Genomic DNA, 56,442 nt, shown 5'->3' with positions numbered 1-56,442 from the left:
GCGAGAACGCGGTCGTCGCCGGGTCGCGGAGATCCTCGACGGCAAGGAGTGGACCGGCCTGGTCCCGTTCCGGATACCGGGGCAGGTTCCCGGTCAGCACCGGCGCGACGGAATCGCCGAGATGTACGTCATGCCGAGCCAGACCGAGAGCGGGGAACGGGCCGCGCTCTGCATCGTCGTGGACGTCCGGGCCCTTCGGCACATAGAGACCGACCTCGCCGCTTCGCAGGCGATTTTCGGCCAATCCCCCTTCGGGTTTCTCCTCTTCGGCACCGACCTCACGGTGAAACGGGCCAACCAGCGCTTCGCCGCGGTCTTCGGCGGCTCGGCCGACGACCACCGGGGCCGTACCGTCCACGACTACCTCTCGCGGACCGAGGCCGACCGGATGACCGCCGCGCTCCAGCGGGTCCTTGAGACCGGCGAGGCCGTCACCGAGCTGCAGATCGTCGGCGCCCCGCCCGGCTCCACCGACCGGCGCCACTGGTCGATCAACCTCTACCGCGTGCACAGCGGCACCGGCCGGCCCGTCGGCGTCGCCGGCCTGGGCATCGACGTGACCCGCCGCCACAGCGCGGCCCGCGAGGCGGCCAGTGCCCGCCGTAACCTCGCCCTCCTCAACGAGGCGGGCGCCCGGATCGGCAACTCCCTCGATCTGGAGGCCACCGCGCGCGAGCTGCTCGACGTGGCCGTCCCCGGGTTCTGCGACCTCGCCTCCGTCGACCTCTACCAGGGCCTGCTGACCGGGGACGAGGCCCCGCCCGGACGGTGGGGGAGCTCCCACGACGTCGGCTACGGGGCGGGCAGCGCCGAACTCCGCCGGGTCGCCTTCGCCAGCGCCGTCTCCGACACCCCGCTCCTCGGCCCGGAAGGCGCCGCAGGCGCCGCCGGCGCCGACACGAGCGGCGACTGTTGCGGCACCGGCCCCGTCGAGGTCGGCGCCGTCCACCGCTACCCCTTCAACTCGCCCTGCGCCGGAGCGCTCCGCACCGGCCGCGTACGGACGGTGCCCGGCCCCGACGGCGGTCTCGTGCACTCCACGCTCGTCGTGCCGATGGTCGCCCACGACACCGTCGTCGGCCTCGTCCAGTTCTCCCGTACCAAAGGCAGCGAGACCTTCGGGGAGCGGGACCGGGCCCTCGCCGTCGAGCTGGCCGCCCGGGCGGCGGTCTGCATCGACAACGCCCGGCTCTACCGCCGCGAACACGAGCGGGCGCTGATCCTGCAGCGCAGCCTGCTCCCGCCCGGTGACCCGGAGGCCGCCGGCCTGGACATCGCCTGCCGCTACCTCCCCGGCACCACGGCCACCGAGGTCGGCGGCGACTGGTTCGACGTCATCGAACTCCCCGGCCACCGCACCGCCCTGGTGATCGGCGACGTCATGGGCCGCGGTCTGCGCGCCGCCGTCGCCATGGGCGAGCTGCGCACCGCTGTCCGTACCCTGGCCCAGCTCGACCTCGAACCCGCCGAGGTCCTCTCCCACCTGGACGAGATCGCCCGCGGCCTCGGCTCCCCTGCGGGGGCCCAGCAGAGCGCCCGTGCGCACAAGGCCCGCGGACCGGAACTCTCCGAGGTCTACCTCGCCACCTGCGTCTACGCCGTCTACGACCCGGTCACCCGGCGCTGCACCTTCGCCAACGCCGGCCACCTTCCGCCGGTCATGGTCGAACCGGGCGAGAAGGCGCTGCTGCTCGACGTGCCCCCGGGGATGCCGCTCGGCGTGGGCGGCGAGCCGTTCGAGGAGGTGGAGGTCGAGCTGCCCGAGGGCTCCCTGCTGGCCCTCTACACCGACGGCCTCGTCGAGTCCCGCGACCATCCCCTCGACGAGGGGCTGACCGCCTTCCGCGGCGCGCTCACCGACACGGTCCTGCCCCTCGAAGACGTCTGCGACCGCGTGCTGACCACCCTCCACACCGGGCACGGCGAGGACGACATCGCCCTCCTGATGGCCCGTATCCAGGGACTGCCGTCCGAGGCGGTGGGGGACTGGCGGCTGCCGAGAGAACCCCGGTCGGTCGGCAAGGCCCGTGAACTGGCCCGCGCCCAGCTCACCGCCTGGGACCTCGACGCGCTCGTGGACACCGTCGAACTGCTCGTCAGCGAACTTGTCACCAACGCCCTGCGCTACGGCGAGGGCGAGATCAGACTCCGTATGCTGCGCGACCGCACCCTGGTGTGCGAGGTCTGGGACGCGGGGCTGGTCCAGCCGAGACGCCGCCGCGCCCGGGACACCGACGAGGGCGGGCGCGGACTGCAGCTGGTCGGACTCCTCAGCGCGGCCTGGGGCTCGCGGCGCACGCCCCGGGGCAAGACCGTCTGGTTCGAACTGCCCCTGCCGGACGGCGACGGAGCCGCGGAGCCGACGGTGGAGCAGCTGCTGAGCATGTTCTGACGCGCTACACGGGTAGACGGTGCCTCTGGGAGAAGGGCTGCCCGGGTGGAGGGGCTACACCGGTAGAGGGGCTGCCCGGGTAGACGGGCTACACCGGTAGAGGGGCTGCCCGGCTACCCCTTGAGCGCGGCGAGCCGGGCCTCGATCTCCGCGCTGTCGCCGAGCGCGTCCAGCTGCTCGAACTGGGCGTCCAGCGAGGAGGCGGCCAACTCCTGCTTGCCCATCGCCTTCGCCTCCTCGCGCCGGACCTTGTCCTCGAAGCGGCTCAGCTCGCTCGTCGGGTCCAGTACGTCGATGTTCTTCACGGCGTCCATCATCGTGTTCTGCGCCTGCGCCGACTTGGCCCGGGCCACCAGCTCGTCGCGCTTCGCCTGGAGCTCGCCCAGCTTGCCCTTCATCTGGTCCAGGCCCGTCTTGAGCTTCTCCACCACCTCGGTCTGCGCCGCGATCGTCGGCTCCGCCGTCGTGGCCTCCTTCTCCGACTGGAGCTGACGCCCCAGGGCGACCTTCGCGAGGTTGTCGAACCGGTCGGCCTCCGCCGTCTGCCCGGCGGCCCGTAGCGTGTCGCCCTTTTTGCTCGCGGCCAGCGCCTTCTCGCCCCACTCCTTGGCCGCCGCCACGTCCTCCTGGTGGTCCTGCTCCATCAGCCGCAGATTGCCGATCGTCGTGGCCACGGCCTGCTCGGCCTCCGAGATGTTGTTGCTGTAGTCGCGGATCAGCTGGTCCAGCATCTTCTGCGGATCCTCGGCCTGGTCGAGGAGGGCGTTGATGTTGGCCTTCGCCAGCTGGGTGACACGGCCCAGGATGGTCTGCTTGCTCATGGTCCTTCTCCTTAGTTCGAGGGGACTGAAAGGTCAGAAACGGCCGCCGCCGCCCAGCCGGCCGCGGGTTCCCCCACCACCGAACCTGCCGGGTCCCCCACCGAACCCGCCCCCACCGAGACCCCCGCCGAAGCCCCCGCCTCCCCTTCCTCCGCCGAACAGTCCGCCGAGGATGATGCCGCCGAGCACCGCGCCGCCGAGCCCGCCGCTGCCCCCTCCGGCCCCGCCCGCCCCTGGCGCACCGCCCAGGCCGTTCGGGTTTCCGTACGTGCGGACGTCCTGTTCGGCGAGGTCCTGCGCGCGCCGGGCCAGTGCGTCCGCCTGCTGGGCCTCGGCGAGCCCGGCCTGCGGGTCGTCGGCGGCCGCGAGGGCCTTGGCCTTCTCCAGCCGCCGCTGCGCCTCGGCCAGCCGGGTACGGGCCTCGCTGCCCACGGCGCCGCGATGGGTCGTGATGTAGTCGGCGGCCGCCCCGATCGCGGAACCGGCCGTCAGCATCGACTGCTCCAGGAGCCCGCGGGCGCGCCGCGTCCCCGACTCGCGCTCCCGTGCGCCCGCCAGCGCCTCGTCGAGCGCCGCGTCGGCCTCCTCGATCCGGCGCAGCGCGTCGAGCGGGTCGTAGCGGCCCGTGTCGACCGTCCGCCGTACGTCGGCGACGACCGACTCCGCGCGGGCGATACGGCCCTGGAGGTCGGCGGTGGAGCCGCCCTCGGTGGTGCCCTGGAGCCCTTGGAGCAGGCCGTGGGCGTCGGCGAGGTCGGCCTCGGTCTCGGAGAGCGCGGTGGGGAGCTTGCCGACGGCCGTGGCCAGTTCCTGCGCCCGCCGGTCCACGGCCTCGCTCAGCCGGGTGGCCTGGTCGACGGCGCCTTCGGCGGCCCGGATGTGGACCGCGGCGGCGCCGTTGTCGCCGCCGTCGACGGCCTGCCGCGCCTGGTCCAGGTGGGTGGTGGCGAACACCAGCCGGTCCTTGGCCTGTTCGACGTCACCGGCGACGGGAGAGGCGGCCGACTCGGCGTACCGTTCCCGCATCGCGGTCAGCGTCGCCTCCGCCGTACCGACCCGTCCGGTCTGTTCGTGGCACGCGGCCTCGGCGCGGGCGAGCGCCTCGGGGGCGTTGCGCTCCAGGGCCCGCAGCCGGTCGAAGTCCTCGGACTCGGCGTCGAGCCTGGCACCGGCGTCGGCGCAGCGCCGGAGGATCTCGTCGAGCATCGAGCGGCGGGTCGCGTCGTCCTCGGGGAAGGCGTCGTCGAGCTTCTGCCGCAGCCGGAACGCGGCCGTCAGTTCCTCCTTCGCGAACGCCACGGCGGCGGTGAACGGCCGGACCGCCTCATCGCCGAACTGGGCCGTCGCGAAGCCGAGTTCCTCCTGGCTCGTGCGGACGGCGTCGTCGGTGGCTACCAGCTCCTGCCGGGCCTGCGCGTCCAGCTCGGTCAGCGAGGGCTGCGCGGGTTCCTTCGGGGCGCCCCAGCCCTGCCCGGCCTGCGGTTTCGTGGCACGGCCCGCGCCGGTCCCGCGCTTGCGTCTGGTGAAGGCGTACGCGGCGACGACGCCCGCCCCGCCGACGAGGACGACCGGGAGGATCAGGTCGCTCCCCGAAGTGCCCTCGTCCGCCGTGCCGCCGGGATCGGCGGGGCCCGGGGTGATCGCGGGCGTGGGCACGGGCTGTCCGGCGAGCACGGCGCCGTAGCCGTCGGCCGCGCCGATCGCGGCGCCCGCCCAGTCGTTCTGCCGCAGCGCGGGCTCGATCGCGGTCCGCGCGACGTCGTCGAGCTGCGCGGAGGTGAACCGGGAGTCGGGGTCGGCCGAGTAGCCGTACTGCCGGTCGTGCGTGGCCACCGCGAGCAGCACGTCGTCGACGCCGAGCCCGTTGCGGTCGGCCGTGGCGTCGGCCCAGCTCTGGGCCGCGCGACCGGAGAAGTCCCGTACGTAGACGACGAAGAGCTGCACCCGCCGGTCGTCGTAGAGCCGGTCGAGGGCCTGGACGACCGCGCCGCGGCGGTCGGCGAGCGCGTCCACCTTGTCGGTGATCTGGCCGTCGCGGGAGAGCACGACGGGGTCGTCGGCCCGGGCGCCGTGAACGGCCGGGACGACCAGCCACCACGCCGCCACCAACATCGCGAGAAGGGCTCGGGTGGCTGTTCGCGTCACAAGGGGGAGGTTATGTGCCCATCTGTCCGCTCGCGACCGGGCGGTAGTCCGGGCGGAAGCCCAGGCGGCTGTCCGGAAGGAAGTCGGGCGGAAGTCGGGCGAAAGTCCCCGCGGAAACCATTCTCCACAGGCTCGCGTCACTGTCGGTAGCCGCCGCTACGGTGGTGATCACATCGGTACGGATCTGGGGGGTTCGGATGAACGGGCGCATGCGTCTCTGGTGGCGGCGGGGCCGGTGGGTCGCGCTCGTGCTCGCCCTGCTGCTGATCGTGCCCCCGGCCGGCGCCGCGCTGGCGCTCCGGCTGAACTACACGGGTGACCTGCGGGACGGCACGCTCAGCAGGGGCAAGGACGCCGTCTGGCTCGGGCACGCCTGGGTGGACGGCCGGAAGAAGGACGCGGATCTCGCCGCCTTCGCCGAGCGGATCAAGGGGACGGGGATACGGGACCTGTACGTGCACGCGGGCCCGCTGGAGCACGACGGCACCCTGCCCGCCGCCCGTTACCCCCGCGCGAAGTGGCTGATCGACGGCGTGCACCGGACCATGCCCGGGATACGGGTGCAGGCGTGGCTCGGGGACGTCCTGGCCACCGAGGGGCCCGACGGGCTGCGCCTGGACAAGGCGGAGTCCCGCGCGGCGGTCGTCGCCTCGGCCCGGCAGATCCTGGACGCCGGGTTCGACGGGGTCCACTTCGACCTGGAGCCCCTGCTCTCCGACGACCGGAACTATCTGTCCCTCCTCGACGAGCTGCGGAAGCTGACCCGGTCGCGGGGCGCCCAGCTCTCCGTGGCCGCCCACCAGATCGACCCGCTGCCCGCCCTGCACTCGGCGAACGGCGCGATCAGCGGCAGCGAGAAGTGGTGGTCGCAGGAGTTCTTCGGACAGGTCGCCCGCCGCGTCGACCAGATAGCCGTCATGTCGTACGACACCTGGATGCCGCTGGAGGGGATGTACGGCGGGTACGTCGCCCAGCAGACCAGCCTCGCCCTGGAGGTCACGCCCGAGGACACCGACCTGCTGATGGGGCTGCCGTTCTTCCACGAGGACGACTGGGGTCATCACGAGTCGGCCGAGACCGTGGCGGCCGCGGTCCGTGGCACCCGGCTGGGGCTCGGGCGCACGGACCGCGACCGGAAGCGGTTCGGGGTGGCGCTGTACGTCGACTTCGCGGCGGAGGAGGGGGACTGGGACGCGTACCGCGAAGGCTGGCACTGAGCCGGCCCGCCGCGCGGAGCGGTGGCGCCCCTCACGTACCGGGCCCGCCTACTCCCCGCGGCGCCGGATCTTGTTGCCCAGCCAGACCAGCGGGTCGTACGAGCGGTCCACGACGCGCTCCTTCAGCGGGATCAGCGCGTTGTCCGTGATCTTGATGTCCTCCGGGCAGACCTCCGTGCAGCACTTCGTGATGTTGCAGTAGCCGAGCCCGTGGTCCTCCTGCGCGGTCCGCTTCCGGTCGAGGCCGGTCTCGGATGCCGCGTCCAGGGGGTGCATGTCCAGCTCGGCGACGCGCATCAGGAAGCGCGGTCCGGCGAACGCCGGCTTGTTCTCCTCGTGGTCGCGGACCACATGGCAGGTGTCCTGGCAGAGGAAGCACTCGATGCACTTGCGGAACTCCTGCGAGCGCTCGACGTCCAGCTGCGCCATCCGGTACTCGCCCGGAGCGAGCCCCTCCGGTGGCACGAAGGCCGGGATCTCCCGCGCCTTCGCGTAGTTGAAGGACACGTCCGTCACCAGGTCGCGCACCACGGGGAAGGCACGCAGCGGGGTGATCGTGATCGTCTCCGCACGGTCGAAGGTCGACATCCGGGTCATGCACAGCAGCCGCGGCCGCCCGTTGATCTCGGCGGAGCAGGAACCGCACTTGCCGGCCTTGCAGTTCCAGCGCACCGCGAGATCCGGCGCCTGGGTGGCCTGCAGCCGGTGGACGATGTCGAGGACGACCTCGCCGTCGTGCACCTCGACCGTGAAGTCCGTAAGGTCCCCGCCGTCGGTGTCGCCCCGCCACACCCTGAAGTGCGCGTCATAGGTACTCACTCGTACAGCTCCTCCTCGGCGAGGTACTTGGCCAGTTCCTCCTTCTCGAACAGCGCGAGCAGGTCCGTACGGATGGGTTCGGTACGGGTCCGTTCGAGGGTGATGCCGTCGTCCGCCGGGTGGCACAGCAGGTTCACCGGCCGCCACTCCCGCTCCATCGACGGGTAGTCCTCCCGGGTGTGCCCGCCCCGGCTCTCGGTCCGCTCCAGCGCCGCGCGGGCCACGCACTCGCTCACGAGCAGCATGTTCCGCAGGTCGAGCGCCAGGTGCCAGCCCGGGTTGAACTGCCGGTGGCCCTCCACCCGGGCCCGCCGCGCCCGGACCCGCAGCTCGGCGATCCGCTCCAGCGCCTCGGCCATCTCGCCCTCCCGCCGGATGATCCCGACGAGGTCGTTCATCGTCTGCTGGAGCTCCTGGTGGAGGGTGTACGGGTTCTCCGCCGACGACTCCTCCGCCGCGCCGAACGGAGCCAGCGCCTCGGCCGCAGCCGCCTCCACGCCCGCCTCCGAGACACCCCCGACCGAGGCGGCTGCCGCGTACTCCGCCGCGTGCCACCCGGCCCGCCGCCCGAAGACCAGCAGGTCGGAGAGCGAGTTGCCGCCGAGCCGGTTCGAGCCGTGCATCCCGCCCGCGACCTCGCCCGCGGCGAAGAGCCCCGGCACCCCGACCGTCGCCGCCGTGTCCGAGTCGACCGCGACGCCGCCCATCACGTAGTGACAGGTCGGCCCGACCTCCATCGCCTCGGCGGTGATGTCGACGTCCGCCAGCTCCTTGAACTGGTGGTACATCGACGGAAGCCGCCGCTTGATCACCTCGGCCGGCATCCGGGTCGACACGTCCAGGAACACCCCGCCGTGCGGCGAGCCGCGCCCCGCCTTCACCTCGGAGTTGATGGCCCGCGCCACCTCGTCGCGCGGAAGCAGTTCGGGCGGGCGCCGGTTGTTGTCCGGGTCCTCGTACCAGCGGTCGCCCTCGTCCTCCGTCTGCGCGTACTTCTCCTTGAAGACGTCGGGCACGTAGTCGAACATGAACCGCTTGCCCTCGGAGTTGCGCAGCACCCCGCCGTCCCCGCGCACCGACTCGGTGACCAGGATCCCCTTCACCGACGGCGGCCAGACCATCCCGGTCGGATGGAACTGCACGAACTCCATGTTCACCAGCGGCGCGCCCGCGAGCAGCGCGAGCGCGTGCCCGTCGCCCGTGTACTCCCAGGAGTTGGACGTCACCTTGAAGGACTTGCCGATCCCGCCGGTCGCCAGGACCACGGCCGGCGCCTCCAGGACGAAGAAGCGGCCGGTCTCCCGCTCGTAGCAGAACACCCCCGCGACCCGCCCCGCGTCGTCCCGCAGGACCTGGGTGACCGTGCACTCCTGGAAGACCTTCAGCCGGGACTCGTAGTCGCCGCTCTCCCGGAAATCCTCCTGCTGGAGGGCGACCGTCTTCTGCTGGAGCGTACGGATCAGCTCCAGGCCGGTCCGGTCGCCGACGTGCGCGAGGCGCGGGTACTCGTGGCCGCCGAAGTTGCGCTGGGAGATCCGGCCGTCCGGCGTACGGTCGAAGAGGGCGCCCCAGGTCTCCAGCTCCCAGACCCGCTCGGGCGCCTCGCGCGCGTGCAGCTCGGCCATCCGCCACTGGTTGAGGAACTTCCCGCCGCGCATGGTGTCGCGGAAGTGGACCTGCCAGTTGTCGTGCGGGTTTGCGTTGGCCATGGAGGCGGCGATTCCGCCCTCGGCCATCACCGTGTGAGCCTTGCCGAACAGGGACTTGCAGATCACCGCCGTCCGCGCGCCCCGCTCGCGCGCCTCGATCGCGGCCCGCAGCCCGGCGCCACCCGCGCCGACCACGACCACGTCCCACTGCTGCCGCTCGACTCGCGTCATGTCAGAAGATCCTCGGGTCGTCGAAGGTGCCGGTGGCGAGCAGGTACACGTACAGGTCGCAGACCGCGACGGAGATCAACGACGCCCAGGCGAGCAGCATGTGACGGGTGTTCAGCCGTCCGACCAGGCTCCACATGCGGTAGCGCACCGGGTGCCGGGAGAAGTGCTTGAGCCGGCCGCCGACGATGTGCCGGCAGGAGTGGCAGGACAGGGTGTACGCCCAGATCAGCACGATGTTGATCAGGAAGATCACGGTCCCAAGCCCCGCGTGGCCCCATTCGTAGGACGAGTCCCGGAAGGCCAGCACGGTGTCGTACGTGAGGATCGCGGCGACCGGCACCGCGGCGTAGAAGAAGTACCGGTGGATGTTCTGCAGGATCAGCGGGAAGCGGGTCTCGCCGGTGTACGCCGTATGCGGCTCGGCGACCGCGCAGGCCGGCGGCGAGGCCCAGAAGCCCCGGTAGTACGCCTTCCGGTAGTAGTAACAGGTCAGCCGGAAGCCGAGCGGGAAGATCAGGATCAGCAGGGCGGGGGAGAGGCCCCACCAGCTGCCGAAGATCTCCCAGTTGGGGCCGCCCTTCATCGGGACGCAGTTCTCGGCCAGACAGGGCGAGTAGAACGGCGAGACGTAGGGGGCCGCGTAGTAGTCGCTGTTGGCGAAGGCACGCCAGGTGGAGTACGCGACGAACGCGAGCAGCCCGGCGGCGGTGACGGCGGGCGCCAGCCACCAGCGGTCGGTCCGCAGGTGGCGTGGCGCGATGGCCGCACGGGAAGGGGAGTGCACGCCGGTGGCGGGCACCCCCCTTCCGGTGGACGGCGGTTCGGTTCCTGTGGCCAAGATCGGTCTCCTGGGTCCGGGATCTCCTAAGGCGCGTGCCGGTCGCGTGCTCCCAGGCCCTCGTCGTCCGCGTCCGTCCACAGCCCGCTGTCGTAGGGGGTGTCGGGGATCGTCACGAGGTTCTCCGGGCGGCTGGGGGGTGGCGCCGCCGAGGGGCCGCCCCGCTCCGCTTCGATGCTGCGTTCCAGCTGTCCGACCGTGCGGACCAGGTCTTCGAGGCAGCGCTTGACGGCCGCCAAATCGTCCTGAACGGACATGGATTGCCCTCACTTCCGCGAGTGCGGGTGGCGAACACGCGATGAGGGGAGAGTGTCGCGCGTCACATCCCGCTTGTGAAGCCATGTGTACGGGATTCCACTCGTCCGGAGAGCCGCGCCGCCCGGCGGTTGGGCCGCACGGGTGGGTTTGTCCCGTCCTGCCGCCGTGTCGCCGTGGCCGGATCCGATCCGTGCTTTTCAGTGTATGAGCAATAGGTGTGATCATCGCCAAATGCCATAAAACTGGACGAAGGGGTACAAGTCATGTCCCAGGTCGGCGCCCCTCGCGGGAGGACATGCTCCAGGAGCCCCCGCTCCCGCACGCTCCGCTCCGTCGCCACGCTCACCAGCGCCGTGCTGGCCGTCTCCGTCCTCGCCGGATGCAGCTCCGCGGACCCGGCCGACGAGGCCCAGGCCGCCGCCCCCGACCACGCGCCCGCCGCGCGCGACCGGGTGAAGGACGGCGGATCGCTGAACTGGGCCGTGGACGCGATGCCCACCACGCTCAACGCCTTCCAGGCCGACGCCGACGCCACCACCTCCCGCATCGCCGGTGCCGTCCTCCCCGCGCTCTACACCCTCGACGAGCGCGGCCGGCCCCAGCGCAACGCGGACTATCTGGAGTCCGCCCAGGTGGTCGAGACGGAGCCGAAGCAGGTCGTCCTCTACAAGCTCAACCAGCAGGCGGTCTGGAGCGACGGCCGGGAGATCGGCGCCCCCGACTTCGTCGCCCAGTGGCGGGCCCTGAGCGGCCGGGACACCGCGTACTGGACCGCCCGCAACTCCGGCTACGAGCGGATCGAGAAGATCGAGCGCGGCAAGAACGACCTGGAGGTGCGGGTCACCTTCGGCAAGCCGTACGCCGACTGGCAGTCGCTCTTCACCCCCCTCTACCCGAAGGAGGTGATGGGCTCCCCGGCCTCCTTCAACGACGGCGCGCGCACCGCGCTGAAGTCGACCGCAGGACCGTTCCTGCTCAAGGCCTCCGACGCCAAGGCCGGCACCGTCACCCTCGCCCGGAACCCCCGCTGGTGGGGCCAGCCGGCCAAGCTCGACCAGCTCGTCCTGAAGGCGGTGGAGCGCGACGACCGCGTCGCCGCGCTCGCCGACGGCAACCTCGACCTCGCCGAGATCGACGGGCCGGCCGCCGACCGCATCGCCCTGGCGGTACGGGACGCCCGGTCCGGCCAGGGCGGCGCACAGGCCCTCTCCCACGGCCCCGGCGCCGCGATCAACCCCTCCGCGGCCCTGAAGTCCTGGGCGCTGGCGAACGGCTCCGACGAGGAGAAGGCGGAGATCGTCCAGGCCGCCCGCGAGAAGAACCAGCAGGCCATCGAGCGGTACGCGGACGAGCAGCGGGCGCTCGGGAAGTTCGTGGTCCGCAAGTCGCTGGAGCCCGCCTACACCCAGCTCTCCCTGAACGGCGAGTCCGGTCCGCTCTCCGACGAGCGGGTACGCCGCGCGGTGGCCCGGGCGCTCGACCGCCAGGAACTCGCCGAATCGGTACTCAAGCCGCTCGGGCTGCCCGCCAGGCCGCCGGGCAGCCACCTGGCCCTCGCGGGGCAGGCGGCGTACGCGGACAGCAGTGACGCGCTCGGCGCCCAGGACACCAAGGAGGCGCGGGCGCTGCTCGCGGACGCCGGGTGGGTGCCGGGGGGCGCGGCGAAGAAGCCGGCCGGGACGAAGGCGGGCAGCGAGGCGGACCCGAAGAAGGCGGACGCGGAGAAGAAGGCGGACGCCGAGAAGAAGACCGAGAAGACTGAGAAGACCGAGAAGACCGAGAAGACGTCCGACAAGGCCAAGAAGCCCGACGCCGACGTCGCCTCCGACGAGGGCCTCTACATCGTCGGCGACGACAAGCCCGGCGGTACGGCCCCCCGCGGTGACGGCAAGGCCGGCGAGCCCGCCGGCAAGGCCGGCGAGCCCGTGATCGGCGCCGGCGGCCCCGAGAACGGCACCAACGTCCTCGCCCCGGCCCCGGGCGCGGCCCTGCGGCCGGCCCGCCCCGACGCCGGCGTCGCCGGGGCCTATGCCCCGCGCGGCACCGCCGCCCCCGCCGTGCCGGCGGCCGCCACCCAGGCCCTCGGCAAGGACGGCAAGCCGCTCAGCCTGCGCTTCGTCCTGCCTTCGGGCCCCGGCTCGGAGTCGCTCCGCGCGGTCGGCGACAAGATCGTCCGGATGCTCGACGAGGTCGGCATCCGCACCGAGATCACCAAGGTCGCCGACGAGAGCTTCTTCAAGGACCACATCGCCTCCGGCGACTACGACCTGGCCCTCTACTCCTGGCCGGCGACCGCCTTCCCCGCGACCGACGCCCGGCCGATCTTCGCCAAGCCCCAGCCGGCCTCGGACGGCTCCCTCCTGGTCGAGCAGAACTACGCCCGCGTCGGCACCGACCGTATCGATCAACTGTTCGACCAGGCGGTGGCCACCCTCAACGAGGAGGAGGCCCGTGACCTGGTCCGCCAGGCCGACGCCCGGATCTGGGCCGCCGCAGGATCGATTCCCCTCTATCAGCGCCCCCAGCTGGTGGCGGCCAAGGCCGAGATCGTGAACGCGGGAGCCTGGGGCTTCGCGGCCCCGCGCTATCAGGACATCGGCTTCAAGAAGCCGGAAACGGTGAAGGGCGCGGAGCGCAACACCAACAATTAGCGAAACGCAGGACGAACAGACCGGTGCACCCCCAGGAACAGAGCGGGAGTACACCGGCGAGAATCAGCCAGAACCGCAGGTCGCAACCTCAGAAGCCGCTCAATTTCCTTGCCCGCCGGTGCCCCCGGCGGGCAGGATCACGTCCGGCCCCTTGACCCGGCCTGTTCCGCACGCTCAGTGCCCCCACTCCCCCCCCACCACCGAGGCCCCCCACGCCTCCCCCCACACCCTCTCGAATCCGGGCGGGGAAGCCCCTTGCGCGGCAGCCCCGTACCATAGGACATAGCCGTGGCGCGTCCGCCCGGCGGGCGTAAGAGGAACTGACGCCGCATCCCACGATCCGAGAGAAGCGCAAGCACCCATGCCCACGCGCCACGACATCCGTAACGTCGCCATCGTCGCCCACGTCGACCATGGCAAGACGACCATCGTCGACGCCATGCTCAAGCAGGCCGGTGCCTTCGCCGCCCACCAGCACCTCGACGACCGCATGATGGACTCGAACGACCTGGAGCGTGAGAAGGGCATCACGATCCTCGCCAAGAACACGGCGGTGAAGTATCACCCCAAGGACGGCGGGGCCCCGATCACGATCAACATCATCGACACCCCGGGCCACGCCGACTTCGGTGGCGAGGTCGAGCGCGGTCTGTCGATGGTGGACGCGGTCGTCCTCCTCGTGGACGCCTCCGAGGGTCCGCTCCCGCAGACCCGCTTCGTGCTGCGCAAGGCCCTCCAGCAGCGCCTGCCCGTCATCCTCTGCATCAACAAGACGGACCGCCCGGACTCCCGGATCGACGAGGTCGTCAACGAGACCTACGACCTCTTCCTCGACCTGGACGCGGACGAGGACCAGATCGAGTTCCCGATCGTCTACGCCTGTGGCCGTGACGGCGTCGCCTCGCTGACCAAGCCCGCCGACGGCACCGTCCCGGCGGACAGCGAGAACCTGGAGCCGTTCTTCTCCACGATCCTGGAGCACGTCCCGGCCCCGTCGTACGACGAGACGGCGCCCCTCCAGGCCCACGTCACCAACCTCGACGCCGACAACTTCCTCGGCCGTATCGCGCTGCTCCGTGTCGAGCAGGGCGAGCTGCGCAAGGGCCAGACGGTCGCGTGGATCAAGCGGGACGGCACGATCTCCAACGTCCGCATCACCGAGCTGATGATGACCGAGGCGCTCACCCGTAAGCCCGCCGAGGTCGCGGGCCCCGGTGACATCTGCGCCGTCGCCGGTATCCCCGACATCATGATCGGCGAGACCCTGGCCGACCCGGAGAACCCGATCGCGCTGCCGCTGATCACGGTCGACCAGCCGGCCATCTCCATGACCATCGGTACGAACACCTCGCCGCTCGTCGGCCGCGGTGGCACCGGCAAGGGCGCGGACGCGAAGTCCGCGGTCAAGCAGCGCAAGGTCACCGCCCGCCAGGTCAAGGACCGGCTGGACCGCGAGCTCATCGGTAACGTCTCGCTGCGCGTCCTCGACACCGAGCGCCCGGACGCCTGGGAGGTCCAGGGCCGTGGTGAGCTCGCGCTCGCCATCCTGGTCGAGCAGATGCGCCGCGAGGGCTTCGAGCTCACCATCGGCAAGCCGCAGGTCGTCACCAAGCAGGTCGACGGCAAGACCCACGAGCCCGTCGAGCGCCTCACGGTCGACGTGCCCGAGGAGCACATGGGCGCCGTCACGCAGCTCATGGGTATCCGCAAGGGCCGCATGGACAACATGTCGAACCACGGCTCCGGCTGGGTCCGCATGGAGTTCGTCGTTCCGTCCCGTGGCCTCATCGGCTTCCGTACGGAGTTCCTGACCAACACCCGCGGTACGGGCATCGCCCACTCGATCCACGAGGGCCACGAGCCGTGGTTCGGCACGCTGACGACCCGTAACAACGGTTCGCTGGTCGCCGACCGCGCCGGCGCCGTCACCGCCTTCGCGATGACGAACCTCCAGGAGCGCGGCGTCCTGTTCACCGACCCCGGCACCGAGGTGTACGAGGGCATGATCGTCGGCGAGAACTCCCGCGCCGACGACATGGACGTGAACATCACGAAGGAGAAGAAGCTCACCAACATGCGCTCCGCCTCCGCCGACTCCTTCGAGGCGATCGTCCCGCCGCGGAAGCTCTCCCTGGAGCAGTCCCTGGAGTTCTGCCGCGACGACGAGTGCGTCGAGGTCACCCCGGAGGCCGTGCGCATCCGCAAGGTCGTCCTGGACCAGAACCAGCGCGGCCGCACCGCGTCGCGCGCCAAGAACGCCTGAAGCCGGAACGCCTGACACCGGAACACCTGACCTGTGACCTGCGCCGCGTCTCGCTGACGTAGGCCGGCCACAGCGAACTACCACGAGGCCCGGACCGCCACAGTCACTGTGGCGGTCCGGGCCTTTCGTCAAATCCATTTCATGGACAGGGTGTCCGGATATCGGCCGTCGCTCTCCGGAACGTGTGTTAACGGTCCGTTTCGCGGGTGTCTGTCTGTGATCGCTTTGTCCGGATTTCCGTCTCCTGGCCCCAGGTGATGTTGTCAAAACGAGACCACTTAAGTGTGGTTTACAGCCCTGGCGTACTTAATAGTTGGCTGCATTGAGCTCGGGTCAATGGGTCACACACTGTGGGGAGTGTCGACTCACGAGCACACTCGGGGCACATGGGTTCAACGCCGTCAGGGGTGTCGGCGTACTCGGAAGTGCCCTTCTTGTAGTGACAAGTGGACTCATGAGGAGGAACCCATGCGCGGTGCCAAGAGCGCCAAGTGGGTAGTGGGCGCGACCATCGTGGCCCTGGCAGCGACCGCCTGTGGCGGCGGCAGTGGCAAGGACGACAGCGCCTCGAAGGAGAAGGGCAAGCCCGAGGGCTATGTCTCGATCGACGTCGGTGAGCCCCAGAAGCCGCTGATCCCGGGCGACACCAATGAGTCGCTCGGTAGCTACGTCATCCAGTCGGTCTTCACGCAGCTGCTGGACTTCGACGCCCAGGGCAAGATCGTCTACACGAACGCCGAGTCGATCAAGACGACCGACTCGAAGACCTGGACGGTCAAGCTCAAGCCCGGCTGGAAGTTCCACGACGGCACCCCGGTCACGTCGGCGTCCTACGTCAAGGCGTGGAACTGGTACGCCAACATCGAGAACAAGCAGCAGAACGCCTTCTGGTTCGAGGACATCGCCGGCTACGCCGATGTCCACCCGGACAAGGGCGCCCCGGCGAAGAAGGAGATGTCGGGCCTGAAGGTCGTCGACGACACGACCTTCACCATCGAGCTCGCGAAGCCGGTCCCGTACTTCGAGTACAAGCTCGGCTACACCACCTGGGCTCCGCTGCCCGAGGTCTTCTACAAGGACACCAAGGCGTTCGGCCAGAAGCCGGTCGGCAACGGCCCCTACGTCTTCGAGAAGTGGGACCGCAAGAAGCTCATCCAGGTCAAGGCCAACCCTGACTACCTGGGCCCGAACAAGGCCAAGAACAAGGGTGTCCTCTTCAAGAACTACGCGACCGTCGAGGCCGCGTACCAGGACCTCCTCTCCGGCAACCTGGACATGATCCGCCAGGTCGGCCCGAAGGACCTGCCGAAGTACAAGCAGGACCTCGGCGACCGCGCGATCGAGCAGCCGTACGCGGCCATCCAGAGCCTCGTCCCGACCTTCTACTCGAAGACCTTCAAGGGCATCAACCCGAAGGTCCTCCAGGGTCTGTCGATGGCGATCGACCGGGAGACGATCACCAAGACCGTCCTCAACGGCACCCGCAAGCCGGCCACGAGCTTCATCCCCGAGGGTGTCGCCGGTAAGCAGGACCTGGGCAGCGACGTCTTCAAGTTCGACCCGGCGAAGGCCAAGGCGCTCGTCACCGAGGGCGGCGGCGTTCCGGACAACAAGATCTGGATCCAGTACAACGCCGACGGTGGCCACAAGGAGTGGGTGACCGCGGTCTGCGAGTCGATCCGCAACTCCACCGGTGTCGACTGCGTCCCGGACGCGAAGCCGGACTTCCAGACCGACCTGGAAGCGCGCGACAACGACAAGGTCAAGTCGATGTACCGCGGTGGCTGGGTCGCCGACTACCCGGTGAACGCCAACTTCATGCGTGAGCTCTACGGCTCGACGGCCGAGGCGAACAACGGTCGCTTCTCGGACCCCGCGGTCGACGCGGCGTTCAAGAAGGGCGACAACGCGAAGTCCCTGGAAGAGTCGATCAAGGCTTACCAGGAGGCCGAGAAGCTGGTTCTCACCAAGATGCCGGCCATCCCGCTGTGGGAGTACAAGATCAACGGTGGTCACTCCAAGGCTGTCGACAACGTGAATGTCAACTTCCGCGGTGACTTCGAACTCACCGAAGTGACCGCCAAGTAACCATCCCACGGTCCCACCCCCACTCAGCCGTCACCCGCCACCGCAACTGGCGGTAGGCCCCGGGGCCGCTTCCCGCATCCAGGAATCGGCCCCGGGGCTGTAGGTATTCATATCGGAGGCAAACATGGGGCGTTATGTCGCGCGGCGACTGCTCCAGATGATCCCGGTCTTCCTCGGGTCAACCTTGCTGGTCTTCCTCATGATGTACGCGCTGCCCGGCGATCCCGTGCGCGCGCTCGCCGGAGAGCAGACCGTCGACCCGGCGCAGATCGCCGCGATGAAGAAGGACCTCGGGCTTGACCGGCCGTTCCTGGTGCAGTACGGGAACTACCTCGTCAACCTGTTCCAGGGCGACTTCGGTACGCAGATCGCCAGCGGGCGACCCGTCGCGGACATCATCGCGAGCGCGTTCCCGATCACGATCAGACTGACCCTGTTCGCCTTCACCTTCACCGCGCTCGTCGGCATCTCCCTCGGTGTCTTCGCCGGACTGAAGGCCGACACGCTCCGGGACCGCGGTCTGCTGGTCCTGACGCTGCTCCTGATCTCCGTCCCCTCGTTCGTCCTCGCTTTTCTCGCGCAGTTCTTCTTCGCCCACCAACTCGGCTGGGTCGACCCCAACGTGAGCGCACTGGCCGAATGGGGCGAGCTCGTGTTGCCGGCCGTCGTGCTCGGCTCACTGTCATTGGCGTACGTCGCCCGGCTCACCCGCACCTCGATCGCGGAGAACCTGCGCTCGGACTACATGCGCACCGCAGTGGCCAAGGGGCTGCCGCGCCGCCGCATCGTCGGTGTCCACCTGATGCGCAACTCCATGATCCCCGTCGTCACCTTCCTCGGCACCGACCTCGGTTCCCTGATGGGCGGCGCGGTCGTCACCGAGGGCATCTTCAACGTGCAGGGCGTCGGCTACAACGTCTTCTCCGCGCTGAAGAACCGTGAGGGCGCCACCGTCGTGGGCATCGTGACCCTGATCGTGGTCGTCTATCTCGTCGCCAGCCTGCTCGTCGACCTGCTCTACGCGGTCCTGGACCCGAGGATCCGTTATGCCTGAGGCACTCAAGGAAGCTGTCAGCGAACAGACTTCGGCGGACGCGTCCGCCACAACGCCGGTCGAGAAGCGGCAGAAGCCGCGCAGCCTCTGGTCGGACGCCTGGCACGACCTGCGCCGCAACCCGATCTTCCTGGTCTCCGCCGTCCTGATCGCCGTCCTGCTGACCATGGCCGTCTTCCCCGGCCTGTTCACCAGCGCCGACCCGCGCCAGGCGGACCTCGCCAAGCACTACCTCCAGAAGCCGAACTGGGGCAGCTTCTTCAACGTGGACTGGTTCGGTTACGACATCCAGGGCCGGTCGATCTACGCGCGTGTCATCTACGGCGCCCGCGCCTCGATCGCCGTCGCCGTCGTCGTCACGTTGCTCGTCACCATCCTCGGCACGGTCGTCGGCATGCTCGCCGGCTACTTCGGCGGCTGGATGGACGCGATCCTGTCCCGGGTCACGGACATCTTCTTCGCCGTCCCCTTCATGCTCGGCGCGATGGTCGTCCTGACCGCGTTCGAGGAGCGTCAGCTCTGGGTCGTCATCCTGGCCCTGGCCTTCCTGGGCTGGACCCAGATCGCCCGTGTCGCCCGCGGCTCGGTGATCACCATCAAGCATGCGGACTACGTGATGGCGGCCAAGGCGCTCGGCGCCTCCACCTCGCGGATCCTGCTCCGGCACATCCTGCCGAACGCGATCGCCCCGGTGATCGTCGTCGCCACCATCGCGCTCGGCGGCTACATCTCCGCGGAGGCCACGCTCTCCTTCCTGGGCATCGGCCTCGCCGAGCCGACCGTCTCGTGGGGTGTCGACATCTCCTCGGGCCAGGAGCAGCTGCGTAACGCCGCGTTCGTCCTCATCATCCCGTCGGTCATGGTGTCGATCACCGTTCTGGCGTTCATCATGCTCGGCGATGCGGTTCGCAGCGCCCTCGACCCCAAGCTGCGCTGAGGAGGGCGTACAACGTGAGCATCATCGACAAGACCGCGAGCGTCCCCGCCCCCCGTGGCGGCGACGAGCACACCGGGCCCCTGCTCGAAGTCCGTGACCTGCACGTGGAGTTCCACACCCGCGACGGTGTGGCCAAGGCGGTCAACGGAGTCAACTACAGCGTGAACGCGGGCGAGACGCTCGCCGTGCTCGGCGAGTCCGGGTCCGGCAAGTCCGTCACCGCGCAGGCCGTCATGGGCATCCTCGACATGCCGCCGGGCAAGATCCCCAAGGGTGAGATCTTCTTCCGCGGTGAGGACATGCTCAAGATGTCCGGCGAGGAGCGGCGGAAGATCCGCGGCCGGAAGATCGCGATGATCTTCCAGGACGCGCTGTCCTCCCTCAACCCGGTCCTCTCCGTCGGCTACCAGCTCGGCGAGATGTTCCGGGTGCACCACGGCCTCTCCAAGAAGGAGGCCAAGGCCAAGGCCATCGAGCTGATGGACAAGGTCAAGATCCCGGCCGCCGCGGCCCGGGTGAACGACTACCCCCACCAGTTCTCCGGCGGTATGCGCCAGCGCATCATGATCGCGATGGCGCTCGCCCTGGAGCCCGACCTGATCATCGCGGACGAGCCCACCACGGCGCTCGACGTGACCGTCCAGGCCCAGGTCATGGATCTCCTCGCGGAGCTCCAGCGCGAGTACAACATGGGTCTGATCCTGATCACCCACGACCTCGGCGTCGTCGCCGACGTCGCGGACAAGATCGCGGTCATGTACGCGGGCCGGATCGTCGAGACCGCGCCGGTCCACGAGCTGTACAAGCGCCCGGCCCACCCGTACACCCGGGGTCTGCTCGACTCGATCCCGCGCCTGGACCAGAAGGGCCAGGAGCTGTACGCGATCAAGGGTCTGCCGCCCAACCTGCTCCGGGTGCCCACCGGCTGCGCCTTCAACCCGCGCTGCCCCAAGGCCGACGACATCTGCCGTACGGAGATCCCGGCGCTCGCGCCGGTCTCCGAGCAGGACGGCACGGAGCTGCCCGGCCGCGGCAGCGCCTGCCACTTCTGGAAGGAGACGATCCATGGCTGAGCTCAGCAAGAACGATGAGGCCGCGGACGCGACTCCGAACGTCACCGAGGTGCACGAGGTCGACGCCGCCGGCGAGGCGGAGGCCGTAGCCGCCATCGAGGCGCCCGTCGAGCGCGGTGAGCCGATCCTGCAGGTGCGCAACCTGGTCAAGCACTTCCCGCTGACCCAGGGCATCCTGTTCAAGAAGCAGGTCGGAGCGGTCAAGGCCGTGGACGGGATCTCCTTCGATCTCTACCAGGGCGAGACCCTCGGCATCGTGGGCGAGTCCGGTTGTGGCAAGTCCACGGTCGCCAAGCTCCTGATGACCCTGGAGCGGGCCACCGCGGGCGAGGTCTTCTACAAGGGCCAGGACATCACCAGGCTGTCCGGCCGCGCCCTGAAGGCCGTCCGCCGGAACATCCAGATGGTGTTCCAGGACCCGTACACCTCGCTGAACCCGCGCATGACGGTCGGCGACATCATCGGCGAGCCCTTCGACATCCACCCCGAGGTGGCCCCCAAGGGTGACCGCCGTCGCCGGGTGCAGGAGCTGCTCGATGTGGTCGGTCTGAACCCCGAGTACATCAACCGCTACCCGCACCAGTTCTCCGGCGGTCAGCGCCAGCGCATCGGCATCGCCCGAGGCCTCGCGCTCAACCCCGAGATCATCGTCTGCGACGAGCCGGTCTCGGCCCTGGACGTCTCCGTCCAGGCGCAGGTCATCAACCTGATGGAGAAGCTCCAGGACGAGTTCAACCTGTCCTACCTCTTCATCGCGCACGACCTGTCGATCGTCCGGCACATCTCCGACCGGGTCGGCGTCATGTACCTCGGCAAGATGGCCGAGATCGGTACGGACACGCAGATCTACGACCACCCGACGCACCCCTACACCCAGGCGCTGCTGTCGGCGGTCCCGGTGCCGGACCCGGACGCCCGTGAGGGCCGCGAGCGGATCATCCTCACCGGTGACGTCCCCTCGCCGGCCAACCCGCCGTCGGGCTGCCGCTTCCGCACCCGGTGCTGGAAGGCCGAGGAGAAGTGCTCGCAGGAGGAGCCGCTCCTCGCGATCCCGGAGCGCTTCCAGGGGCAGGACACCCCGGCCGCGCACGAGTCGGCCTGCCACTTCGCCGAGGAGAAGGACATCGTCCACGCGGCGTAGCTCCGTCAGCTGTCCACGAGGGCGCCCCGGCCATCCCGGCCGGGGCGCCCTCGCGCGTTTCCCGTACGGGTGTCGTCGACCGGGTGTCGTTCGTGCGCGTGCCGTCGTCCGGGTGTCGTTAAGGTGCATACCGTACTAAGGCGGGTGATATTGGGGCTCTCAAGTAGAGACCCAGGATCCTCGGGAGGCACCTCATGCGCGGAGCCACGCACGCCAGGTGGGCCGCACTGGCCGCCGCCGTCGCACTCATGGCTACGGCCTGCGGCGGCGGAGACGACGGCGGAGGCGGTGGTGGCGCGGACGGCATCGTCAGTTCCTCCTGGGGCGACCCGCAGAACCCGCTGGAGCCGGCGAACACCAACGAGGTCCAGGGCGGCAAGGTCCTCTCGATGATCTTCCGCGGTCTCAAGCAGTACGACCCGAAGACCGGCGAGGCCCAGAACATGCTCGCCGAGAACATCGAGACCACGGACTCCACGAACTTCACCGTCACCCTCAAGGACGGCTGGACCTTCTCCAACGGCGAGCAGGTCACCGCGCAGTCCTTCGTGGACGCCTGGAACTACGGCGCCCATCTGAAGAACAACCAGAAGAACGCCTCCTTCTTCGGCCAGATCGAGGGCTACGACCAGGTCCACCCCGAGAGCGGCGAGCCCACCGCGGAGACCATGTCCGGCCTCAAGGTCGTCGACCCCAAGACCTTCACGGTCAAGCTCACCCAGAAGTTCTCCACCTGGCCCGACACCCTCGGCTACGCCGCCTTCTCCCCGCTCCCCAAGTCCTTCTTCGACGATCACGCCGCCTGGCTGGACAAGCCCGTCGGCAACGGCCCGTACACGGTCGACTCGTACGCCAAGGGCTCCCAGATGGAGCTGAAGCGCTGGGCCGGCTACCCCGGCGCCGACAAGGCGAAGAACGGCGGCGTCACCCTCCGGGTCTACACCGACAACAACACCGCCTACACCGACCTGACGGCCGGCAACCTCGACCTCGTCGACGACGTGCCCGCCTCCCAGCTGAAGAACGTCGAGGCCGACCTCGGCGACCGGTACATCAACGTCCCGGCCGGCATCATCCAGACCCTCGGCTTCCCGTTCTACGACGCGGCGTGGAACAAGCCGGGGCAGGAGAAGCTCCGCCAGGGCATCTCCCGGGCGATCAACCGGGAGCAGATCACCGACACCATCTTCCAGAAGACCCGCACCCCCGCCGTCGACTGGACCTCCCCGGTCCTCGGCGCGGAGGGTGGCTTCAAGGACATCTGCGGCGACTTCTGCAAGTACGACGCCGTAGAGGCGAAGAAGCTGGTCACCGAGGGCGGCGGCATCCCCGGCGGCACGATGAAGATCTCGTACAACGCCGACACCGGCTCCCACAAGGAGTGGGTGGACGCCGTGTGCAACTCCATCAACAACGCCCTCGGCGACAACCGGGCCTGCGTCGGCAACCCGATCGGCACCTTCGCCGACTTCCGCAGCCAGGTCTCCACGCAGAAGATGCCGGGCCCCTTCCGGGCCGGCTGGCAGATGGACTACCCGCTCATCCAGAACTTCCTGCAGCCGCTGTACTACACCAACGCCTCGTCCAACGACGGCAAGTACACCGACCCCGAGTTCGACAAGCTCGTCGACCAGGCCAACGCCGAGTCCGACATCGCCAAGGCCGTCGAGACCTTCCAGCAGGCCGAGGAGATCCTCCGCGACGACATGGGCGCGGTCCCGCTCTGGTACCAGAACGGCAGCGCCGGCTACTCCGAGCGCGTCTCCGGCGTGATGCTCAACCCGTTCAGCGTCCCGGTCTACGACCAGATCACGGTCAACTGACGCAGCGCGTCGGCGTACGGTCCGGCCCGGCGTTCCCCCACGCGCCGGGCCGTACGCCTACCCCACACCCCCGGAGCCCCCCATGGGTCGTTATGTGATCCGGCGTCTGCTGCAGATGATCCCGGTCTTCATCGGCGCCACCCTGCTGATCTTCCTGATGGTGAACGTGATGGGCGACCCCATCGCCGGCCTCTGCGGCGACCGTGCCTGCGATCCGGCGACCGCCGCCCAGCTGGAGAAGGAGTTCGGCCTCGACAAGCCCGTCTGGCAGCAATACCTGATCTACATGGGCAACCTCTTCACCGGCGACTTCGGTACGGCCTTCAACGGCCAGCCGGTCACCGAGCTGATGGCCAGCGCCTTCCCCGTCACCATCCGGCTCACCATCGTGGCGATCCTCTTCGAGATCGTCATCGGCATCAGCCTCGGCGTCCTGACCGGCCTGAAGCGCGGCCGCCCCGTCGACACCACCGTGCTGCTGCTCACGCTGGTCGTCATCTCGGTCCCGACCTTCGTCACCGGCCTGCTGCTCCAGCTGCTGCTCGGCGTGAAGTGGGGCTGGATCAAGCCCGCGGTCTCCTCCGAGGCCACCTTCGACGAACTGATCGTCCCCGGCCTGGTCCTCGCCTCGGTCTCCCTCGCGTACGTCACCCGGCTCACCCGGACCTCGATCGCGGAGAACAAGCGCGCCGACTACGTCCGTACCGCCATCGCCAAGGGCCTGCCGCGCCGCCGGGTCATCACCCGCCACCTGCTGCGCAACAGCCTCATCCCCGTGGTCACGTTCATCGGCGCCGACATCGGGGCGCTGATGGGCGGCGCGATCGTCACGGAGCGGATCTTCAACATCCACGGCGTCGGCTACCAGCTCTACCAGGGCATCGTCCGGCAGAACACCCAGACCGTCGTGGGCTTCGTGACCATCCTCGTCATCGTCTTCCTGCTGGCCAACCTCCTCGTCGACCTCCTGTACGCCGTCCTTGACCCGAGGATCCGCTATGCCTGAGCCGCTTGAGCCGTTCGACGACGGGCGCGCCATCGACCACACGGGGTCGGGTGGCGGCACGGACCTCGCCATGGAGGAGGGCGCGTCCCTGGAGAAGACCCCGGGCGGCCCGCTGGGCACCGGCACGGCCGGCAAGCCCCGCTCTCTCTGGTCCGACGCCTGGCACGACCTGCGCCGCAACCCGGTCTTCATCATCTCCGGGCTGATCATCCTCTTCCTCGTGATCATCTCCATCTGGCCGTCCCTGATCGCCAGCGGCGACCCCCTCCAGTGCGACCTGTCCAAGGCCCAGGAGGGCTCCCAGCCCGGCCACCCCTTCGGCTTCAACGGCCAGGGCTGCGACGTCTACACCCGTACGGTCTACGGCGCCCGGACCTCCGTCACCGTCGGCCTCCTCGCCACCCTCGGCGTCGCGATCCTCGGCTCCCTGCTCGGCGGCCTGGCGGGCTTCTTCGGCGGCGGCTGGGACGCGGTCCTCTCCCGGTTCACCGACGTCTTCTTCGCCATCCCGGTCGTCCTCGGCGGACTCGTCCTGCTGTCCGTCGTCACCAGCAGCACGATCTGGCCCGTCATCGGCTTCATGGTGCTGCTCGGCTGGCCGCAGATTTCCCGGATCGCCCGCGGCTCGGTCATCACGGCCAAGCAGAACGACTACGTGCAGGCGGCCCGGGCGCTCGGCGCCTCCAACTCCCGCTTGCTGCTCCGCCACATCGCGCCCAACGCCATCGCCCCGGTCATCGTCGTCGCGACCATCGCCCTCGGTACGTACATCTCGCTCGAAGCGACCCTGTCGTACCTCGGCGTCGGGCTGAAGCCCCCCACCGTCTCCTGGGGCATCGACATCTCCTCGGCGTCGCAGTACATCCGCAACGCCCCGCACATGCTGCTCTGGCCGGCCGGCGCGCTCGCCATCACCGTGCTCGCGTTCATCATGCTCGGCGACGCGGTGCGCGACGCCCTCGACCCGAAGCTGAGGTAGCCGCCCATGCTGCTCGAAGTGCGCGATCTGCACGTGGAGTTCCACACCCGGGACGGGGTGGCGAAGGCCGTCAACGGGGTCAGCTACGCGGTCGACGCGGGCGAGACGCTGGCCGTGCTCGGCGAGTCGGGATCCGGCAAGTCCGTCACCGCCCAGGCCGTCATGGGCATCCTCGACATCCCGCCCGGGAAGATCACCGGCGGCGAGATCCGCTTCCAGGGCCAGGACCTGCTGAAGCTCAAGGAGGACGAGCGGCGCAAGGTCCGCGGCGCGAAGATGGCGATGATCTTCCAGGACGCGCTGTCCTCGCTCAACCCCGTGATCAGCGTCGGGGACCAGCTCGGCGAGATGTTCCAGGTCCACCAGGGGATGTCCCGTAAGGAGTCCCGGGCCAAGGCGGTCGAGCTGATGGACCGGGTCCGGATCCCGGCCGCCAAGGAACGGGTCGGGCAGTACCCGCACCAGTTCTCCGGAGGCATGCGCCAGCGCATCATGATCGCGATGGCGCTCTCCCTCGAACCCGACCTGATCATCGCCGACGAGCCGACGACCGCCCTCGACGTCACCGTCCAGGCCCAGGTGATGGACCTCCTCGCCGAGCTCCAGCGCGAGCTCAACATGGGCCTCATCCTCATCACCCACGACCTCGGCGTCGTCGCCGACGTCGCCGACAAGATCGCCGTGATGTACGCGGGCCGGATCGTCGAGACCGCCCCCGTCCACGAGATCTACAAGGCGCCCGCCCACCCGTACACCCGCGGTCTGCTCGACTCGATCCCGCGCCTGGACCAGAAGGGCCAGGAGCTGTACGCGATCAAGGGCCTGCCCCCGAACCTGCTGGCCATCCCGCCCGGCTGCGCCTTCAACCCGCGCTGCCCGCTGGCCCGGGACGTCTGCCGCACCGACGAGCCGCCGCTGTACGAAGTGTCGGAGGAACGCCGCAGCGCGTGCCACTTCTGGCAGGAGGCCCTCCGTGGCTGAGCCGATTCTCCAGGTCCGCGACCTGTACAAGCACTACCCGCTGACCCAGGGCATCCTCTTCAAGAAGCAGGTCGGCGCGGTCAAGGCCGTCGACGGCGTCGACTTCGACCTGGCGGCGGGGGAGACCCTCGGCATCGTCGGCGAGTCCGGCTGCGGCAAGTCGACCGTGGCGAAGATGCTGGTCAACCTGGAGCGCCCGACCTCCGGCGCGATCCGCTACAAGGGCGACGACATCACCACGCTGTCGCCGAAGGCCCTGCGCGCGGTCCGCCGCAACATCCAGATGGTCTTCCAGGACCCGTACACCTCGCTCAACCCGCGCATGACGGTCGGCGACATCATCGGCGAGCCGTACGAGATCCACCCCGAGGTCGCCCCGAAGGGCGACCGGCGGCGCAAGGTCCAGGACCTGCTGGACGTCGTCGGCCTCAACCCGGAGTACATCAACCGCTATCCGCACCAGTTCAGCGGCGGCCAGCGGCAGCGCATCGGCATCGCCCGCGGCCTCGCCCTGCAGCCCGAGATCATCGTGGCGGACGAGCCGGTCTCGGCCCTCGACGTCTCCGTCCAGGCCCAGGTCATCAACCTCCTGGCGAAGCTCCAGGACGAGTTCTCGCTCAGTTACGTCTTCATCGCCCACGACCTGTCGATCGTCCGGCACATCTCCGACCGGGTCGGCGTCATGTACCTCGGCCGGATCGTCGAGATCGGCACCGACACCCAGATCTACGACCACCCCACGCACCCGTACACCCAGGCCCTGCTGTCGGCGGTCCCGGTGCCGGACCCGGACGCGCGCGAGCACCGCGAACGCGTCATCCTCAGCGGTGACGTGCCCTCGCCGGCCAACATCCCCTCGGGCTGCCGCTTCCGCACCCGCTGCTGGAAGGCGCAGGAGCGCTGCGCGCTGGAGGTTCCGCTGCTGGCGGTCCCGGCGGAGTTCCGGCTCTCGGACACCCCGGCGAAGCACGACTCGGCGTGCCACTTCGCGGAGGAGAAGCAGGTGGTGCCGACGGAGGAGGAGCCGGGGGAGCCGGAGGAGCCGGAGTAGTGGATCCGATATCCGATACTCCATATCCAATGTCCAATATCCAATATCCGACATCCGGGTGAATCGGCGTCACATCCTTAACAGCCAGGCAACTCGGCCGACCCGGATCCGATATACGAACGCGCCAAGCTCGACAGCGTACGGCCGTGCGGGTGCCGTAGGCCGGTCGGGGCGCGCCATGTCGCCCCGACCGGCCGCACCCCTCCTCCGCCTTGCCGGTCGAATATGCGGAACCGCTTGTTTCGGCGCGTGGTAGCGGTGAGTATCGGCTTCGTGACAGTGACACGACCGGCACGTCTCACCGGCGCCGCGCTGTGCGGCGCGCTCGCGCTCGTCATCGTCGGCTGGCTCCTGAAGGACCTCGCGGCCTTCGGCTCACCCGCCGAACTCGCCTGGTACTGGGCCGGGGACCACGTCTTCCTGCTGCGCCGCCGGTCCGCCACCTCGCTGCTCGACCCGCTCCTGCTCGTCGTCTACGCGGCCACCGCGGTCGCCGCGCTCCGCTCCTCCCTCGCCGCGCCCGCGCTCGCCGCCGCCGGGGCCGTCACGCTCGCGCTGCGGTTGCCCGGGCTGTGGGCCACCGGTGTCGACGCGCTCGTCACGACGCTCCTCACGCTCGCCCTCGCCGCCGGACTCGTCGTCACCGCCGCCGTGGGCCGCCACGCGGTGGCCGACTCCCCTCCGGCCCGCCCCCGTAGGGGCCCGGCCGTCGCGGCCGGGGTCCTGTGCGCCGTGGCCGGACTCGCCTGGGCCGCCTGGGAGGTGCACTGGGCGCGGGCGCTCCCGGTCGAGGCGACCGTCGACCGGTTCACCGGCGGCCGCGCGCTCCTCCTGCCCGTGCTCGCGGCCCCTCCGGCCTGGCTCAACGTGATGCTCGCCGCCCTCTTCCTGGCCGCCGCCGGCACCGCCTTCGCCCGTGCTCCGTACGCCCGGCCGCTGGGCCTGCTCGCCGGGCTGTTCCTGACCGGCTGGGGGCTCGCCGCACTCGCGACCGCGTTACGGCTGGGGTGGGCCGAGCACCTCGCGGCGCTGGACGACGACGGCCGGCTCGCCCTCGCCACCTCGGTGTACGGGCTGCTCGCCGGGGCCGCCGTGCTCGTCCTGCTCTCCGTGCGCGGCGCGCCCCATCCCGTACCCCGCCGGCCGGTGGCCGCGCTGCCGCCCGCGCCGCCTCAGCCCCGCCCGCCCGGCTGGTGAGTCAGCGGTCCATGCCCAGCGAGCGCTTCAGGAAGTCCACCTGAAGCAGCAGCAGGTTCTCCGCCACCTGTTCCTGCGGGGTCATATGTGTCACGCCCGTCAGCGGCAGCACCTCATGGGGCCGTCCCGCCGCGAGCAGCGCGGAGGAGAGCCGCAACGTATGGGCCATCACCACATTGTCGTCGGCCAGGCCGTGGATGATCATCATCGGCCGGGCCGGCTCCTCCGGCGCCGACAGACCGTCGTCGGTGACCAGCGAGTTCGCCGCGTACACCTCCGGGCTCTCCTGCGGCGTCCCGAGGTAGCGCTCGGTGTAGTGGGTGTCGTACAGCCGGAAGTCCGTCACCGGCGCCCCCGCGACCGCCGCGTGGAAGACATCGGGCCGCCGCAGCACCGCGAGCGCGGCGAGGTAACCGCCGTACGACCAGCCCCGGATGGCCACCCGGTCCAGATCGAGCGGGAAGTCCTTCGCCAGCGCCTGCAGAGCCTCGATCTGATCGTCCAGGGTCGGAATCAGGTCATTCTTGATCGACTTCTCCCAGGCGGGCGACCGGCCCGGCGCGCCCCGCCCGTCCGCCACGATCACCGCGAAGCCCTGGTCGGCGAACCACTGCGAGGTCAGATGCGGATTGTGCGCGGCCACCACCCGCTGACCGTGCGGACCGCCGTACGGATCCATCAGCACGGGAAGCGGCCCGTCCCCTTCCGCGTAGCCCGAGGGGAGCAGGACGGCGCATGGAATCCGCCGTGCGCCCCCTTCCACCAGCCGCACGCCCGCCGAAAGCACCGGCGTCTCCGCGTACGAGGCGATCACCGCCACCTGGGCCCCGTCCCGCAGCACCCGCGCCACGCTCCCCGGCGCGTCCGGCCGTGCCGAGACCAGCACCGTCACCGGCCCCGAGCGCACCGCCGAGTGGACTCCCACGCCCTCCGAGACCCGCTCCACACCCAGCTCGTTGACCCGGTACACATGGATCTCGCCGGTCTCCGGCTCCGCCCGCTCCTCACCCGCCGAGGCCGACACCAGGACGTCGTTCGCGCCGATGTCGAGGACCGCCCGCACCTGCAGCGACGCCCCTGTCAGCGCCCGGTCCCCGACCGCGAGGACCCGCGCCCCGCCCTCGTCCGCGATCCGCACAAGACGCCCGTCCGGCGCCCACGCCGGCACCCCCGGCAGCAGCTCCAGCCACACCGGGTCCTCGTCCGCGTGCACCGTCCGCGTCGCCCCGGTCGCCGGGTCCACCGCCAGATGCAGCTGCGTCCGCTGGTCACGCGCCTGGACGAGCAGCAGCGGAGCCCCGTCCGCCGACCAGTGCACCCGGGCCAGATACGGGTACCGCTCCCGGTCCCACTCGACCTCGGTCCGCTCCCCGGCCAGATCCACCACGTACAGCCGCACCTCCGCGTTCGGCGTCCCCGCCGCCGGATACGACACCACCTGCGGCTCCCGGTCCGGATGCGCCGGATCGGCGATCCACCACCGCCGCACCGGCCGGTCGTGCGCCCGCGCCACCAGCAGCCGGTCCGATTCCGGCGACCACCAGAACCCCCGCGACCTGCCCATCTCCTCGGCCGCCACGAACTCCGCGAGCCCGTACGTCGTATGCGCGTCCTCGGGCTCCGCGAGCGCCCGGTCGCCCTCCCCGTCCGCGCCCGTCACCCGCAGCGCGCCGGCCGCCACATACGCGACGTGCCGCCCGTCCGGCGACGGCCGGGGGTCGATCACCGGTCCGGGCGCCGGGAGTTCGCGCGCCGTCCCCGCCCGCAGCTCCGCCGCGAACAGCCTCCCCGAGAGTGCGAAAGCGGCCAACTCCACGGCCGCGTCCACCGCGTACCCCACGATCCCGCCGGAACCCTCCCGGCTCCGCTCCCGCCGCGCCCGCTCCTCCGCGGACAACTCCTCGGCCGCGCCCGCCAGCAGCGACTCGGGTTCCGCCGCGACCCGCTCCCGCGGCTCCTGGCCCGGGGCCAGGTCGAGCACGTAGAGGGCGTGTGAGCGGTCGGTGCCGGACGACGAGCGTACGAACACCACGCGTTCACCGTCCGGTGAGACCGTGAACGTGCGGGGAACGCCCAGGGTGAAGCGCTGGGTCCGGGCGTACTGGCGGGGGAACGAGAGCGGGAACGACGGCAGTTGCGTGGAGGTCATACGACCGAAACTAGCGCCGTGCGCCCCCCCTGTGCCCCCGTACACCATCAATGCGGAGCCACACATAGTTATGATCCGTAGCGCTAGGTGGGTAGGGGGTACCTGACATCTGGCACATGCTCGCCGACCTGACCGTCCGAATATCCGACCGAAGAAGTGTGGAGGTGAACCGCCGTGGCACTCTCGATTTCGGCGGTGGTGCTGCTGGCGATCGTCGTCTTCCTGCTGATCCGGAAATCCGGACTGAAGGCTGGACATGCGGCGGTCTGCGCGCTCCTCGGGTTCTACCTGGCGAGCTCGTCCATCGCCCCGTCCATCAGCACGCTCACCACCAACGTGGCGGGCATGATCGGCGGCCTCAAGTTCTGAGCGCCCCGTGCTGGGGAGAGCCCGGCCCGGCCTCGTAGGGTGGGGCCATGACGGTTCTCCCAGCCCGTCGTCTGCTCCTGGTGCACGCGCACCCCGACGACGAGTCGATCAACAACGGCGCCACCATGGCCAAGTACGCGGCCGAAGGCGCCCAGGTCACGCTCGTGACCTGCACACTCGGCGAGGAGGGCGAGGTCATCCCGCCCGCGCTCGCCCACCTCGCACCCGACCGGGAGGACCGGCTCGGGCCCCATCGCGTCGGCGAGCTCGCCGACGCGATGAAGGAACTGGGCGTCACCGACCACCGCTTCCTGGGCGGCCCCGGCCGCTTCCGCGACTCCGGGATGATGGGCGTCGAGCAGAACCGCCGCCCGAACGCCTTCTGGAACACGGACGTCGACACCGCCGCCCCGTACCTGGTCGAGATCATCCGCGAGACCCGCCCGCAGGTCATGATCACCTACGACCCCGACGGCGGCTACGGCCACCCCGACCACATCCAGGCCCACCGCGTCGCCATGCGCGCCGCCGAGCTTGCCGAGGACGCCACGTACCGCCCGGACCTCGGCCCGGCCCACACCATCGCGAAGGTCTACTGGAACCGGGTCCCGCGCCCGCTCGCCGAGGCCGCCTTCGCCCGGCTGCGCGCCGAATCCACCGGTTTCCCCGGCATCGCGGAGATCGACGACGTACCGGGAGTCGTGGACGAGTCCCTGATCACCGCCGAGATCGACGGCGAGCCGGCGTCCGGCCCCTGGGCGGCCCGCAAGGCCGCAGCGATGCGCGCCCACGCCACCCAAATCGCCGTCGAGGGCCCCTTCTTCGCGCTCTCCAACGACCTTGGCCAGCCCATCCTCACCACCGAGCACTACCAGTTGGTCAGGGGTACGCCCGGCGCACCGGCGGGCGTGCGCGAGACCGACCTCTTCGCGGGGATCACGAGCGAGGGCGGCGCGTGACCATGCGGATCGTCTGGTACGTCCTCCTGCTCGTCCTCGGCGCCCTGGTCGGCGTCGCGGGCTCCTTCGTCCAAAACGCCTGGTTCCCCGGCGGGTTGATCCTCGCCCTGCTCGCCGCCGCGGGCGTCTTCTACGGCGGGCTGCGGGCCACCGACGACCGCTTCGGCCTGCTGGCCGCCGGGGCGGGCTGGCTGGTCGCCATCGTGCTGCTCAGCCTCGGACGCCCGGAAGGCGACGGGGTCTTCGGCGGCGGCGTCGCCGAGACGGTCTTCCTGCTCGGCGGCATGGCCATCGCTGTGATCTGCGCCACGATGGCCGGCCTCGTCCGACCGGCCCCGTGAACAGGGTGACTTGGGAGGAGCTTCGGTGAAGGGCTGCCCGGACTTCGGACGGATTGCCCCGTACTGGATCCCCGGCCGTCGGGTGCCTGTCGGCGACGGCCAGTATGGTGGTGCGCGCCGCCGAGCCGCCCGGGTACACGTGCACCAGCAAGAGCGGGCGGTGGAGCCAACCGGGAGAACCTGCTTTGAGTCGTGAAACTGGTCGAGAGACTGACAGTTCGTCCTCCGGCGCCCAGGGGCGCGGTGGAGCCGCGTACCCGTCGGGTACACCGCCGTACGGATCCCGCCAGTATCCGTCGCTCCACCCGACGCAGGACGGGTCCGACGAGACGGCCGGTGCCGCCACCGCGCCGTCAGCTCCTCCGCGGCCGGAAGAGCCGAAGACCGAGACCACGCTGACCACGCGGATCCGGATCAACATCCCGGGTTCGCGGCCGATCCCGCCCGTGGTCGTCCGCAAGCCGGTCGGCGACGGCGGCTCGGACTCCGCGTCCGCCGACGCTCCGGCCCCCGTGCCGGAAGCCCCGGCCCCGGCGCCCGCGCCCGCCCCGGCTCCCGTCGAGGCGGAGGCGCCGCAGGCGGACGAGAAGCCGACCAGCGACTGGTTCGCGCCGCGCAAGCCGGCGGCGGAGCCCGCCGCGCCGACGGCGAAGTCGGGCCCGTCCCAGGTGTCGGAGAAGCCTGCCGGACCCGGCCCCCGACCAGGCCCCGGCGCCGCGGCCGGACCGGGTGCTTCCGGTCCCGGCCGCACGCCTCCGCGGGGTGTACGGCCCCCGGCCCCCGGCGGCCAGGGGCGCGGCACCGGTTTCGCCGGCCCCGCGACCGGCGGCATCCCGAAGGTCGGCGGCCCGTCGATCTCGGCCACGCCCGCCTCCGGTACGCCGATGTTCCTGTCGACCCCGCCGCAGGACGAGGCCGCGTACGGCCCCGACGGCACCCCGTACCCCCAGGGCGCCCCGCAGGCCCCCACTCCCCCGACCGGCCCGACCACGGGCCCGATGACGGGCAACAGCACCATGGGCGGCGCGCCCATGGCCGGCAACCCCATGGGCCGAGGCCCTATGGGCGGCGGCCCTATGGGCGGCGGCCCCATGGCGGGCAACCCCATGGCTGGTAACCCCATGGCGGGCAACCCCATGGCTGGTAACCCCCTGGCAGGCGGCCCGCTCGGCGGCGCCCCGGGGCCCCAGGCCGGGAACCCCCTCGCCGTCGGTGACCCCTTCGGGGGTGCCGGGCCGCGGATGTCCGACGACACGGCCGTCCTGACGCCCCAGAAGCCCGGCCCGGTCGCCCCGGCCGCCGGGCCGCCCGGCGGCCATGTCTCCGGGGACACGCTCACCAGCGGCATCCCCGTCGTCCCCTCGGGCCCGGACCTGACGCCCCGGCTCCCGGACCGCGGCTTCTCCACGCCCGAGCACATCGGCGGCGGCACCCCCGCCACGCCCTCCCCCTCCCCCTCCCCGGCCCGCAGCTCCTCCGCCCCGGCGAAGAAGGGCCGCTCCAAGCTGGTCCTCCTCGGTGTCGGCGTCTTCGTCCTGGCCGGTGTCGCCTACGGCGCCGGGCTGCTCCTCAACCACTCCGACGTCCCCAAGGGCACGACCGTCTTCGGCGTGGACATCGGCGGCGGTACGAAGGAGGAGGCGGTCAACAAGCTGGAGGCCGCCCTCGGCGAGCGCGCCTACGCGCCTCTCAAGCTCAACGTCGGCGGCAAGACGGTCGAGCTCTCCCCGGACAAGGCCGGTCTCTCCCTGGACAGCCAGGAGACCGTCCGCGCGGCGGCGGGCAGCGACTACAACCCCGTCTCCGTGATCGGCTCCCTCTTCGGCGGCGAGCGCGTCGCCGAGCCCAAGCTCCCGGTCGACGAGGAGAAGCTCGCCGTCGCCCTGAGCGACGTGGCCGGCGCCTCCGGCTCGGCCACCGAGGGCACGATCAAGTTCGCCCCGGGCAAGGTCACCGCCGTCGAGGGCAAGCCGGGCAAGGGCCTGGACGTCGCCCGTTCGATGATCTTCGTCAAGGACGCGTACCGCGCCCAGGTCGAGATCGGCACGGCGAAGCCCGTCGAGCTGCCCGTGGTCACCCGTAACCCCACGATCACCAAGGCCGAGCTGGACCGGGCGATGAGGGAGTTCGCCAAGCCCGCGATGTCCGACGTGATCCTGATCAAGGCCGGGGCCAAGGAGATCAAGTTCGGCCCGGCGCGCTCGCTCCCGCAGATCCTCTCGATGAAGCCCGTCAACGGCCGCCTGGTGGAGGTCTACGACAAGAAGGCGATCGACCGGCTCCTCGACGGTGTCTTCGACGGCGTCATGATGATCAAGGCCGACGGCAAGAAGCACCAGGTCTCCGCCGACGACGTGGCGTTCGTCATGCGCGACGCGCTGATGGGCAGGACCGCGGCCGAGCGGACGAAGACGATCGACCTGACGGGCCAGGGCTGACCGGCCAGGGCTGAGAGCAGCACCAGGGCTGAGAGCAGCAGAAGAGGGGCCCGTCCCACCGGTGAGAACCGGCGGGACGGGCCCTCGCCACATACCGACTGCGTCAGTCGCGGCGGTACTGCGCCGGCGAGCTCTTCGTCGCCGGGTCCTCGTACGAGCCCGCCACACCACGGTCCACGTGGAAGGTGGTCAGCGTGGAGACGGGGGAGGCCGGGTCGCGGCGGTCGTCGATCACCCGCATGTGGGCGCTGAAGCGCTCCGGGGTGACCTCGTAGACGTCGTAGCCGTAGCGGTTGCCCTCGAAGTACTTCAGGTGCGGGTTGCCCGCGCCCATGACCGGCCCGTTCGTGGCGTTCCAGCTCGCCGAGTACGCGCCCGACGTCACCGAGTGCGCCGTGAACTCCGTACCGATGACGGGCGACGAGACGTCGTCGAAGTCGGGCCGGATGTCGTCGACGAACGCCGAGTGCCAGTCGCCGGTGATGACGACCAGGTCCTCCATGCCGGTGCTGTGCACATGGCCGAGGACCTCCTTGCGCTCGGCGCGGAAACCGTCCCACTGGTCGGTGAACATGTACGAGCCGCCGGGACGGCTCCGCAGCTGGCTGAGCATGATCGAGTTGGCCCAGACGTGCCAGGTGTCGGGAGCGTTGCCGATGTTCTTCTTCAGCCACCCCTTCTGCCCGGCGCCGAGAATGGTGCCGTCGGCGAGGTTCTGCGCCGAACGGTACGAGCGCAGATCGAGCACCGACAGCTCAAGGAGGTCGCCCCAGCGGCGGACCCGGTGGATCTCGGGGTCCGGCAGCGCGGTCGCGGTCCCGGCCCCGCCGTCGCGGTGCGGCATGTTCTCGTACCAGGCCTGGTACGCGGCCGCCCGCCGCTGCATGAACGGCGCGCCCCCGCCCGTACCGGAGTAGTCGTTGACGACCTCGTGGTCGTCCCAGGTCAGGAACCACGGGTGGGCGGCGTGCGCCTCGCGCAGGGAGGCGTCGCCCTTGTAGAGCGCGTGCCGGCGGCGGTAGTCGGCGACCGTGAAGATCCCGGGGCCCTCGTGGTCGCGGACGTGGTCGGCGGGGACTCCGCCGACCTGACCGTGCTCGTAGATGTAGTCGCCGAGGTGCACGACGAAGTCGACGTTCTCCCGCGCGATGCCCCGGTGGGCCGCGTAGAAACCGTCGTGGAAGGCCTGGCAGTTGGCGGCCGCGAAGCGGACCGAGGAGACGGGGCCGACGGGCGCGGTCTTCGTGCGGCCGATCCGGCTACGCTTGCCGAGCGCGTTGAAGGCGTACCAGTAGCGGGTGTTCGGGCGCAGCCCGGAGACCGGGACGTGCACGCTGTGGCCGAGCGTCGCGGAGGCGGGCGCGGTGCCGCGCGCGACGACGCGCCGCAGCCCGGGGTCCGTGGCGACGACCCAGTCGACCTCGACGATCTCGGACAGCTTCTGCTCGGCGGCCAGCGGCTCGGGGGCGAGCCGCGTCCACAGCACGACGCTGTGCGGCTGCGGGTCGCCGGACGCGACGCCGAGGGTGAACGGGGCAGGGTCGTACTCCGCGCCGAGCGCCTGGGCGGCCTCCAGGGCCTGCGCGGGCGAGAGCCCGGCGGCCAGCGGCCAGACGAGGTTCAGGGCCCCGGCGGCTCCGGCGGCCTTGAGCAGATCGCGTCGGTTGAGCCTGGTCACTTGCGTCCCCCCGTGGCGTGCAGCGTGAGCGATATGGAGTCGGCGTAACCGTCGTTGGACGTCCCGCTGCCGCTGCGGGTGAAGACGAGCAGCACGCGCGCGTGGCGCGCGCCGGGCGGCACCGTCGCGGTCGCGGTGCGCTCCAGGAGCGCGGTACGGGAGAGCCGCTCGCCGGCCGTCACCGGGCCGAGCACGGACAGGGCGACCGGAGTGCCCTGGGCGTCCCGGAACTCCACGGAGAGCCGCGCGCCGTCCTCCTGCGTCGCGTAGCCACCCAGCCAGCCGGCGAGCGTGTACCGCACCCGCCCGGCGTCGATGTACCGCCACCCGGCGTCGCCGCGCTCCGGCAGGGCGATGTCCTGCACGAGCGCGGTACGCGGGCTGTTGCCACCGGAGAAGAACCGGGTCCCCCGGTCGGCGGGCCCGGGGTCGCCGATCCCCGGGTAACCGTTCCCCAGGCTGTACGCGATGAGCGCGGGCGCCCCTTCAGGCACCGCCCACCCGGTCACCTCGGTGACCGGCTCGGCGGACCCGCCGGGTCCACTCTCCGCGTCGCCGTTGACTACGAGATTCACTCGAGCCTCCTCGATCAAGCGCTGTTCGTCGAACAAATGGCGCGTGTATCGCAGCAGTCGGGAGTGAACCCTTGAAGGCCAGTCGGGGAACGGCGGCCGGGAGTTGTACAGACAACTCCCGGGTAGCTAGGGATGCCCCCGCAGCGCGGCACGGGCGAGCGCGGGCCCGACGGTGGCGGGAGAGGGCTGATCGAGGGGAGAGACGGAGCCATGGCAAAGGCAAGCAGGACAGCAGACTTCGTCGTCCAAGGGCTTGAACAGATACGGCTGCACATGCCGCCCGCTCTCGCACTCGCGGAGGGCGGCGACCCGGGGCGGTGGGGGCGGCGGGAGGACGGGCGGCACGTCGCGGAGGATGTACCGCAGGAGCCCGCCGGGCCGGTGGATCGGACTGCTCCTGCCGGGCAGGCAACGGGCGACGGCTTCCCGTACGGACTCGGCGACGTGCCCGGCCTCCAGCCAGCGGGCGGCGAGCCCGGCCAACTCGGGCAGCATGGCGCGCGGGACGCGCAGCCGGGGATCGAGCCCGGGCAACGCGTCGACGATCCGCCGTGCTTCGGGCAGGTCGGGTAGGTCGGGCGCCTCAGGCGCTTCCGGCTCCGGCTCCGGCGCTTCCGGCTCTGGCTCAGGCGGGGGAGGGTTGGAGGTGTTTCTCCTGGATGTTCTTTCTGGATGACGTCCGGCGACCCGCCCCGCCGGTTCACCGGCGGCCGGACGGGTGTCCGTCGGACGCCCCGACCTCAGGGCGGAGGCGTCCTCGGCACTCAACGGCACGTTGGAGACGAGCTGCCGGGTGGCCCACAGCCCCCGAACCCCCTGCTCGCGCCACTCGTGGAAGTACCCGGCGGCCTTCAACTGCCTCTTGGCGCGCAGGAAGGCGCCCCGACCGATACGCGCTCGTTCGGCGGTCTTGGAGAGCGGTTCGTCGACGCTGTCGGGCAGGGAGAGCTGCCAGGAGAGCAGCCGGACGGCGTCGGAATTGAGATCCGGATTGCGGATGATCTCGTGGGTGACCTGACTGAAGCCCCGAGAGGGCGGGATAACATGACGAAGCATTCCGGGCGCCTCCACGGGCACTCGAAGTGAAGGCCCTCGAAGCTGGCTGCAACCAGCTCGGGGGCCGCTTTTGTGCTCACGGTACAGCAAACTCCGTAACCGACTAGTCACTTGATGTGACGGGGGTCCGGGGGAGGGGCGTCACCACTCCCCGCCGTACCGCTGCCGCTTGGCGCGGAGCCACTCCTGGATCTCCCGCGTCTCGCGCGGTGAGGCCGGCCGGAGGTCGTCGGCCCGGATCGTGGCAACGAAGTGCACGAACCGCACGCGCCGGTGGACGCCTTCGACGCCGATGACCTTCCCGGGGCCGTAGACGTCGGTTCCGGTATGGGCGACGAAGGTGCCGGGACCGTGGGGGGTTTCCATTGCTGCGAGCCCTTTCGCTCTGTGTGTTGTTCCGGTCACACAGTGGCGTGCATCACGTTACGCTCGACAGGGGTTGGCTCGTGACAACGCGACGAGCACGTCGGGGAGTTGGTCATGGCGATCGAGGACAATCCGGTGTCCCGTCGAAAATATGGTGAAGAGCTGAAACGCCGAAGGGAGGACGCGGGCTACACGCAGGAGGAGCTCAGCGAGTTGACGTTCATCTCGCGCACGCACCTGGCGCACATGGAAGCGGGCAGACGCATCCCGAACGTCGAGGACGCGCGCCGCCTGGACCAGGCCCTGAAAACGGGCGGCTTCTTCGAACGCTTCCTGCCGACGCTGGACGGCAAGGCGGTGGCGGAACACTTCGAGGAGGCTCTGGAGTTCGAGGGCCAGGCCGTAGTGATCCGGGAGTACGCCCCGAAGGTCGTACCGGGCATCCTCCAGACGGAGGCGTACGCCAAGGAAGTCCTGGACTCTGGTTCCACGCCGAAAAGCGACCAGGAACGTGACCAATTGCTTGTCACACGGCTGGAGCGGTCCGGAATATTGGAGGACTTCGACTCACCCGTGGTGTGGGCGATCCTGGACGAGGCTGTGCTGCGGCGGCATGTCGGCGGTCCGGCCGTGATGTGCGAGCAGCTCCGTCACATCGTGAGCCTGGGGGAGGGGCGCCGTATCCGTGTACATGTGCTGCCGTTCTCGGTCGGCTACCACGCGCTGATGGAGGGATTCGTCTCTCTGATGTGGTTCAAGGATCAGCCCCCGATCGCCTACGTAGAAGGCCTCAAGTCCGGTCGGGTTTGGGAGGATCCAGCCGTGGTTCGGGAGTGCCAGGTGGCCTACGATCATGCCCTGGGCGACGCGCTCTCCCATCGCGAATCGCTCGCTCTGATCAGGTCTGTAGCGGAGGAATACGAGCATGCAGCACGCACCGACCAGCATCCCTGACGCATCGGTCCTCCCCGCCTGGCGGAAGTCGTCCTACAGCGGCGGCAGCAGCGGTGACTGCCTCGAAGTCAGCGACGCGTGGCGGAAGTCCTCGTACAGCGGTGGCGAAAGCGGCGACTGCCTCGAAGTCAACGACGGTGCATGCCCGGCCCACGTCCCTGTCCGTGACAGCAAGAACCCCACCGGCCCCGCTCTCCTCTTCCCCGCACCCGCATGGTCGGCGTTCGTGGACGGGGTGAAGGGGTCACTCGGGCAGCGCTGACACGGCGGCGGTGGCGGCGGGGTCGGGATCGTCGAGGAAGCGGAGCAGTACCTCGGCCTCGGCGCGGAGGCGGGCGGCGTGGTCGGCGTGGGCGGGCGCGGTGAGTTGGGCGGCGGCGTCCAGGCGTTCGTCGGCCTCGGCGCGTACGACCTCGACGACGCCGTGCTCGCTCAGCTCGACCCGGGCCACTTCGGTGGCGCCGGCTCCGCTGGGCGAGGCCTCAAGGGCCATGCCGCGGAGGTCGGCCTCGTCGGCGGGCGCGGCCTCGGCGTTGTCGAGTGCGGCAAGGGTCGAGCGCAGGGCGCTCACCGCGGCCTTGTCGCGGGCGCGCATCGCTTCGGGCAGGGCCTGACGCATACGAAGACGTAGAGACATGCGCAAGACCCTAGAGCAGGTCCGGTCCGGGGTGCGCGACTTCCGGCCGCCAACCTTGGTACGGGGCGCGATCACGACGGCCGCGCTGGTTTCCGGTCGCCACCCAGGCGCCGGACCCGTCAGGGCGGGAGATCCGGCAGGTGGAGGACGTCTCCGCCAGTGCCCTCTTGCCAGAGCGGGGGCCGCCGTGCCGTGGCCCGGTCCGAGTGCTTGCTGTGTGGGGTCCTACGGTGAGGTCATGCCTCACGACATCACACGCTTACATCACGTCGGCCACGTCGTCGGTGACATGGCACAGGCCATGGCGCTCTATCAGCGGTTGGGATTTCATGTTCCGCCGCCCAGTGTGCCGGCGCTGGCACATCGCGAGGGGGCCGCGCCGGAGCCCTTCGGGGCGGCGAACACCCACGCCGACCTCTCCCGGAGCTTCGTCGAGTTGGTGACCCCGGTGAGGCCCGGGAACACGGCGGGCCTCCCATCCGACGCCCGGATCGTTCCACTCCAGGCGCCGCCGGAGAAGCTCCCCATGCTGCTGTCGCGGATCGAGGCGACCAGCGCCCAGCTCGGCGGCTGGCGCGATCGCTTCGAAGGGCTGCACATCCTGATGTTCTCCTCGCCGGACGTCGAGGGCGCGGCGGACCGGCTCGCCGCTGCCGGTGTCGGCCACGGCGGGGTGAACACCGTCGGCCGGCCGGTCGAGACCCCCGACGGCGTACGCACCGAACCCGTCCGCTACCTGGAGATCGACGGAGCGCCGGAAGGCCGTATCGGCGTCGTCGCCGACTTGGACCCGGATTTCCAGCCCACTCGTCACCTCGATCACCCCAATGGCGCCCAGGACCTCGTCGAGGCGGTGCTGTGCGTACCTGACGGGCAACTCCCCCTGGTTCGCGAGCGGTACGAGCGGTATCTAGGCAGGCCGATCTCCGCCGAGGGGCCGGTGACCCTCGTGACCAAGGCCGACCTCGCGGATCTGCTGCCGGGTGAGGATCCGCCCGCCCTCCCGGCGCTCGTCGCCTGCACGGTTGCCGTCCCCGACATCGCTCGGGTGCGTGCGCTGCTTGCGGAGAACGGACTCCCGGTACGCGAGACGGGCCGGGGGGAGCCCTTCGTTCCGGCCGAAGCGGCCCTCGGTGCAGCTCTGATCTTCCGGGAGACCTGAGAGGGGGCCGCCCCGAGGCCCGCCTACCGCCCCTCCTGCGTATCGAGCAACTCCTCCCAGTGGTCCCGCGTCCACTCGCAAGCGGCGTCCAGCGGGCCCAGCAGGCCGTGGCCGAGCGGGGTGAGGGTGTACTGGACGTGGCGCTGGGCTCCGTACCGGCCGCCCGCCTCGTACTCCTCCCGTACGACGAAACCGTCCTGCTCCAGCCTCCGTAGCGACGCGGTCAGCGACTTGGCCGTGATGCCGCGCAGCGGGACCTTGAGCTCGGAGAACCTGCGGGGGCCGTCCTCCAGGCACCGCAGGATCAGCGTGGCCCACTTGTCGCCGATCCGGAACGGCACCAGCGGGGACGGGCAGACGGGGTCGAACATCTCGGGGTCCAGCGGTGCGCGTCCCGCCTGTGTGGTCGTCATGATCCACACCGTAGGGAGGTATCCGATCGGATACCACCCCTCGTCCTACGCTCCTGCCCATGGAAACGAAGAGCAGCGGCAGGAGCAGGATCATCGTGTTCGGGGCGGCCGGCCGGGTCGGCAGGGCTGCCGTGGCGGAGGCACGACTGCGGGGCCACGCGGTGACCGAGGCGGGACGGGTCGACGGGGACGTGACGGACCCGGAGGCGGTGGTCGCGCTCGCGAACGGGCACGACGCGGCGATCGTCGCCGTGTACGACTCCGGGGCGCGCCCCGGGGACTTCTTCCCCGCCGTCGCGCGCGCCCTCGCGGAAGGGCTCCCGAAGGCCGGGGTGAAGCGGCTGGTGTCGGTCGGGCTGGCGTCCGTACTGCCCACCGCGTCAGGGGACTTGCTCATGGACACCCCTGGGTACCCGCAGGAGTGGCGGGAGTTCTACGTCGGTCACGGCGCCGGCACCGAGGCCCTGCGGTCGGCCGCGGCGGCCGCGCCGGAGGCGCTGGACTGGCTGGTGCTGAGCCCGGCGGGGGACTTCGACCACGAGGGCGAGCCCACCGGCGGGTACGCGGTCGCCCCGGCCGCCGCCGACAGCCGGATCACCCCGGCGGACTTCGCGCGGGCGCTGCTGGACGAGATCGAGGAGCCGACCCTGAAGCAGGTGCACGTGGGAGTGGCCGCCGCGTGAGGTCGATGAGCGGGGGTTCCTCCGCATGACAAAGACGACGACTCGGACGAGGGAGACAACGGACATGGCCGGAACCGTCGAGCAGACCCACGACAACCCCACCCCCTGGATCGCCGACCACATCCGCCGCTTCGAGGAGACCGGCGGAAACCCGCGCCCCGGGGTGAACGACCTGCTCCTCACCACCCGGGGCCGCAGGTCCGGCCTGCTGCGGCGCACCGCGCTCGCCTACGTCCGGGACGGCGACGCGTACGTCCTGACCGCGTCCAACGCGGGCTCGGACCGCCACCCGGCCTGGTACCTGAATCTGCTGGCCGCCCCGGAGGTCACCCTCCAGGTCGGCACGGCCACCTTCGCGGCGACGGCCCGGCCCGCCACCGCCGCCGAAGCGGCCCGACTGTGGCCCGTGATCGTGGCGGCGATGCCCTCCTACGCGGAGTACCGCACCGCGACGGCCCGCGAGATCCCCCTGGTCCTGGTCACCCCCTCCCCGTGAGGGCTCCCCTGGACCCGGGCGGGAGGACGCCCTAGTTCAGCAGCGCCCGCGCCGCCTGCGCCCTGTTCCTGATCGACGCCGCCGCGCTCGGTTCCACCGCGTCCACGACCGTCGCGTACGCCTCCATCTCCGCCGCGCCCGCCTGGAACTCGCCCCGCTGCACCAGCAGCTCCGCGTGCTCGTAGCGCAGCCGGGCCGGGTGGGAGGGGAGGAGCAGGGACAGCTCCACCGCCCACAGCGCCACCGCCGAGCGCTCCGGGCGGGGCGCGGCCCAGGCGCGGATGTTGTTCAGGATGCGCAGGACGATGTCCAGCGGGTCCGCCGGGCGCAGCATCGACGGTTCCAGGGGCTCACCCGTCGCGCCCGCGACCAGCAGCTCCGCGTCCACGCCGGTCATCGGCCGGCCGCCCGCGAACGGGTCCGCGAAGACCTGGGCCGACGGGTCGCCGAAGCCGATCACGAAGTGGCCAGGCAGGCCGAGGCCGTACACCGGCGCGCCCGCCCGCCGCGCCACCTCCATCCACACCACGGAGAGCAGGATCGGAAGGCCCCGCCGCCGCTTCAGCACCTCGTGCAGCAGCGACGACTCCAGGCGCTGGTAGTCGGCCGGGACGCCCTGGAAGTTGTACCGTCCGCCCAGCAGCCGGGCCAGCGCGGTCACCCAGTCCGCCGGGTCGTGCAGGCCGTACGGCAGTTCCCCGGCCAGCCGGTCGAGCTCGATCTCCGCCGCGTCCAGGTCGGCCTCGGTCAGGCCGTCGTCCGCCATCGCCCCGATCAGCAGGCAGAGCCGCGCGAGGTCCGGCCGCCGCGTACGGGCCTCCTCGGCGAACTCCCGCCGCCAGTCGTCGGCGCCGGTCACGCCGTCCACCCCGGTCACCTCCCTCACACATCCGCCGGTCGGTAGTGGTGGTAGTGGTGATGGACCGCGAAGCCCATGCGCTCGTACATCGCCCGCGCCCCGTCGTTGTCCGTCTCCACCTGGAGCCAGGCCGCCGACGCGCCCTCGTCGAGGGCCTGCCGGGCCAGCGCCGTCATCACCGCCGTGGCCAGACCCTGGCGCCGGTACGCCGGGTCGACCTCCACCGCCATGAACCCGGCCCAGCGGCCGTCGACCACACACCGTCCGATCGCCGCCGGTATGTCTCCCGTGCCCGGTACGGATGCGAACCACACACTCGGGCCGCTGGACAGAACGCTCAACACATGGGGCCCGACCACACCGGCCCCGCCACCACCCGCCCCGCCCCCACCCGACCGGTTGTAGCGACGGAGCCACGACTCGTCCACGTTCCGCGCGAGCCGCACCCGCGCGACGTCCGCGTCCAGGTCGCCGACCGGGGCGAGCCCCCCGACCCGTACCTCCGCCGTCACCTCCGCCCGCCAGCCGTGCCGCTCAAGGTCGGCGCAGAGGAGTTCCTGCGTGCCCTCGGCACCGGTCGCCGTCTGGACGTACGCGGGCAGGTCCCGCTCCGCGTACCACTCGCGCACCCGCGCGAGGGCCGCTTCCATCGGCAGCCCGGGGTCGCCGAGCGGCAGCACCGAATTGGCCCGCCGGGTGAAGCCGCCCGACGCCCGAAGCGTCCAGTCGCCCAGCGCCTCGCTCTCCACCGGCTGCCACCCGCGCGCCATCGCCCGCGCCAGCTCCTCGAACGAGGCGGCGGGGCCGCGCCTGCGCGCCGGGGCGGCGGGTACGACCTTGCCCGCGACCAGGGTGGATTCCGCGATTCGGACGGCCTCACCCGTCCTGCGTGTGATCAAGACCACACCGTGGTCCCAGGATGTGAGAACTCCTACCGCGTCAGTGAATTTCCCACCCGGGTCAGCCGCATCCGTCACGTACCGAACTGAGACACGTTTTCCCACGTCAGCGTGGGTAATACGCACCTCAAGGCGCCCTCCAGCGGTGAATTCCACAGCTTCTCCGCCCCTCCTGTTCGGATCGTCCCCAAGAACGGAGATACTAGAGGCGGGCATCGACGACGCCGCGCTCCCGCGCAGACCAGCCCTACCGAGGAGGAACGACAGCGTGACCTACGTCATCGCGCAGCCTTGTGTCGACGTCAAGGACAAGGCATGCATCGAGGAGTGCCCCGTCGACTGCATCTACGAGGGCTCCCGGTCCTTGTACATCCACCCGGACGAATGCGTCGACTGTGGTGCTTGTGAGCCGGTGTGCCCGGTCGAGGCCATCTTCTACGAGGACGACACCCCGGAGGAGTGGAAGGACTACTACAAGGCGAACGTCGAGTTCTTCGACGAGCTCGGTTCGCCCGGTGGTGCCTCCAAGCTCGGCCTCATCGAGCGCGACCACCCCTTCATCGCCGCGCTGCCGCCGCAGAACGGCTGACTGATCCATTGATCGCCCTCGGTCCCGTACGGCCTCGCCCGCTGTACGGGACCGACGCGTTTCCCCTACGTACGACGAAGTGAGCCATCTCGTGAGCGCAGTCTCGGGCGCAGTCTCCTCGCGCCTCCCCGCCTTCCCCTGGGACAAGCTGGAGCCGTACAAGAAGACGGCGGTCGCCCACCCGGACGGCATCGTGGACCTGTCCGTGGGCACGCCCGTCGACCCGGTCCCGGCGCTGATCCAGGACGCCCTGGTCGCGGCGGCGGACTCGCCCGGCTATCCCACGGTCTGGGGCACCACCGAGCTGCGGGACGCGCTCACCGGCTGGTGCGGTCGGCGGCTCGGCGCGGTCGGCGTCACCCACCACAACGTGCTGCCGGTCGTCGGCTCCAAGGAGCTCGTCGCCTGGCTGCCGACGCAGCTCGGCCTCGGCGCCGGTGACCAGGTCGCGTACCCGCGCCTCGCCTACCCGACGTACGAGGTCGGCGCCCGGCTCTGCGGCGCGGAGCCCGTCGTCTACGACGACCCGGTGACGGAGCTCGACCCGGCGCGCGTGAAGCTGCTGTGGCTGAACTCGCCGTCCAACCCGACCGGCAAGGTCCTCGCCAAGGACGAGCTGATCCGGATCGTGGCCTGGGCGCGCGAGCACTCCGTCCTCGTCTTCTCCGACGAGTGCTACCTGGAGCTGGGCTGGGAGGCCGACCCGGTCTCGGTCCTGCACCCGGACGTCTGCGGGGGTACGTACGAGGGCATCGTCGCCGTCCACTCGCTCTCCAAGCGCTCCAACCTGGCCGGCTACCGCGCCGCGTTCATCGCGGGCGACGCGGCCGTCCTCGGCGAGCTGCTCCAGATCCGCAAGCACGGCGGCATGATGACGGCCGCCCCGGTGCAGGCCGCGACGGTCGCCGCGCTGGGCGACGACGCGCACGTCGCCGAGCAGCGCGAGCGGTACGCGGCCCGGCGCGCGGCGCTGCGGGCCGCGCTGGAGGCGCACGGCTTCCGGATCGAGCACAGCGAGGCGAGCCTCTACCTGTGGGCGACGCGGGACGAGCCGTGCTGGCAGACGGTGGCGTACCTGGCCGACAAGGGCGTCCTGGTCGCGCCGGGGGACTTCTACGGGACGGCGGGGGAGCGGTTCGTCCGGGTGGCCTTCACGGCGACGGACGAGCGGGTCGAGGCGGCGGTCAAGCGCCTGGCGGCCTGACCTTCGTACGTACGCGACGCATACGAGAGGGCCCGGGGAGCGTGTGCTTCCCGGGCCCTTCCCGTAACAGGTGCTGGAGGTTACCTGTACGGGGGTTTCAGCCGCCGGTCTTCCGGCGAACCCAAGGCGATCAGCCGCCGATCGGCAGGCCGCCCAGCGACGGGACGCCGCCGGTCGGGAGGCCCTGGCCGAGGCCGCCGGCCGACGGGGCGGTCTCGCCGACGACCTGGCCCGCGTTGCCGGCCGTCTCGCCCGCGATCTGCTGCGCGGCCGGGGTGGCGGTCTTGCCGGCCGCGCCCACGGTCTTGCCGGCGGCCGGAACGGCCTTGCCGACGGCCTTGCTGCCGGTGTCGCCGACGACACCGGTGGCGGTCTGCGAGGCACCGTCGACGGCGTTGCCGACACCGGCGCCGTCCAGCGAGCTGATGCCGGAGAGGGCACCCGTGGGCGCGATGTTGTGGTCCATGGCGCTCGCGGAGCCGGCCGCACCGACCACGGGGGCTGCTCCGGCCGCGACGATGAGGGCGGCGCGGGCGATCCGACGGGTCAGGGGGAGGGACATGGTGCTCCTTCGACGGAGAGGACGTTCTGACGCCGTGCTCAACCGAGGCGGGGGAGGGGGAGGTTTCGGCGGTCGAAGGTAAAGCCCGTGCGATGCATCGCATTATCAGGTGGGGAGGAAAGCGGACGAACGCGCCGAAGATCCAAGCCCTGCTGAACCGTCACTCCCCTTGCGGGATAAGGGGAGTGGGGGTTGGTGCGGGTTAGGTGCCGGATGATGCCACCGAATACACGATCGGGTGACCCTCCGTACGGGTGCGCGACCGGTGAGTGGGCCTGCGGGAGAGCCCAGGGCGGGGGGTGCCGGGCGGGGGCGCCGGGAGCGCGTCGGGCGGGGCCGGCTGTCGGGCCAGTGGCCGGTGTGAGCTCCCGGGCGGGCGGCTGGGCGGGCGAGTGGTCGGGCGGGCGTCCATGCGCTCGACGGTGCGCGCTGTCGCGCGGGTCACGGTCCGACCGGTTACGGCGCGACCGATTGCGGCGCCGTCGACCACGGTCGCGGCTGGTCACCACGCGCTGTCCGTGTGCTCGACGGTGCGCGCCATCGAGCGAGTCACGGTCCGACCGACTACGGCGCGACCGGCCACCGCGCTGCCGGCCACCGCGCTGCCGGCCACCGCGCTGCCGGCCACCGCGCTGCCGGCCACCGCGCTGCCGGCCACCGTGCGGCCGGCCGCCTCGCCGGCCGCCCCGCCTGCGGGTCCCGGCCCCGCCCGGCCCTGCCTCGCCTACTGCTCCAGCCGGATGCGGACCGTTCCCTCGCTCGCCGCGTCCGTCGTCCTCGACCGGGTCCAGGCGCCCGAGGTGTCGCTCGCGCGCCAGACCTTGCCCGCGTACGCCACCTCCGCGATCCGCAGGCCCTCCGCGCGCGCCACCGCCCAGTGGGCCAGCTCCCAGCCGCGCTGGTCGTCCGTGCCCGAGGTCGCGAGGACGGGTACGGAGAGCACGGCGGGGGCGGCCCCGGCCTGCGCGCCCGCGCCGCCGCCGACGTTCCTGCCCGCACCCGCACCCGTACCCGCACCCGTACCCGCGCTGCCGCCCGCCGGCGCCTTCGGGGCGGCCTTCTCGCCGAAGGCACGTACCAGCTCCGCCCGTACCTTCGCCGGGTCGCCCGGCTCCCCGGTGCCCACCGCGCTCGTCGTGCAGCTCAGCGCGGCCGCCGAGCGGCCCGTCAGCGCGGCGGCGAGCACCGTCGCGTCCGGCTCGTGCTTCGCGTACGCCTGCGGGAAACCGCTGCGCTGCACCTTCTGCGCCGCCACCGTCAGCGGTAGCCGCGAGTACCCCGGGACCTTCGCAAGACCGTCGTAGAACTTTCGCGAGGAGTACACCGGGTCCATGATCTGCTCCGGGGTTCCCCACCCCATCGACGGCCGCTGCTGGAACAGGCCGAGGGAGTCCCGGTCCCCGTGCCGGATGTTGCGCAGCGCCGACTCCTGGAGCGCCGTCGCCAGGGCGATCGTGACGGCCCGCTCCGGCATCCGCCGCGTCGTGCCCACGGCCGAGATCGTCGCGGCGTTCGACGCCTGCTCGGGCGTGAACTCGTATGTGTTCTGGCCACTGCCCACACGGCACACAGGCGCACCCTTGGAGCCCGTGACATGGTGCACAGCCACATAGCCGGCCAGGCCACAGAGCACGGCGAAGGCGGCCGTGTACCGGGCGAGACGGCTCCGGCGGCCGGTGCGGGCGGTGCGGGGGTTACGGCTGGACTCGGACACGGGGCCCACCGTACTGGAGGCCGGGTTAGGGTCGGCACATGGCTGACAACGCTCCTCTGGACCTCACACAGGACGGCCCCGCGCTCACCGCCGCGCTCGTCGACTTCCCCTCGGTCAGCGGGACCGAGAAGCCGCTCGCCGACGCGATCGAGCAGGCCCTGCGGACCCTGCCGCACCTCACCGTCGACCGGCACGGCAACAACGTCGTCGCCCGGACGAACCTCGGTCACGAGGAGCGGGTGATCCTCGCCGGTCACATCGACACCGTGCCGATCGCCGACAACGTGCCGTCCCGCCTCGACGAGAACGGCATCCTGTGGGGCTGCGGCACCTCCGACATGAAGTCGGGCGTCGCCGTCCAGCTCCGCATCGCCGCCACCGTCCCCGCGCCCAACCGCGACCTCACCTTCGTCTTCTACGACCAGGAAGAGGTCGCCGCCCACCTCAACGGCCTCGGGAAGGTCGCCGAGGCCCACCCGGACTGGCTGGAGGGCGACTTCGCCGTCCTCCTGGAGGGCTCGAACGCCGAGGTCGAGGGCGGCTGCCAGGGCACGCTGCGCGTCTTCCTGCACACGGAGGGCGAGCGCGCCCACTCCGCGCGCTCCTGGATGGGCTCCAACGCCATCCACACCGCCGCCCCCATCCTCGCCCGCCTCGCCGCGTACGAGCCGCGCAAGCCGGTCATCGACGGCCTGGAGTACCACGAGGGGCTCAACGCCGTACGGATCGAGGGCGGCGTCGCCAACAACGTCATCCCCGACGCCTGCACGGTCGTCGTCAACTACCGCTACGCCCCCGACCTCACCCCCGCCGAGGCCGAGGCGCACGTCCGCGAGGTCTTCGCCGACTGCGGCGTCGCCGAGTTCGTCGTCGACGACCACAGCGGCGGCGCCCTGCCCGGCCTCTCCCACCCGGCGGCCGAGGCGTTCATGAAGGCGGTCGGCGGCACGGCGTACCCCAAGTTCGGCTGGACGGACGTGGCCCGCTTCAGCGCCCTCGGCGTCCCCGCGGTCAACTACGGCCCCGGCGACCCGATCTACGCGCACAAGGTCGACGAGCACGTCGTCGTGGAGCGGATCGTCCACTGCGAGGCACGCCTCCGCGACTGGCTCACTGCCTGACAGCCGAAATTCTGCTTTTTGTCACGTCTGTGGACCTACCCTGACCGAATCAGAAGATCAGTGGATCGGTGGAGGGAGCAGGCCATGGGTATCCCCGAGGGAGCGTCGAAGCCGGAGGAGCAGCGGCTGGGACCGGTGTTGAGGCGCCGGGACCAGGTCCAGCCGGGCACCACGGATCAGCGTCTGCTGGACACCGAGGGTGACTCGGAGTGGGTGCACACCGACCCCTGGCGGGTCATGCGCATCCAGTCCGAGTTCGTGGAGGGCTTCGGCGCCCTCGCCGAACTGCCGAGCGCGATCAGCGTCTTCGGCTCGGCGCGTACGAAGCCCGATTCGCCGGAGTACGAGGCGGGCGTGCGGCTCGGCCACGCGCTCGTGGACGCGGGCTTCGCGGTGATCACGGGCGGCGGCCCGGGCGCGATGGAGGCGGCGAACAAGGGCGCCCGGGAGGCCAAGGGCATCTCGGTCGGCCTGGGCATCGAGCTCCCCTTCGAGCAGGGGCTGAACCCGCACGTCGACATCGGCGTGAACTTCCGCTACTTCTTCGTCCGCAAGACGATGTTCGTGAAGTACGCCCAGGGCTTCGTGGTCCTCCCGGGCGGCCTCGGCACCCTCGACGAGCTCTTCGAGGCACTCACCCTGGTCCAGACCCGCAAGGTGACCCGCTTCCCGATCGTGCTCTTCGGTACGGAGTACTGGAAGGGCCTGGTCGACTGGCTCCGCGACTCGGTCGTCGCCGGCGGCAAGGCCTCGGAACGGGACCTCCTCCTCTTCCACGTGACGGACGACGTGGACGAGGCGGTCGCGCTGGTGACGAAGGAGACGGGCCGGTAAGAGGACCGGGGTCCGGGGCGGAGCCCCGGTTCGGGAAGGGGCGGGGTGGGGAAAAGCCCGCCGCAGGCGCCCCGCCCCTTCCGTGTTACGCCAGCCCTCGCCGGGCCACGGCGGGAGGCCGGTGCCCCGCGATGGACGCCACCATGTCCAGTACCTGCCGCGTCTCGGCCACCTCGTGCACCCGGTACACCTGCGCCCCCAACCACGCCGACACGGCCGTCGTCGCCAGCGTCCCCAACACCCGCTCCTTGACCGGCCGGTCCAACGTCTCGCCGACGAAGTCCTTGTTGGACAGCGACACCAGCACCGGCCACCCCGTCGCCGTCATCTCGCCGAGCCGCCGCGTCGCCTCCAGACTGTGCCGGGTGTTCTTCCCGAAGTCGTGACCCGGGTCGATCATGATCCCGTCCCGCCGCACGCCCAGCTCGGCCGCCCGCTCGGCCAGACCCACCGTGACCCGCAGGATGTCGGCCACCACGTCCTCGTACGTGACCCGGTGCGGCCGGGTCCGGGGCTTCGCGCCGCCCGCGTGGGTGCAGACGAGACCGGCGCCGTACCGGGCGGCGACCTCCGCGAGCCGGGGGTCCACGCCGCCCCACGCGTCGTTCAGGACGTCCGCGCCGGCCTCGCAGACCGCCTCGCCGACGTCGGCGCGCCAGGTGTCGACGCTGATGACGACATCCGGGTGCCGGCGCCGTACCTCCGCCACGAAACCGACCGTGCGGCGCGCCTCCTCCTCGGCGGTGACCTCCTCGCCGGGGCCCGCCTTCACCCCGCCGATGTCGATGATGGCGGCGCCCTCGGCGACCGCCTGCTCGACGCGGGCGAGGGCGGGCTCGTCGCGGAAGGTGGCGCCCTGGTCGTAGAAGGAGTCGGGCGTCCGGTTCACGATCGCCATGATCACCGGCTCGTGCGGCCCGAATTCACGCCGTCCCAAGCGCAGCATCCCTTTTGTCCTCCCTCGCGTCCGTTCGCCTGCGACCCTAACTGTCGGTGGCGCATGGCACGATCGGCGGTGGGACGTTTTCCACTTCGGGGAGAGGCGCGCTGGTGTTCTGGTTTTTGCTGATCGCGATGGTCGTGGTCGTCGCGGCGGTCACGCTCGCGGTGATCGGCGGGGGCGACAGCGAGGTGCTGCCCGAGGTGGCGCCCGAGCGGCTGGTCGACCCGCTGCCGGCGACCCGCCCGGTGGACCGCGCCGACATCGAGGAGCTCCGGCTGCCGGTGACGGCGCGGGGGTACCGCATGGCGGACGTCGACGACGTCCTCGGGCGCCTGGGCGCCGAGCTCGCGGAGCGGGACGCGCGGATCGCGGAGCTGGAGGAGGCGCTGCGCGGTCGGGGCCCGTCGTCCGGCCCCTCGCTGCGGAAGGACGAGGACCAGTGACCGGCGAGGCGATCCCCGGCCCGGACGGCAGGCTCCGCTGCCCCTGGGGCCTGTCCACCGAGGACTACGTGAGGTACCACGACGAGGAGTGGGGCCGCCCGGTCCACGGGGACGACGCGCTGTTCGAGCGGCTCTGCCTGGAGGCGTTCCAGTCCGGCCTGTCGTGGATCACGATCCTGCGCCGCCGCGAGGGCTTCCGCCGGGCCTTCGCCGACTTCGAGATCGCCTCGGTCGCGCGGTTCGGCGAGGCGGACCGGGAGCGGCTCCTCGTGGACGAGGGCATCATCCGCAACCGCGCGAAGATCGACGCGACGATGGCGAACGCGAAGGCGCTTGCCGAGTGGGCCCCCGGTGAGCTGGACGCCCTGATCTGGTCCTACGCCCCCGACCCGGCGGCGCGCCCGGCCCCTCTGACGACCGGCGACGTCCCGGCGGTGACGGACGAGTCGACGGCCCTCTCGAAGGCCCTTAAGAAGCGCGGCCTCCGCTTCATCGGCCCGACGACGGCGTACGCCCTGATGCAGGCCTGCGGCCTGGTCGACGACCACCTCAAGGACTGCGTGTCCCGGGGCGCCCAGTAGGGGCACCCCGGGCCACATCCGGCCCGTTCCGCCGGACGGCCGCGGTGCGCGTCAGAAGACGTGCACGCCGGCGGCGGAGTCGAACGTCATCGTGTACTGCGGGGCGCCGATGCCGCCTCGGCCGTCTCCGGCGTCGATGTACAGCTCGCGGCGGTTGACCGTCCGCATGAGATCGGACAGGCCGTCCCCGGTCACGTCCCCGACGGTCAGCAGCTGTTCGTTGTGCGGCCAGGCGTACGGCAGCTTCTTACGAGCGGAGAAAGCGCCCCGCCCATTGCCCGGGTAGAGCCACAGCGAGCGCGAGCCGTCGCGGGCGACGAGGTCGGCCCTGCCGTCCCCGGTCATGTCACCGGGAGCCGCCAGCCGGTTCATGGCGTTCCACCCGCTACCGACCTGCTTACGGGCGGAGAACGTGCCGCGTCCGTTGCCTGGGTAGGTCCACAGCACGCCGGCCGCGTCACGGGTGAGCAGGTCGGCGTAGCCGTCGTGTTGACGTCGCCGAACGCGCCGAGCGTCGACGACGAGGCGGGGCGGAGCTTCGGAATGGCTTCGCTGCCGTACCAGGTCGGGATCCGGCTCTCTGACCCGCAGAAGTCGTCCGCCTCCGGCCCGACGTCGATCGAGCTGGCGGCGCGGTCGAGCTCGGGGTACGCGCTCTCGTCGAAGGACTCCGAGGTGTAGAAGTGCACGGACCCTTCGGGAGCGAAGCCGGGCTGCGGGTAGAAGCAGACCGCGTCCGCGCTGTGGTTCACGAAGGAGCGGATGCGGTTGTCCCAGGCGCCGAGGGAGTACATCGGCTTGCTGACGACCAGCATGTCTCCCTGGTACAGCGGCTTGCTGAAGGCGCAGACCTTGCCGGAGGGACACCGCTCCCAGCCGTCTGCCGCCTGCGCCGGGGCGGCCAGAGCCGTTGACGCCAGGCCGATTGTCAGAGCGGCGGTGAGCGTGCCGCGAACAGATCGCGGGCACGGAAGAAGAACGCACGGAACCCCCCCAGGTGATGTGCGTGTGAAGTCGATGAGAACGCACTCGAACAGATCGAGTGGTGAGCGGATCATATAGACGCGCACACCACTCGTTCGACGGGGTTCCCAGGGGGCTCCGGAGGCCGGTAGCGGCGATCCGCCGCTACCGGCCCACGTACTTCGGCTTCTCCTTCGCCAGGAACGCCTGGACCGCGATCGTGTGGTCCTCGGAGGCGCCGGCGGCCGTCTGGAGCTCGTCCTCCTTCTCCAGGGCCTCCGACAGCGAGTGGTCCGCGCCGTACGCCAGGGACTCCTTCAGCGCCGCGTACGCCACCGTCGGGCCCTCGGCCAGGGTGCGGGCGATCTTCCGGGCCTCGGCGGCGAGCTCGGCGGCCGGGACGAGCTTGTTCACGATGCCGAGTTCGTACGCCTCCTGGGCGCTGATCGAACGCGGGAAGAGCAGCAGGTCCGAGGCGCGGCTCGGGCCGATCAGCCGCGGCAGCGTCCACGACATGCCGGAGTCGGCGGTGAGCGCCACCCCGGCGAAGGAAGTGTTGAACGCGGCCGTCTCCGCGACCACCCGGTAGTCCGCCGCCAGCGCGAAGCCGAAGCCCGCCCCCGCCGCGACCCCGTTCACGCCCGCCACCACCGGCTTCTTCATGCCGGTCAGCGCCCGGACGATCGGGTTGTAGTGGTCCCGGACGGTGTTCATCGTCGCCCGCGACCCGGTTTCCTTGTCCGCCGTCAGCAGGCCCACGTGCTCCTTCAGGTCCTGCCCCACGCAGAAGGCCCGGTCGCCCGCCGCCGTCAGCAGCACCGCGCGTACGGCCGGGTCCGCCGCGGCCGCCTCCGCGGCGTCCCGCAGGGCGACCTTCGCCTCGACGTTCATCGCGTTCATGGCCTCGGCCCGGTTGATCGTGATCGTGGCGAGTCCGTCGGTCACTTCGTACAGCACGGTGTCGGCCATCGCGGCTTCCCTTCGCGTCTTCAACGCTTCTTCGCGTCCCTGATCCGCCCAGCATGGCGGAGATCACGCACCCCGCACATGTGAGCTGCGTCAAAGCCTGGTGGCAGGATGGTGGCGCGGCGGCGGCGAAGTATCGCAGGCCGATCGCCGAAATGGGCGGTTTTGCGGAAGCGCGTTGCGCAAGCGATGCGATCCGATGTTGGTCATCGGGTCCTGTGATGCGGGATAATGACCAGGAAGCAATGTGTTCGATGCCGGTGACGTGTGCTCCCGATCAGGGGCCGTCGGCTGACGAAGAGCTGGTTTCAGGAAGGGGAACAAGCATGGCGGCCATGAAGCCGCGGACGGGCGACGGCCCGCTCGAGGTGACCAAGGAGGGGCGGGGCATCGTCATGCGCGTTCCGCTCGAAGGCGGCGGTCGGCTTGTCGTCGAGCTGACGCCGGACGAGGCCGAAGCACTCGGCGACGCCCTGAAGCAGGTAGTCGGCTGACGCGACAAGCCAGGATTGTCCACTCCTGCCCCGGCACGGTACCCACCGCGCCGGGGCAGGGGTGTATCAGCACCCGCTGCGCCCGCGTAGGGGGTCGGTCCGGGGTCGGGGTCGGGTCCGGGTCGGGGTTCGGCTCGCGTCGTGGGTCCGCCCGCGTCATGGGTGGGTCCGCGTCAAGGTTCGCCCGCGTCGGGGGCGGGTCCGGGTCAGGGTTGGGCCCGCGTCAGGGGCGGGTCCGCGTCATGGGTGGGTCCGGGGCAGGGTTCGGCCGCGTCAGGGGCGCGTCCGGGTCTGGGTTGGGCCCGCGTTGAGGGGCGCCCGCGTCAGGTTCCGGCTCGCGTCTCATGGGTCAGCCTGCGTCAGGGACGGGTCCGGGGCAGGGTTCAGCTCGCGTCGTGGGTCCGCCCGCGTCATGGGCGGGTCCGCGTCAGGGATCGCCCCGCGTCAGGGATCGCCCCGCGTCATGGGTCTGCCCGCGTCAGGGATCGGTCCGTGCTTACCGGCGGCAGGTGCCGGGGCGGCGGGCGTCAGCCGCGGCGGACCGCGCACAGTAGGCCGTCGCCCACCGGCAGCAGTGACGGCAGCAGTTCCTGGCTCTCCCGGACCGCGCGCAGCAGCTCGCGTATCCGCAGCACCTCGGCCGGCTGCGCCGCCGAGTCGACCGTGCGGCCGTCCGCGAAGACGCCCTCGAAGCAGACCAGCCCCCCCGGTCGCAGCAGGCGCAACGATTCAGCGAGGTAGTCCAGGCACTCCAGCCGGTCGCCGTCGCAGAAGACGAGGTCGTACCCGCCGTCCGCGAGCCGCGGCAGTACGTCCAGGGCGCGGCCGGGGATGAAACGCGCCCGGTTCCCGGCGAAGCCCGCCGCCCGGAAGGCCGTCTTCGCGAACTGCTGGCGCTCCGGCTCCAGGTCCACGGTCGTCAGGACCCCGTCCGGCCGCATCCCGTGCAGCAGGTAGATCCCGGACACGCCCGTGCCGGTACCGATTTCGGCCACCGCTTTCGCGTCCGCCGTCGCCGCAAGCAGGCGCAGCGCGGCGCCGGTGCCCGGTGACACCGAGGGCAGCCCTGCCTCCCGGGCCCGGTCACGGGCCCAGCGCAGCGCTTCGTCCTCGGCGACAAAGGCGTCGGCGAACGCCCAGCTCGTCGGCCGGTTGGCGGTAATGGCCCTCTCCTGTCCCCGTAGTTGACGCAACCGTGACTGTATCCGCTGCACCCGGGAACCCGCAGATGGGACCGCGCGTTCAGAGAGGGTGAGGCGCCAGTGAGGGGCAGCGGCCTAGGCCGTCCCCAAATTCGCGTAAAGATTCTTATCCGGAGCTAACGGGCGAGGTGGCTATGGTAGGGGCTCCACTGGACACCACCAGAGCCGACAGGGGAGG

53 protein-coding genes and 2 pseudogenes (2 of these 55 cut by a window edge) are annotated in these 56,442 nt (G+C 70.9%); 32 read left to right on the top strand and 23 right to left on the bottom strand.

Annotated elements, in window-relative coordinates:
- A protein-coding gene (locus Q5762_RS08440; protein ID WP_315891365.1) for a SpoIIE family protein phosphatase crosses the window boundary here: on the top strand, positions 1-2,392 show its 3' portion. Its footprint begins 209 nt before the window's first position; only the last 2,392 of its 2,601 coding nucleotides appear in the window; the start codon falls outside the window, past its left edge; its stop codon occupies positions 2,390-2,392.
- Positions 2,393-2,505: 113 nt separating this feature from the next.
- On the opposite strand, the gene Q5762_RS08435 is transcribed toward Q5762_RS08440, so the two are convergent.
- Both Q5762_RS08435 and Q5762_RS08430 read right to left on the bottom strand, forming a co-directional pair.
- Positions 2,506-3,213 (bottom strand): PspA/IM30 family protein, encoded by a 708-nt coding sequence (locus Q5762_RS08435; protein ID WP_315891364.1) that lies wholly within the window; start codon positions 3,211-3,213, stop codon positions 2,506-2,508.
- Positions 3,214-3,246: 33 nt separating this feature from the next.
- The gene (locus Q5762_RS08430; protein ID WP_315891514.1) at positions 3,247-5,325 is read right to left on the bottom strand and encodes a TPM domain-containing protein; all 2,079 of its coding nucleotides are present in this window, start codon (positions 5,323-5,325) and stop codon (positions 3,247-3,249) included.
- A 230-nt stretch (positions 5,326-5,555) separates the two neighbouring features.
- Here Q5762_RS08430 and Q5762_RS08425 point away from each other — a divergent pair, with 230 nt between their 5' ends.
- Entirely contained in the window at positions 5,556-6,575 is a 1,020-nt protein-coding gene (locus Q5762_RS08425) for a hypothetical protein (protein ID WP_399494700.1), read from the top strand.
- Between the two features lie 48 nt (positions 6,576-6,623).
- Here Q5762_RS08425 and Q5762_RS08420 read toward each other — a convergent pair whose 3' ends face one another.
- From Q5762_RS08420 to Q5762_RS08405, 4 genes are read right to left on the bottom strand one after another with little or no spacing between them, the layout of a single operon-like run.
- Positions 6,624-7,394, bottom strand: coding sequence for a succinate dehydrogenase/fumarate reductase iron-sulfur subunit (locus tag Q5762_RS08420; RefSeq protein ID WP_315891362.1), 771 nt, complete (start codon positions 7,392-7,394; stop codon positions 6,624-6,626).
- Entirely contained in the window at positions 7,391-9,274 is a 1,884-nt protein-coding gene (locus Q5762_RS08415) for a fumarate reductase/succinate dehydrogenase flavoprotein subunit (RefSeq protein ID WP_315891361.1), read from the bottom strand. The genes Q5762_RS08420 and Q5762_RS08415 overlap by 4 nt, the downstream gene beginning before the upstream one ends.
- Position 9,275: 1 nt before the next feature.
- Positions 9,276-10,112: a hypothetical protein gene (locus Q5762_RS08410; RefSeq protein ID WP_315891360.1), complete on the bottom strand. Its 837-nt coding sequence runs from the start codon at positions 10,110-10,112 to the stop codon at positions 9,276-9,278.
- Positions 10,113-10,138: 26 nt separating this feature from the next.
- Positions 10,139-10,369 (bottom strand): hypothetical protein, encoded by a 231-nt coding sequence (locus tag Q5762_RS08405; protein WP_315891359.1) that lies wholly within the window; start codon positions 10,367-10,369, stop codon positions 10,139-10,141.
- Between the two features lie 264 nt (positions 10,370-10,633).
- On the opposite strand from Q5762_RS08405, the gene Q5762_RS08400 reads away from it, so the two are divergent.
- From Q5762_RS08400 to Q5762_RS08340, 13 genes are all read left to right on the top strand, one after another.
- Positions 10,634-13,021, top strand: coding sequence for an ABC transporter family substrate-binding protein (locus Q5762_RS08400; protein ID WP_315891358.1), 2,388 nt, complete (start codon positions 10,634-10,636; stop codon positions 13,019-13,021).
- A 361-nt stretch (positions 13,022-13,382) separates the two neighbouring features.
- The gene (typA, locus tag Q5762_RS08395) at positions 13,383-15,284 is read left to right on the top strand and encodes a translational GTPase TypA (RefSeq protein WP_315891357.1); all 1,902 of its coding nucleotides are present in this window, start codon (positions 13,383-13,385) and stop codon (positions 15,282-15,284) included.
- Between the two features lie 468 nt (positions 15,285-15,752).
- Positions 15,753-17,372, top strand: coding sequence for an ABC transporter substrate-binding protein (locus Q5762_RS08390; RefSeq protein WP_315891356.1), 1,620 nt, complete (start codon positions 15,753-15,755; stop codon positions 17,370-17,372).
- Between the two features lie 124 nt (positions 17,373-17,496).
- A complete protein-coding gene (locus Q5762_RS08385; protein WP_315891355.1) occupies positions 17,497-18,426 on the top strand; it encodes an ABC transporter permease in 930 nt (309 codons plus the stop codon).
- Complete coding sequence (locus Q5762_RS08380; RefSeq protein ID WP_315891354.1) at positions 18,419-19,363, top strand: ABC transporter permease; 945 nt, start codon at positions 18,419-18,421, stop codon at positions 19,361-19,363. Before Q5762_RS08385 ends, Q5762_RS08380 begins: the two co-directional genes overlap by 8 nt.
- A gap of 14 nt (positions 19,364-19,377) precedes the next feature.
- Positions 19,378-20,436, top strand: a complete 1,059-nt coding sequence (locus tag Q5762_RS08375) for an ABC transporter ATP-binding protein (protein ID WP_315891353.1) — start codon at positions 19,378-19,380, stop codon at positions 20,434-20,436.
- On the top strand, positions 20,429-21,577 hold the full coding sequence (locus Q5762_RS08370; protein ID WP_315891352.1) for a dipeptide ABC transporter ATP-binding protein: 1,149 nt from the start codon (positions 20,429-20,431) through the stop codon (positions 21,575-21,577). Before Q5762_RS08375 ends, Q5762_RS08370 begins: the two co-directional genes overlap by 8 nt.
- A gap of 194 nt (positions 21,578-21,771) precedes the next feature.
- Positions 21,772-23,400 carry an ABC transporter substrate-binding protein gene (locus Q5762_RS08365; RefSeq protein WP_315891351.1) on the top strand — a complete coding sequence of 543 codons (1,629 nt, stop codon included), beginning with the start codon at positions 21,772-21,774 and terminating at the stop codon, positions 23,398-23,400.
- Between the two features lie 82 nt (positions 23,401-23,482).
- Positions 23,483-24,406 (top strand): ABC transporter permease, encoded by a 924-nt coding sequence (locus Q5762_RS08360; RefSeq protein ID WP_315891350.1) that lies wholly within the window; start codon positions 23,483-23,485, stop codon positions 24,404-24,406.
- On the top strand, positions 24,399-25,385 hold the full coding sequence (locus Q5762_RS08355) for an ABC transporter permease (protein WP_315891349.1): 987 nt from the start codon (positions 24,399-24,401) through the stop codon (positions 25,383-25,385). The genes Q5762_RS08360 and Q5762_RS08355 overlap by 8 nt, the downstream gene beginning before the upstream one ends.
- Before the next feature lie 6 nt (positions 25,386-25,391).
- Positions 25,392-26,366: an ABC transporter ATP-binding protein gene (locus Q5762_RS08350; protein ID WP_315891348.1), complete on the top strand. Its 975-nt coding sequence runs from the start codon at positions 25,392-25,394 to the stop codon at positions 26,364-26,366.
- Complete coding sequence (locus Q5762_RS08345) at positions 26,359-27,417, top strand: dipeptide ABC transporter ATP-binding protein (protein WP_315891347.1); 1,059 nt, start codon at positions 26,359-26,361, stop codon at positions 27,415-27,417. The genes Q5762_RS08350 and Q5762_RS08345 overlap by 8 nt, the downstream gene beginning before the upstream one ends.
- Positions 27,418-27,690: 273 nt before the next feature.
- A complete protein-coding gene (locus tag Q5762_RS08340; RefSeq protein WP_315891346.1) occupies positions 27,691-28,614 on the top strand; it encodes a hypothetical protein in 924 nt (307 codons plus the stop codon).
- A gap of 1 nt (position 28,615) precedes the next feature.
- Here Q5762_RS08340 and Q5762_RS08335 read toward each other — a convergent pair whose 3' ends face one another.
- Entirely contained in the window at positions 28,616-30,763 is a 2,148-nt protein-coding gene (locus Q5762_RS08335) for a prolyl oligopeptidase family serine peptidase (protein WP_315891345.1), read from the bottom strand.
- Between the two features lie 174 nt (positions 30,764-30,937).
- Here Q5762_RS08335 and Q5762_RS08330 point away from each other — a divergent pair, with 174 nt between their 5' ends.
- The 4 genes from Q5762_RS08330 to Q5762_RS08315 all read left to right on the top strand — a co-directional run bounded on the left by Q5762_RS08330 (position 30,938) and on the right by Q5762_RS08315 (position 34,870).
- The gene (locus Q5762_RS08330) at positions 30,938-31,132 is read left to right on the top strand and encodes a hypothetical protein (protein ID WP_137993529.1); all 195 of its coding nucleotides are present in this window, start codon (positions 30,938-30,940) and stop codon (positions 31,130-31,132) included.
- A gap of 47 nt (positions 31,133-31,179) precedes the next feature.
- Positions 31,180-32,091 carry an N-acetyl-1-D-myo-inositol-2-amino-2-deoxy-alpha-D-glucopyranoside deacetylase gene (mshB, locus tag Q5762_RS08325; protein ID WP_315891344.1) on the top strand — a complete coding sequence of 304 codons (912 nt, stop codon included), beginning with the start codon at positions 31,180-31,182 and terminating at the stop codon, positions 32,089-32,091.
- Between the two features lie 2 nt (positions 32,092-32,093).
- Entirely contained in the window at positions 32,094-32,432 is a 339-nt protein-coding gene (locus Q5762_RS08320) for a DUF6113 family protein (RefSeq protein WP_315891513.1), read from the top strand.
- 185 nt (positions 32,433-32,617) lie between these two features.
- A complete protein-coding gene (locus Q5762_RS08315) occupies positions 32,618-34,870 on the top strand; it encodes a hypothetical protein (protein WP_399494692.1) in 2,253 nt (750 codons plus the stop codon).
- 103 nt (positions 34,871-34,973) lie between these two features.
- On the opposite strand, the gene Q5762_RS08310 is transcribed toward Q5762_RS08315, so the two are convergent.
- The 4 genes from Q5762_RS08310 to Q5762_RS08295 form a co-directional block, all read right to left on the bottom strand.
- Positions 34,974-36,548 carry an alkaline phosphatase D family protein gene (locus Q5762_RS08310; RefSeq protein WP_315891342.1) on the bottom strand — a complete coding sequence of 525 codons (1,575 nt, stop codon included), beginning with the start codon at positions 36,546-36,548 and terminating at the stop codon, positions 34,974-34,976.
- Positions 36,545-37,123 (bottom strand): phosphoesterase, encoded by a 579-nt coding sequence (locus Q5762_RS08305; RefSeq protein ID WP_315891341.1) that lies wholly within the window; start codon positions 37,121-37,123, stop codon positions 36,545-36,547. The genes Q5762_RS08310 and Q5762_RS08305 overlap by 4 nt, the downstream gene beginning before the upstream one ends.
- 126 nt (positions 37,124-37,249) lie before the next feature.
- Positions 37,250-38,179: a hypothetical protein gene (locus Q5762_RS08300; protein WP_315891340.1), complete on the bottom strand. Its 930-nt coding sequence runs from the start codon at positions 38,177-38,179 to the stop codon at positions 37,250-37,252.
- 141 nt (positions 38,180-38,320) lie between these two features.
- A complete protein-coding gene (locus Q5762_RS08295; RefSeq protein ID WP_315891339.1) occupies positions 38,321-38,545 on the bottom strand; it encodes a hypothetical protein in 225 nt (74 codons plus the stop codon).
- A 114-nt stretch (positions 38,546-38,659) separates the two neighbouring features.
- Between Q5762_RS08295 and Q5762_RS08290 the strand changes: the two genes are divergently transcribed.
- Together Q5762_RS08290 and Q5762_RS08285 are read left to right on the top strand one after the other, a co-directional pair.
- On the top strand, positions 38,660-39,499 hold the full coding sequence (locus Q5762_RS08290; protein ID WP_315891338.1) for a helix-turn-helix transcriptional regulator: 840 nt from the start codon (positions 38,660-38,662) through the stop codon (positions 39,497-39,499).
- A complete protein-coding gene (locus Q5762_RS08285) occupies positions 39,471-39,761 on the top strand; it encodes a DUF397 domain-containing protein (RefSeq protein ID WP_315891337.1) in 291 nt (96 codons plus the stop codon). The genes Q5762_RS08290 and Q5762_RS08285 overlap by 29 nt, the downstream gene beginning before the upstream one ends.
- On the opposite strand, the gene Q5762_RS08280 is transcribed toward Q5762_RS08285, so the two are convergent.
- Complete coding sequence (locus Q5762_RS08280; protein WP_315891512.1) at positions 39,744-40,094, bottom strand: hypothetical protein; 351 nt, start codon at positions 40,092-40,094, stop codon at positions 39,744-39,746. The genes Q5762_RS08285 and Q5762_RS08280 overlap by 18 nt on opposite strands.
- A gap of 280 nt (positions 40,095-40,374) precedes the next feature.
- Between Q5762_RS08280 and Q5762_RS08275 the strand changes: the two genes are divergently transcribed.
- On the top strand, positions 40,375-41,298 hold the full coding sequence (locus tag Q5762_RS08275; protein ID WP_315891336.1) for a VOC family protein: 924 nt from the start codon (positions 40,375-40,377) through the stop codon (positions 41,296-41,298).
- Positions 41,299-41,321: 23 nt separating this feature from the next.
- Here the strand turns inward: Q5762_RS08275 and Q5762_RS08270 are convergent, their stop codons facing one another.
- Positions 41,322-41,711, bottom strand: a complete 390-nt coding sequence (locus Q5762_RS08270) for a helix-turn-helix domain-containing protein (protein WP_315891335.1) — start codon at positions 41,709-41,711, stop codon at positions 41,322-41,324.
- A 59-nt stretch (positions 41,712-41,770) separates the two neighbouring features.
- Between Q5762_RS08270 and Q5762_RS08265 the strand changes: the two genes are divergently transcribed.
- Both Q5762_RS08265 and Q5762_RS08260 read left to right on the top strand, forming a co-directional pair.
- Positions 41,771-42,394 carry an NAD(P)H-binding protein gene (locus Q5762_RS08265; RefSeq protein WP_315891334.1) on the top strand — a complete coding sequence of 208 codons (624 nt, stop codon included), beginning with the start codon at positions 41,771-41,773 and terminating at the stop codon, positions 42,392-42,394.
- A 64-nt stretch (positions 42,395-42,458) separates the two neighbouring features.
- Positions 42,459-42,890, top strand: a complete 432-nt coding sequence (locus Q5762_RS08260) for a nitroreductase/quinone reductase family protein (RefSeq protein WP_315891333.1) — start codon at positions 42,459-42,461, stop codon at positions 42,888-42,890.
- A 31-nt stretch (positions 42,891-42,921) separates the two neighbouring features.
- Here the strand turns inward: Q5762_RS08260 and Q5762_RS08255 are convergent, their stop codons facing one another.
- Positions 42,922-43,767: a tetratricopeptide repeat protein gene (locus tag Q5762_RS08255; protein ID WP_399494757.1), complete on the bottom strand. Its 846-nt coding sequence runs from the start codon at positions 43,765-43,767 to the stop codon at positions 42,922-42,924.
- A 5-nt stretch (positions 43,768-43,772) separates the two neighbouring features.
- Positions 43,773-44,804, bottom strand: coding sequence for a GNAT family N-acetyltransferase (locus tag Q5762_RS08250; RefSeq protein ID WP_315891331.1), 1,032 nt, complete (start codon positions 44,802-44,804; stop codon positions 43,773-43,775).
- A 112-nt stretch (positions 44,805-44,916) separates the two neighbouring features.
- Between Q5762_RS08250 and fdxA the strand changes: the two genes are divergently transcribed.
- Positions 44,917-45,237 (top strand): ferredoxin, encoded by a 321-nt coding sequence (gene fdxA, locus Q5762_RS08245; RefSeq protein WP_003985062.1) that lies wholly within the window; start codon positions 44,917-44,919, stop codon positions 45,235-45,237.
- A 91-nt stretch (positions 45,238-45,328) separates the two neighbouring features.
- Positions 45,329-46,441, top strand: a complete 1,113-nt coding sequence (locus Q5762_RS08240) for a bifunctional succinyldiaminopimelate transaminase/glutamate-prephenate aminotransferase (RefSeq protein WP_315891330.1) — start codon at positions 45,329-45,331, stop codon at positions 46,439-46,441.
- A 130-nt stretch (positions 46,442-46,571) separates the two neighbouring features.
- On the opposite strand, the gene Q5762_RS08235 is transcribed toward Q5762_RS08240, so the two are convergent.
- Together Q5762_RS08235 and Q5762_RS08230 are read right to left on the bottom strand one after the other, a co-directional pair.
- Positions 46,572-47,003, bottom strand: a complete 432-nt coding sequence (locus tag Q5762_RS08235) for an ATP-binding protein (RefSeq protein WP_315891329.1) — start codon at positions 47,001-47,003, stop codon at positions 46,572-46,574.
- Between the two features lie 724 nt (positions 47,004-47,727).
- Entirely contained in the window at positions 47,728-48,726 is a 999-nt protein-coding gene (locus Q5762_RS08230; protein ID WP_315891328.1) for a hypothetical protein, read from the bottom strand.
- 29 nt (positions 48,727-48,755) lie between these two features.
- Between Q5762_RS08230 and dapE the strand changes: the two genes are divergently transcribed.
- Together dapE and Q5762_RS08220 are read left to right on the top strand one after the other, a co-directional pair.
- Complete coding sequence (gene dapE, locus Q5762_RS08225; protein WP_315891327.1) at positions 48,756-49,838, top strand: succinyl-diaminopimelate desuccinylase; 1,083 nt, start codon at positions 48,756-48,758, stop codon at positions 49,836-49,838.
- Between the two features lie 84 nt (positions 49,839-49,922).
- Positions 49,923-50,672, top strand: coding sequence for a TIGR00730 family Rossman fold protein (locus tag Q5762_RS08220; protein ID WP_315891326.1), 750 nt, complete (start codon positions 49,923-49,925; stop codon positions 50,670-50,672).
- An 85-nt stretch (positions 50,673-50,757) separates the two neighbouring features.
- Here Q5762_RS08220 and folP read toward each other — a convergent pair whose 3' ends face one another.
- Positions 50,758-51,618 (bottom strand): dihydropteroate synthase, encoded by an 861-nt coding sequence (gene folP, locus Q5762_RS08215; protein WP_315891325.1) that lies wholly within the window; start codon positions 51,616-51,618, stop codon positions 50,758-50,760.
- Between the two features lie 104 nt (positions 51,619-51,722).
- Here folP and Q5762_RS08210 point away from each other — a divergent pair, with 104 nt between their 5' ends.
- Together Q5762_RS08210 and Q5762_RS08205 are read left to right on the top strand one after the other, a co-directional pair.
- Positions 51,723-52,058, top strand: a complete 336-nt coding sequence (locus tag Q5762_RS08210) for a DivIVA domain-containing protein (protein ID WP_315891324.1) — start codon at positions 51,723-51,725, stop codon at positions 52,056-52,058.
- Entirely contained in the window at positions 52,055-52,639 is a 585-nt protein-coding gene (locus tag Q5762_RS08205; RefSeq protein WP_315891323.1) for a DNA-3-methyladenine glycosylase I, read from the top strand. The genes Q5762_RS08210 and Q5762_RS08205 overlap by 4 nt, the downstream gene beginning before the upstream one ends.
- Before the next feature lie 51 nt (positions 52,640-52,690).
- On the opposite strand, the gene Q5762_RS08200 is transcribed toward Q5762_RS08205, so the two are convergent.
- From Q5762_RS08200 to Q5762_RS08185, 4 genes and pseudogenes are all read right to left on the bottom strand, one after another.
- Positions 52,691-53,011 carry a VCBS repeat-containing protein gene (locus tag Q5762_RS08200; RefSeq protein WP_315891523.1) on the bottom strand — a complete coding sequence of 107 codons (321 nt, stop codon included), beginning with the start codon at positions 53,009-53,011 and terminating at the stop codon, positions 52,691-52,693.
- Positions 53,012-53,014: 3 nt separating this feature from the next.
- Positions 53,015-53,086, bottom strand: a pseudogene (locus Q5762_RS08195) (hypothetical protein); the annotation flags it as partial.
- 251 nt (positions 53,087-53,337) lie between these two features.
- Positions 53,338-53,697, bottom strand: a pseudogene (locus tag Q5762_RS08190) (peptidase inhibitor family I36 protein); the annotation flags it as partial.
- Between the two features lie 70 nt (positions 53,698-53,767).
- Positions 53,768-54,571, bottom strand: coding sequence for an enoyl-CoA hydratase-related protein (locus tag Q5762_RS08185; protein WP_315891322.1), 804 nt, complete (start codon positions 54,569-54,571; stop codon positions 53,768-53,770).
- A 323-nt stretch (positions 54,572-54,894) separates the two neighbouring features.
- On the opposite strand from Q5762_RS08185, the gene Q5762_RS08180 reads away from it, so the two are divergent.
- Positions 54,895-55,062, top strand: a complete 168-nt coding sequence (locus tag Q5762_RS08180) for a DUF3117 domain-containing protein (protein WP_006346801.1) — start codon at positions 54,895-54,897, stop codon at positions 55,060-55,062.
- Positions 55,063-55,589: 527 nt separating this feature from the next.
- Here Q5762_RS08180 and Q5762_RS08175 read toward each other — a convergent pair.
- Entirely contained in the window at positions 55,590-56,255 is a 666-nt protein-coding gene (locus tag Q5762_RS08175) for an O-methyltransferase (RefSeq protein ID WP_315891321.1), read from the bottom strand.
- A 143-nt stretch (positions 56,256-56,398) separates the two neighbouring features.
- On the opposite strand from Q5762_RS08175, the gene sigE reads away from it, so the two are divergent.
- Positions 56,399-56,442 carry the beginning of an RNA polymerase sigma factor SigE gene (gene sigE / locus Q5762_RS08170; RefSeq protein ID WP_260229026.1) on the top strand. The gene runs 715 nt beyond the window's last position, so the window shows 44 of its 759 coding nt (coding positions 1-44); it begins with the start codon at positions 56,399-56,401; the stop codon falls past the right edge of the window.

The organism is Streptomyces sp. P9(2023) (genome assembly GCF_032436795.1).
GTDB lineage: Bacteria > Actinomycetota > Actinomycetes > Streptomycetales > Streptomycetaceae > Streptomyces.
Note: the sequence above shows the minus strand (reverse complement) of the source record. Positions and strands in the feature narration are given on the sequence as shown.

Bases quoted from the DNA above. Each gene is read 5' to 3' on its own strand.
- Q5762_RS08435 (WP_315891364.1), bottom strand. From the start codon at position 3,213: ATGAGCAAGCAGACCATCCTGGGCCGTGTCACCCAGCTGGCGAAGGCC.
- Q5762_RS08430 (WP_315891514.1), bottom strand. From the start codon at position 5,325: ATGTTGGTGGCGGCGTGGTGGCTGGTCGTCCCGGCCGTTCACGGCGCC.
- Q5762_RS08425 (WP_399494700.1), top strand. From the start codon at position 5,556: ATGAACGGGCGCATGCGTCTCTGGTGGCGGCGGGGCCGGTGGGTCGCG.
- Q5762_RS08415 (WP_315891361.1), bottom strand. From the start codon at position 9,274: ATGACGCGAGTCGAGCGGCAGCAGTGGGACGTGGTCGTGGTCGGCGCG.
- Q5762_RS08405 (WP_315891359.1), bottom strand. From the start codon at position 10,369: ATGTCCGTTCAGGACGATTTGGCGGCCGTCAAGCGCTGCCTCGAAGAC.
- Q5762_RS08400 (WP_315891358.1), top strand. From the start codon at position 10,634: ATGTCCCAGGTCGGCGCCCCTCGCGGGAGGACATGCTCCAGGAGCCCC.
- typA (WP_315891357.1), top strand. From the start codon at position 13,383: ATGCCCACGCGCCACGACATCCGTAACGTCGCCATCGTCGCCCACGTC.
- Q5762_RS08390 (WP_315891356.1), top strand. From the start codon at position 15,753: ATGCGCGGTGCCAAGAGCGCCAAGTGGGTAGTGGGCGCGACCATCGTG.
- Q5762_RS08385 (WP_315891355.1), top strand. From the start codon at position 17,497: ATGGGGCGTTATGTCGCGCGGCGACTGCTCCAGATGATCCCGGTCTTC.
- Q5762_RS08380 (WP_315891354.1), top strand. From the start codon at position 18,419: ATGCCTGAGGCACTCAAGGAAGCTGTCAGCGAACAGACTTCGGCGGAC.
- Q5762_RS08370 (WP_315891352.1), top strand. From the start codon at position 20,429: ATGGCTGAGCTCAGCAAGAACGATGAGGCCGCGGACGCGACTCCGAAC.
- Q5762_RS08365 (WP_315891351.1), top strand. From the start codon at position 21,772: ATGCGCGGAGCCACGCACGCCAGGTGGGCCGCACTGGCCGCCGCCGTC.
- Q5762_RS08360 (WP_315891350.1), top strand. From the start codon at position 23,483: ATGGGTCGTTATGTGATCCGGCGTCTGCTGCAGATGATCCCGGTCTTC.
- Q5762_RS08355 (WP_315891349.1), top strand. From the start codon at position 24,399: ATGCCTGAGCCGCTTGAGCCGTTCGACGACGGGCGCGCCATCGACCAC.
- Q5762_RS08350 (WP_315891348.1), top strand. From the start codon at position 25,392: ATGCTGCTCGAAGTGCGCGATCTGCACGTGGAGTTCCACACCCGGGAC.
- Q5762_RS08335 (WP_315891345.1), bottom strand. From the start codon at position 30,763: ATGACCTCCACGCAACTGCCGTCGTTCCCGCTCTCGTTCCCCCGCCAG.
- mshB (WP_315891344.1), top strand. From the start codon at position 31,180: ATGACGGTTCTCCCAGCCCGTCGTCTGCTCCTGGTGCACGCGCACCCC.
- Q5762_RS08320 (WP_315891513.1), top strand. From the start codon at position 32,094: ATGCGGATCGTCTGGTACGTCCTCCTGCTCGTCCTCGGCGCCCTGGTC.
- Q5762_RS08300 (WP_315891340.1), bottom strand. From the start codon at position 38,179: ATGCTTCGTCATGTTATCCCGCCCTCTCGGGGCTTCAGTCAGGTCACC.
- Q5762_RS08295 (WP_315891339.1), bottom strand. From the start codon at position 38,545: ATGGAAACCCCCCACGGTCCCGGCACCTTCGTCGCCCATACCGGAACC.
- Q5762_RS08290 (WP_315891338.1), top strand. From the start codon at position 38,660: ATGGCGATCGAGGACAATCCGGTGTCCCGTCGAAAATATGGTGAAGAG.
- Q5762_RS08285 (WP_315891337.1), top strand. From the start codon at position 39,471: ATGCAGCACGCACCGACCAGCATCCCTGACGCATCGGTCCTCCCCGCC.
- Q5762_RS08280 (WP_315891512.1), bottom strand. From the start codon at position 40,094: ATGCGCGCCCGCGACAAGGCCGCGGTGAGCGCCCTGCGCTCGACCCTT.
- Q5762_RS08275 (WP_315891336.1), top strand. From the start codon at position 40,375: ATGCCTCACGACATCACACGCTTACATCACGTCGGCCACGTCGTCGGT.
- Q5762_RS08270 (WP_315891335.1), bottom strand. From the start codon at position 41,711: ATGACGACCACACAGGCGGGACGCGCACCGCTGGACCCCGAGATGTTC.
- Q5762_RS08265 (WP_315891334.1), top strand. From the start codon at position 41,771: ATGGAAACGAAGAGCAGCGGCAGGAGCAGGATCATCGTGTTCGGGGCG.
- Q5762_RS08260 (WP_315891333.1), top strand. From the start codon at position 42,459: ATGGCCGGAACCGTCGAGCAGACCCACGACAACCCCACCCCCTGGATC.
- Q5762_RS08235 (WP_315891329.1), bottom strand. From the start codon at position 47,003: ATGTCCCTCCCCCTGACCCGTCGGATCGCCCGCGCCGCCCTCATCGTC.
- dapE (WP_315891327.1), top strand. From the start codon at position 48,756: ATGGCTGACAACGCTCCTCTGGACCTCACACAGGACGGCCCCGCGCTC.
- Q5762_RS08220 (WP_315891326.1), top strand. From the start codon at position 49,923: ATGGGTATCCCCGAGGGAGCGTCGAAGCCGGAGGAGCAGCGGCTGGGA.
- folP (WP_315891325.1), bottom strand. From the start codon at position 51,618: ATGCTGCGCTTGGGACGGCGTGAATTCGGGCCGCACGAGCCGGTGATC.
- Q5762_RS08200 (WP_315891523.1), bottom strand. From the start codon at position 53,011: ATGAACCGGCTGGCGGCTCCCGGTGACATGACCGGGGACGGCAGGGCC.
- Q5762_RS08185 (WP_315891322.1), bottom strand. From the start codon at position 54,571: ATGGCCGACACCGTGCTGTACGAAGTGACCGACGGACTCGCCACGATC.
- Q5762_RS08180 (WP_006346801.1), top strand. From the start codon at position 54,895: ATGGCGGCCATGAAGCCGCGGACGGGCGACGGCCCGCTCGAGGTGACC.